Origin of the sequence: Streptomyces sp. RPT161 (assembly GCF_027533845.1) — a bacterium.
GTDB lineage: Bacteria > Actinomycetota > Actinomycetes > Streptomycetales > Streptomycetaceae > Streptantibioticus_A > Streptantibioticus_A silvisoli_A.
Window position 1 is genome coordinate 1 of the sequence record NZ_JAPZVN010000016.1, and the last position, 54782, is coordinate 54782.

Annotated in this window: 61 protein-coding genes, 1 tRNA gene and 1 pseudogene (1 of these 63 running past the window's edge); 24 read left to right on the forward strand and 39 right to left on the reverse strand. The window is 65.6% G+C overall.

What is annotated here, in order from left to right:
* The 9 genes from O5O46_RS25600 to O5O46_RS25640 all read left to right on the forward strand — a co-directional run.
* Positions 1-193: hypothetical protein (locus O5O46_RS25600; protein ID WP_269857930.1), on the forward strand; the 193-nt coding region annotated here is incomplete at its 5' end.
* Positions 194-257: 64 nt separating this feature from the next.
* Positions 258-455, forward strand: a complete 198-nt coding sequence (locus tag O5O46_RS25605; protein ID WP_269857931.1) for a hypothetical protein — start codon at positions 258-260, stop codon at positions 453-455.
* Complete coding sequence (locus tag O5O46_RS25610; protein WP_269857932.1) at positions 455-991, forward strand: hypothetical protein; 537 nt, start codon at positions 455-457, stop codon at positions 989-991. Before O5O46_RS25605 ends, O5O46_RS25610 begins: the two co-directional genes overlap by 1 nt.
* Positions 988-1974: a hypothetical protein gene (locus tag O5O46_RS25615; RefSeq protein ID WP_269857933.1), complete on the forward strand. Its 987-nt coding sequence runs from the start codon at positions 988-990 to the stop codon at positions 1972-1974. The genes O5O46_RS25610 and O5O46_RS25615 overlap by 4 nt, the downstream gene beginning before the upstream one ends.
* Positions 1971-4082 carry an FtsK/SpoIIIE domain-containing protein gene (locus O5O46_RS25620; protein WP_443072623.1) on the forward strand — a complete coding sequence of 704 codons (2112 nt, stop codon included), beginning with the start codon at positions 1971-1973 and terminating at the stop codon, positions 4080-4082. The genes O5O46_RS25615 and O5O46_RS25620 overlap by 4 nt, the downstream gene beginning before the upstream one ends.
* 219 nt (positions 4083-4301) lie before the next feature.
* Positions 4302-4589 (forward strand): hypothetical protein, encoded by a 288-nt coding sequence (locus O5O46_RS25625; protein ID WP_269857934.1) that lies wholly within the window; start codon positions 4302-4304, stop codon positions 4587-4589.
* An 85-nt stretch (positions 4590-4674) separates the two neighbouring features.
* A complete protein-coding gene (locus tag O5O46_RS25630) occupies positions 4675-4914 on the forward strand; it encodes a hypothetical protein (protein WP_269857935.1) in 240 nt (79 codons plus the stop codon).
* Between the two features lie 111 nt (positions 4915-5025).
* Positions 5026-5439 (forward strand): hypothetical protein, encoded by a 414-nt coding sequence (locus tag O5O46_RS25635; protein WP_269857936.1) that lies wholly within the window; start codon positions 5026-5028, stop codon positions 5437-5439.
* A 36-nt stretch (positions 5440-5475) separates the two neighbouring features.
* On the forward strand, positions 5476-5763 hold the full coding sequence (locus O5O46_RS25640) for a hypothetical protein (protein ID WP_269857937.1): 288 nt from the start codon (positions 5476-5478) through the stop codon (positions 5761-5763).
* 61 nt (positions 5764-5824) lie between these two features.
* Here O5O46_RS25640 and O5O46_RS25645 read toward each other — a convergent pair whose 3' ends face one another.
* Both O5O46_RS25645 and O5O46_RS25650 read right to left on the reverse strand, forming a co-directional pair.
* Positions 5825-6412, reverse strand: a complete 588-nt coding sequence (locus O5O46_RS25645; protein WP_269857938.1) for an HD domain-containing protein — start codon at positions 6410-6412, stop codon at positions 5825-5827.
* A gap of 14 nt (positions 6413-6426) precedes the next feature.
* Positions 6427-7539 carry a helix-turn-helix domain-containing protein gene (locus O5O46_RS25650; protein WP_269857939.1) on the reverse strand — a complete coding sequence of 371 codons (1113 nt, stop codon included), beginning with the start codon at positions 7537-7539 and terminating at the stop codon, positions 6427-6429.
* Positions 7540-7669: 130 nt separating this feature from the next.
* Between O5O46_RS25650 and O5O46_RS25655 the strand changes: the two genes are divergently transcribed.
* The 3 genes from O5O46_RS25655 to O5O46_RS25665 are packed head-to-tail and all read left to right on the forward strand — an operon-like array spanning position 7670 to position 9609.
* The gene (locus O5O46_RS25655) at positions 7670-8104 is read left to right on the forward strand and encodes a recombinase family protein (RefSeq protein WP_269857940.1); all 435 of its coding nucleotides are present in this window, start codon (positions 7670-7672) and stop codon (positions 8102-8104) included.
* A gap of 36 nt (positions 8105-8140) precedes the next feature.
* The gene (locus O5O46_RS25660) at positions 8141-9256 is read left to right on the forward strand and encodes a hypothetical protein (RefSeq protein WP_269857941.1); all 1116 of its coding nucleotides are present in this window, start codon (positions 8141-8143) and stop codon (positions 9254-9256) included.
* A complete protein-coding gene (locus tag O5O46_RS25665) occupies positions 9253-9609 on the forward strand; it encodes an ASCH domain-containing protein (protein ID WP_269857942.1) in 357 nt (118 codons plus the stop codon). The genes O5O46_RS25660 and O5O46_RS25665 overlap by 4 nt, the downstream gene beginning before the upstream one ends.
* A 246-nt stretch (positions 9610-9855) precedes the next feature.
* Here O5O46_RS25665 and O5O46_RS25670 read toward each other — a convergent pair whose 3' ends face one another.
* Positions 9856-10389, reverse strand: a complete 534-nt coding sequence (locus tag O5O46_RS25670) for a hypothetical protein (protein WP_269857943.1) — start codon at positions 10387-10389, stop codon at positions 9856-9858.
* A 126-nt stretch (positions 10390-10515) separates the two neighbouring features.
* Here O5O46_RS25670 and O5O46_RS25675 point away from each other — a divergent pair, with 126 nt between their 5' ends.
* Positions 10516-11241, forward strand: coding sequence for a hypothetical protein (locus O5O46_RS25675; RefSeq protein ID WP_269857944.1), 726 nt, complete (start codon positions 10516-10518; stop codon positions 11239-11241).
* Between the two features lie 16 nt (positions 11242-11257).
* On the opposite strand, the gene O5O46_RS25680 is transcribed toward O5O46_RS25675, so the two are convergent.
* The 15 genes from O5O46_RS25680 to O5O46_RS25750 all read right to left on the reverse strand — a co-directional run bounded on the left by O5O46_RS25680 (position 11258) and on the right by O5O46_RS25750 (position 20975).
* Positions 11258-12286: a tyrosine-type recombinase/integrase gene (locus O5O46_RS25680; RefSeq protein ID WP_269857945.1), complete on the reverse strand. Its 1029-nt coding sequence runs from the start codon at positions 12284-12286 to the stop codon at positions 11258-11260.
* Between the two features lie 19 nt (positions 12287-12305).
* Positions 12306-12644, reverse strand: coding sequence for a helix-turn-helix domain-containing protein (locus O5O46_RS25685; protein ID WP_269857946.1), 339 nt, complete (start codon positions 12642-12644; stop codon positions 12306-12308).
* Between the two features lie 136 nt (positions 12645-12780).
* A complete protein-coding gene (locus O5O46_RS25690) occupies positions 12781-13779 on the reverse strand; it encodes a hypothetical protein (protein ID WP_269857947.1) in 999 nt (332 codons plus the stop codon).
* The gene (locus O5O46_RS25695) at positions 13766-14083 is read right to left on the reverse strand and encodes a hypothetical protein (RefSeq protein WP_269857948.1); all 318 of its coding nucleotides are present in this window, start codon (positions 14081-14083) and stop codon (positions 13766-13768) included. Before O5O46_RS25695 ends, O5O46_RS25690 begins: the two co-directional genes overlap by 14 nt.
* Before the next feature lie 6 nt (positions 14084-14089).
* Positions 14090-16963, reverse strand: coding sequence for a phage tail tape measure protein (locus O5O46_RS25700; protein ID WP_269857949.1), 2874 nt, complete (start codon positions 16961-16963; stop codon positions 14090-14092).
* A gap of 205 nt (positions 16964-17168) precedes the next feature.
* Complete coding sequence (locus O5O46_RS25705; protein ID WP_269857950.1) at positions 17169-17597, reverse strand: helix-turn-helix domain-containing protein; 429 nt, start codon at positions 17595-17597, stop codon at positions 17169-17171.
* Positions 17598-17620: 23 nt separating this feature from the next.
* Positions 17621-17821 (reverse strand): hypothetical protein, encoded by a 201-nt coding sequence (locus tag O5O46_RS25710; RefSeq protein ID WP_269857951.1) that lies wholly within the window; start codon positions 17819-17821, stop codon positions 17621-17623.
* 54 nt (positions 17822-17875) lie between these two features.
* Positions 17876-18205, reverse strand: a complete 330-nt coding sequence (locus O5O46_RS25715) for a hypothetical protein (protein WP_269857952.1) — start codon at positions 18203-18205, stop codon at positions 17876-17878.
* A 76-nt stretch (positions 18206-18281) separates the two neighbouring features.
* Positions 18282-18479 carry a hypothetical protein gene (locus tag O5O46_RS25720; RefSeq protein ID WP_269857953.1) on the reverse strand — a complete coding sequence of 66 codons (198 nt, stop codon included), beginning with the start codon at positions 18477-18479 and terminating at the stop codon, positions 18282-18284.
* Entirely contained in the window at positions 18476-18628 is a 153-nt protein-coding gene (locus O5O46_RS25725; protein ID WP_269857954.1) for a hypothetical protein, read from the reverse strand. Before O5O46_RS25725 ends, O5O46_RS25720 begins: the two co-directional genes overlap by 4 nt.
* Positions 18625-18873: a hypothetical protein gene (locus tag O5O46_RS25730; protein WP_269857955.1), complete on the reverse strand. Its 249-nt coding sequence runs from the start codon at positions 18871-18873 to the stop codon at positions 18625-18627. The genes O5O46_RS25725 and O5O46_RS25730 overlap by 4 nt, the downstream gene beginning before the upstream one ends.
* On the reverse strand, positions 18870-19067 hold the full coding sequence (locus O5O46_RS25735) for a hypothetical protein (protein WP_269857956.1): 198 nt from the start codon (positions 19065-19067) through the stop codon (positions 18870-18872). The genes O5O46_RS25730 and O5O46_RS25735 overlap by 4 nt, the downstream gene beginning before the upstream one ends.
* The gene (locus O5O46_RS25740) at positions 19064-19906 is read right to left on the reverse strand and encodes a hypothetical protein (protein WP_269857957.1); all 843 of its coding nucleotides are present in this window, start codon (positions 19904-19906) and stop codon (positions 19064-19066) included. Before O5O46_RS25740 ends, O5O46_RS25735 begins: the two co-directional genes overlap by 4 nt.
* Positions 19907-20029: 123 nt before the next feature.
* Positions 20030-20749, reverse strand: a complete 720-nt coding sequence (locus O5O46_RS25745; RefSeq protein ID WP_269857958.1) for a hypothetical protein — start codon at positions 20747-20749, stop codon at positions 20030-20032.
* 10 nt (positions 20750-20759) lie between these two features.
* A complete protein-coding gene (locus O5O46_RS25750; RefSeq protein WP_269857959.1) occupies positions 20760-20975 on the reverse strand; it encodes a hypothetical protein in 216 nt (71 codons plus the stop codon).
* Here O5O46_RS25750 and O5O46_RS25755 point away from each other — a divergent pair.
* Positions 20963-22039, forward strand: a complete 1077-nt coding sequence (locus O5O46_RS25755) for an integrase core domain-containing protein (protein WP_269857960.1) — start codon at positions 20963-20965, stop codon at positions 22037-22039. The genes O5O46_RS25750 and O5O46_RS25755 overlap by 13 nt on opposite strands.
* Before the next feature lie 498 nt (positions 22040-22537).
* On the opposite strand, the gene O5O46_RS25760 is transcribed toward O5O46_RS25755, so the two are convergent.
* Complete coding sequence (locus tag O5O46_RS25760; RefSeq protein WP_269857961.1) at positions 22538-23665, reverse strand: hypothetical protein; 1128 nt, start codon at positions 23663-23665, stop codon at positions 22538-22540.
* Positions 23666-23773: 108 nt separating this feature from the next.
* Entirely contained in the window at positions 23774-24778 is a 1005-nt protein-coding gene (locus tag O5O46_RS25765) for a DUF4238 domain-containing protein (protein ID WP_269857962.1), read from the reverse strand.
* Positions 24779-25132: 354 nt separating this feature from the next.
* On the opposite strand from O5O46_RS25765, the gene O5O46_RS25770 reads away from it, so the two are divergent.
* The gene (locus O5O46_RS25770) at positions 25133-25798 is read left to right on the forward strand and encodes a hypothetical protein (RefSeq protein ID WP_269857963.1); all 666 of its coding nucleotides are present in this window, start codon (positions 25133-25135) and stop codon (positions 25796-25798) included.
* 457 nt (positions 25799-26255) lie between these two features.
* On the opposite strand, the gene O5O46_RS25775 is transcribed toward O5O46_RS25770, so the two are convergent.
* Positions 26256-26459, reverse strand: coding sequence for a hypothetical protein (locus O5O46_RS25775; protein ID WP_269857964.1), 204 nt, complete (start codon positions 26457-26459; stop codon positions 26256-26258).
* A gap of 538 nt (positions 26460-26997) precedes the next feature.
* Between O5O46_RS25775 and O5O46_RS25780 the strand changes: the two genes are divergently transcribed.
* Positions 26998-27261 carry a hypothetical protein gene (locus O5O46_RS25780; protein ID WP_269857965.1) on the forward strand — a complete coding sequence of 88 codons (264 nt, stop codon included), beginning with the start codon at positions 26998-27000 and terminating at the stop codon, positions 27259-27261.
* A gap of 684 nt (positions 27262-27945) precedes the next feature.
* Here the strand turns inward: O5O46_RS25780 and O5O46_RS25785 are convergent.
* Genes O5O46_RS25785 through O5O46_RS25795 form a run of 3 tightly spaced genes read right to left on the reverse strand, consistent with a single transcriptional unit; the run spans position 27946 to position 30094 of the window.
* Positions 27946-28659, reverse strand: a complete 714-nt coding sequence (locus O5O46_RS25785; protein ID WP_269857966.1) for a hypothetical protein — start codon at positions 28657-28659, stop codon at positions 27946-27948.
* Positions 28660-28662: 3 nt separating this feature from the next.
* On the reverse strand, positions 28663-29313 hold the full coding sequence (locus tag O5O46_RS25790; RefSeq protein ID WP_269857967.1) for a hypothetical protein: 651 nt from the start codon (positions 29311-29313) through the stop codon (positions 28663-28665).
* Complete coding sequence (locus O5O46_RS25795) at positions 29303-30094, reverse strand: TIGR04255 family protein (RefSeq protein WP_269857968.1); 792 nt, start codon at positions 30092-30094, stop codon at positions 29303-29305. Before O5O46_RS25795 ends, O5O46_RS25790 begins: the two co-directional genes overlap by 11 nt.
* A 731-nt stretch (positions 30095-30825) precedes the next feature.
* Between O5O46_RS25795 and O5O46_RS25800 the strand changes: the two genes are divergently transcribed.
* Entirely contained in the window at positions 30826-31098 is a 273-nt protein-coding gene (locus tag O5O46_RS25800) for a hypothetical protein (protein WP_269857969.1), read from the forward strand.
* A 170-nt stretch (positions 31099-31268) separates the two neighbouring features.
* Here O5O46_RS25800 and O5O46_RS25805 read toward each other — a convergent pair whose 3' ends face one another.
* Positions 31269-31802 carry an HAD domain-containing protein gene (locus O5O46_RS25805; protein WP_269857970.1) on the reverse strand — a complete coding sequence of 178 codons (534 nt, stop codon included), beginning with the start codon at positions 31800-31802 and terminating at the stop codon, positions 31269-31271.
* A 17-nt stretch (positions 31803-31819) separates the two neighbouring features.
* Positions 31820-32521, reverse strand: coding sequence for a hypothetical protein (locus O5O46_RS25810; RefSeq protein WP_269857971.1), 702 nt, complete (start codon positions 32519-32521; stop codon positions 31820-31822).
* Between the two features lie 566 nt (positions 32522-33087).
* Between O5O46_RS25810 and O5O46_RS25815 the strand changes: the two genes are divergently transcribed.
* Positions 33088-33303 (forward strand): hypothetical protein, encoded by a 216-nt coding sequence (locus tag O5O46_RS25815; protein WP_269857972.1) that lies wholly within the window; start codon positions 33088-33090, stop codon positions 33301-33303.
* 1120 nt (positions 33304-34423) lie between these two features.
* Here the strand turns inward: O5O46_RS25815 and O5O46_RS25820 are convergent.
* Both O5O46_RS25820 and soxR read right to left on the reverse strand, forming a co-directional pair.
* Positions 34424-34497 (reverse strand) — tRNA-Pro (locus tag O5O46_RS25820).
* A 122-nt stretch (positions 34498-34619) separates the two neighbouring features.
* Positions 34620-35087 (reverse strand): redox-sensitive transcriptional activator SoxR, encoded by a 468-nt coding sequence (gene soxR, locus O5O46_RS25825; protein ID WP_269857973.1) that lies wholly within the window; start codon positions 35085-35087, stop codon positions 34620-34622.
* 65 nt (positions 35088-35152) lie between these two features.
* Between soxR and O5O46_RS25830 the strand changes: the two genes are divergently transcribed.
* A complete protein-coding gene (locus tag O5O46_RS25830; RefSeq protein ID WP_269857974.1) occupies positions 35153-35851 on the forward strand; it encodes a transketolase in 699 nt (232 codons plus the stop codon).
* A 73-nt stretch (positions 35852-35924) separates the two neighbouring features.
* Positions 35925-36824 (forward strand): transketolase family protein, encoded by a 900-nt coding sequence (locus O5O46_RS25835; protein WP_269857975.1) that lies wholly within the window; start codon positions 35925-35927, stop codon positions 36822-36824.
* 188 nt (positions 36825-37012) lie between these two features.
* On the opposite strand, the pseudogene O5O46_RS25840 reads toward O5O46_RS25835, so the two are convergent.
* Positions 37013-37183: pseudogene (locus O5O46_RS25840) on the reverse strand (pirin family protein); the annotation flags it as partial.
* 96 nt (positions 37184-37279) lie between these two features.
* Here O5O46_RS25840 and O5O46_RS25845 point away from each other — a divergent pair.
* The gene (locus O5O46_RS25845; RefSeq protein ID WP_269857976.1) at positions 37280-38434 is read left to right on the forward strand and encodes a tyrosine-type recombinase/integrase; all 1155 of its coding nucleotides are present in this window, start codon (positions 37280-37282) and stop codon (positions 38432-38434) included.
* A gap of 57 nt (positions 38435-38491) precedes the next feature.
* Here the strand turns inward: O5O46_RS25845 and O5O46_RS25850 are convergent, their stop codons facing one another.
* Positions 38492-38680: a helix-turn-helix transcriptional regulator gene (locus O5O46_RS25850; RefSeq protein WP_269857977.1), complete on the reverse strand. Its 189-nt coding sequence runs from the start codon at positions 38678-38680 to the stop codon at positions 38492-38494.
* Between the two features lie 1714 nt (positions 38681-40394).
* Here O5O46_RS25850 and O5O46_RS25855 point away from each other — a divergent pair.
* Positions 40395-41234 carry a DUF317 domain-containing protein gene (locus O5O46_RS25855; protein WP_269857978.1) on the forward strand — a complete coding sequence of 280 codons (840 nt, stop codon included), beginning with the start codon at positions 40395-40397 and terminating at the stop codon, positions 41232-41234.
* Positions 41235-41307: 73 nt separating this feature from the next.
* Here the strand turns inward: O5O46_RS25855 and O5O46_RS25860 are convergent, their stop codons facing one another.
* Genes O5O46_RS25860 through O5O46_RS25880 form a run of 5 tightly spaced genes read right to left on the reverse strand, consistent with a single transcriptional unit; the run spans position 41308 to position 46986 of the window.
* Entirely contained in the window at positions 41308-41775 is a 468-nt protein-coding gene (locus tag O5O46_RS25860) for a DNA phosphorothioation-associated protein 4 (protein ID WP_269857979.1), read from the reverse strand.
* Positions 41775-43832: an AAA family ATPase gene (locus O5O46_RS25865; RefSeq protein WP_269857980.1), complete on the reverse strand. Its 2058-nt coding sequence runs from the start codon at positions 43830-43832 to the stop codon at positions 41775-41777. Before O5O46_RS25865 ends, O5O46_RS25860 begins: the two co-directional genes overlap by 1 nt.
* On the reverse strand, positions 43829-43993 hold the full coding sequence (locus O5O46_RS25870) for a hypothetical protein (RefSeq protein ID WP_269857981.1): 165 nt from the start codon (positions 43991-43993) through the stop codon (positions 43829-43831). The genes O5O46_RS25865 and O5O46_RS25870 overlap by 4 nt, the downstream gene beginning before the upstream one ends.
* A 42-nt stretch (positions 43994-44035) precedes the next feature.
* Positions 44036-46165 carry a DEAD/DEAH box helicase family protein gene (locus O5O46_RS25875; protein ID WP_269857982.1) on the reverse strand — a complete coding sequence of 710 codons (2130 nt, stop codon included), beginning with the start codon at positions 46163-46165 and terminating at the stop codon, positions 44036-44038.
* Positions 46166-46188: 23 nt separating this feature from the next.
* Positions 46189-46986 (reverse strand): hypothetical protein, encoded by a 798-nt coding sequence (locus O5O46_RS25880; protein ID WP_269857983.1) that lies wholly within the window; start codon positions 46984-46986, stop codon positions 46189-46191.
* A 620-nt stretch (positions 46987-47606) separates the two neighbouring features.
* Between O5O46_RS25880 and O5O46_RS25885 the strand changes: the two genes are divergently transcribed.
* Together O5O46_RS25885 and O5O46_RS25890 are read left to right on the forward strand one after the other, a co-directional pair.
* Positions 47607-48077 carry a hypothetical protein gene (locus O5O46_RS25885; RefSeq protein ID WP_269857984.1) on the forward strand — a complete coding sequence of 157 codons (471 nt, stop codon included), beginning with the start codon at positions 47607-47609 and terminating at the stop codon, positions 48075-48077.
* Between the two features lie 391 nt (positions 48078-48468).
* Entirely contained in the window at positions 48469-50202 is a 1734-nt protein-coding gene (locus O5O46_RS25890; protein WP_269857985.1) for an ATP-binding protein, read from the forward strand.
* Between the two features lie 140 nt (positions 50203-50342).
* Here O5O46_RS25890 and dndE read toward each other — a convergent pair whose 3' ends face one another.
* The 4 genes in view from dndE to dndB are tightly spaced (each overlapping or abutting the next) and all read right to left on the reverse strand, a layout consistent with a single transcriptional unit that may run on beyond the window.
* Complete coding sequence (gene dndE, locus O5O46_RS25895) at positions 50343-50729, reverse strand: DNA sulfur modification protein DndE (protein WP_269857986.1); 387 nt, start codon at positions 50727-50729, stop codon at positions 50343-50345.
* Positions 50719-52710: a DNA sulfur modification protein DndD gene (gene dndD, locus O5O46_RS25900; protein ID WP_269857987.1), complete on the reverse strand. Its 1992-nt coding sequence runs from the start codon at positions 52708-52710 to the stop codon at positions 50719-50721. The genes dndE and dndD overlap by 11 nt, the downstream gene beginning before the upstream one ends.
* On the reverse strand, positions 52685-54202 hold the full coding sequence (dndC, locus tag O5O46_RS25905) for a DNA phosphorothioation system sulfurtransferase DndC (RefSeq protein WP_269857988.1): 1518 nt from the start codon (positions 54200-54202) through the stop codon (positions 52685-52687). Before dndC ends, dndD begins: the two co-directional genes overlap by 26 nt.
* On the reverse strand, positions 54199-54782 hold the 3' portion of the coding sequence (gene dndB, locus O5O46_RS25910) for a DNA sulfur modification protein DndB (protein ID WP_269857989.1). The gene runs 523 nt beyond the window's last position; the window shows 584 of its 1107 coding nt (coding positions 524-1107); the start codon falls outside the window, past its right edge — the gene reads right to left on this strand; it ends in the stop codon at positions 54199-54201. Before dndB ends, dndC begins: the two co-directional genes overlap by 4 nt.

Consider the following 54782-nt stretch of genomic DNA (forward strand, 5'->3'; position numbering starts at 1 on the left):
TGGCCTGCAGCACTCCGCCGAGGCTCACCCCGTCGGCATGACGTGGCCGGACAACACACCGACCCCGGTCACCGACCCGCAGCCGCCCGCCCTGCCGACGCCGCGCCAAGACCTCGATCCCGACGGGCCGTTCGAGCCGGCGGGTGACGTCGGCCGGGCCTGGTACTGGGCGAACTCTTCCGAAGCGCTCTGACTCGCACCGTGCCCCGCCCGCACGCCGGGCGGGGCCCCTACTCCCCCGCAGAGGACTCCCTGACATGAAGTACGTCGCCCTGGGCCTGTTGCTGGCCCTGCTCGTCCACTTTCCCCACCTGGCCGCGTTCCTCGCCGCCGCGGTGCCCGTGCTCGCCATCGCGGCCGTGTCCTGGGCGCTGGGCAAGCCGTGGCTGCTCGCCGCCGCGCTGGCCGTCATCGTTGTTCGCTCCGGCCGTCAGCGGATGCGGGGGTGGCTGTGATGAGGACCGTCACCACCGTGCCGGAACGGCTGGAGCGAGCTGCCGCCGTTGCCCGTCGCTTTGTTGAGGCGCGCCTGGGTGAGCCGCTGCCGCCCATCTGCATCGCTGTCGCCACCCGCTTTCAACTCGCCCGCTGTGCGGCCCGTACCGCTGCCGCTGTCGTGGGTGGCCGGGCGCCGCGGCTGGGCCAGTTCCTCTACGGGCTGTGCATGTGGCGCGAGGCCCGTACCGGTCTGGCGTGCACGCTGCTGGCCCCCGCTGGGGTGCTGGTCATCGTCACCCGTCAGGCCGTTGGTGACCCGCGGCTGACCGACTATCTGGTGCACGAGTTCGTGCACGCGGTACAGGCCCACCGTCCCGGGCGTCGCGAGCAGATGACCGAGCGCCTGCGGTTCGACCTTGGCATGGCCCACCTCGACGAGGCCCGCCAGTACGGCGAGTTCCTGCGGCACGAGGCCGAGGAGGGCGAGGCGTACCGGATCCAGGCCGAACACGCCGGTCTTTCCCCCCTGATCCCGACGCGGAGGTCCGCATGAACCGCAATGCCTGGCGCCTGGCGCTGACCGTCGTGTCGGTCGCCGCCATCGCCACCACCGGCTGGTCGTTGTACGCCGTCGCCCGCCACTACCAGGCCCCCGAGGTCATCGCGGGTGCCGCTGTCGCCGTGTTCGACGGCATCGCCTACGCCTGCCTGCACCTTGCCTCGGAAGCCTCGGCTGCTGGCCGCAGCGCGTTCGGGGCGCGCCTGACCGCCTTGTTCATGGCGAGCGTGTCGGTGTACCTCAACATCACGCACTCCAACTTGATCGGCGGCGGAATCCCGGCCGCGGTCTTCTTCGCGGTGCCGACCATCGGTTTGCTGGCCGTCTCGGAGATGTCCTGGGCCGGCCCCCGTGCCGCCAAGCGGGCCGAGCTGGGTGAGCAGCCTTACCGGCTGCCCGCGTTCGGCGGATGGGCGTGGCTGCTGGCCCCGCACCGTGCCGGAAAGGCCGTCAAGTCCCGGGCAGTCGCCCACATCGAGGGCGCCGGACAGCCCTCCCCCAAGGAGGCCAGTGCCGACCGGTACAGCGCGTCGGAGCGGCTGCGGGAACACTTCGCTTCCATGGATCCGGCCGAGGCGATCCGCATCGCGCATGATGCGCAGCCCGATATGCCCCCCGCGGAGCTGGCCTCACTGCTGATCGGCTACGGCGTGGTCGTCAACGCGGTTCAGGTCGCTCTCGTCCTCGGTACCCGGCCGCCAGAGGTCACCGTCGAACGCGGTGATGCGGGTGATGCGCATCATGATGCGCCCCAGGTCGGCGGTGGTGCGCCGGAGTTGCCGGAGATCACGAAAAGCGCCGCGATCCGGTCCGCTGAAGCAGCTCTCGGACCTGATGCGCCCGCCGTCGACATCGCCTTGTGGGTCCGCGATCGGCACGGCCTCGATGTCGAACCGAACTACGTCCGCACCGTCCTGTCCCGCGACGCGAAGAAGCCTGCGGCCGACAAGCCGAAGATGGAAGGGGGCTACGCGTGACCACGTTCGCTGAACCCGTCAGCCTCATCAAAGACACCGCACCGGATGACGCGGTCGTCGCTGCTGCCGAGGAGATCGTCGAAGCCGTCGACCGGCCGGACAACGAGCTGGCGGACTGGCTGACCGTCCCCGACGCCCCGATTCTCCCCGCATGGGCGCGGAGTTGGGCCAGCGTGCGCGCCAACTCCGGCGCGTTCGCCAAGCTGACCTGGTGGCACGCCCGCTATCACTCGGTGCGGATCCCGAAGTACGCGATCCGCCTCGCGTGGTTGACCGCCCGCGGCACCTGGCGGGGCGGCCGGGCTCTGTGGCCGGTGCTGTCCGCCGCGGACCACTCCAAGACCGTCAAGGCGCTGGCCGAGCAGGTCAAGGCCCGGCCGGAGGACGTCGAGTTGGCGATCCGGCACCAGATGGCGCACCGTACCCGGACCGAGGCCCGCCGCTGGCGGTTCGGGTCCGCTCTGGCCGGTACCGCCGCGGGGGCAGCTGTGCTGGCCTGGGCGTCCCTCGGCGTCGACATCATGACGTCGTGCGTGCTGTGTGGTGGCCTGGCCACGCTCGGCTGGGGCGACTCCTCGCAGCTGCTCGACGAGGCCACTCCCCCGCTGCGTATCGACATGTCCGCCCAGCAGCTCAACGACGCGCTACGGGCCGCCGGGCTGCTCAAGGCGGGCAAGGGCGAGGACGAAGGGCCGAAGGTCACCTGTGTCATGGGCCCGTTGCGGGAGGGCAATGGCTGGTCGGTCGTCTTCGACCTGCCGCGCGGCGGCGGGAAGACTGCCGCGGACGTGCTCGCCAAACGGACCACGATCGCCGCTGAACTGGGCGTCGATGAGATCCAGGTCATCATGTCCCGGGTGCGCGCGGCTAAGGGCGGCCACGCGGGGCGGGTGTCGATGTGGGTGGCCGACGACGACCCGTACCTGATCGACGGTGAGCCGGAGAACAACTCCCCACTGCTCAAGCTCGACCGGTTCTCGGTGTGGGAGCCGATCCCGTTCGGCCGGGACGCCCGCGGCAACCGCATCAACGTGCCCGTGATCTGGCAATCCATGTTCTTCGGGGGCCTGCCACGGCGCGGGAAGACCTTCAGCCAGCGGCTGCTGACGGTGGCTGGCCTGCTGGATCCGTGGGTGCGCCACTACGTCGCAGACGGCAAGGGCGGCGCCGACTGGATGCCCACGCGGGCCGTGGCGCACCGCCTGGTCATGGGCGCCGAGGACGACGCGTTGGAAGCGCTCAAGGCCATGCTGAAGGAGTTGCTGGCGGAGATGGAGCGCCGCTTCGCTCTCTTCCGGACGCTGCCGACGAGCATCTGCCCGCAGGGCAAGCTGACCCGTCAGGTTCAGGAGCGCTACAAGCTGCCGTGGATCTTCGTCACGATCGACGAGCTGCAGGAGTTCCTGGTCGCGCTGGAGAAGGACGAGCGCGAGCAAGTCATCAACGACCTGTGCCGGATCGCCCGCCGCGGCCCGGCTGCCGGTTTTATCTGCAACTTCGCCTCGCAGAGGCCGGACGCCGAGTCGGTGCCGACGAAGCTGCGGGAGATCATCACCATCCGGTACTCGACGCAGGTCGTCGACCAGACCAGCTCGGACATGGTGTTGGGCAAGGGCAAGGCCGCCCAGGGCGCGGACGCCTCGGTCCTGTCCGAGGACCACAAGGGCGTTGGGGTGCTGGTCACCGGCCCGGCATCGTTCGTCACCGTGCTCGCCGACTACCTCGACGGTCCGGCGTTCGCCGAGGTCTGCGGCAAGGGCAGGGCGCTGCGCCAAGCGAACGGCCAGCTGACCGGCGAGGCCGCCGAGGACTACGTCACCCGTGCCGACGAGCAGGGCGTCACCGTCCCGGCGATCATCTCCGACGTCCTCGACGCGATGAAGCACTCGATCCGGATGTTCACCACGGACCTGCTCGACGCGCTGGTGCGCCTCGATGAGAACACCTACGGCGACTACGACGCCGAACGCCTCGCGAAGGAGCTGGAAGCGGCCGGGGTGAAGCGATCCAGCAAGCAAGTGAAGATCAACAACGTGAACCGGGCCGGATACCAGCGCCGCGACATCGAGGACGCCGTCCCCCTCGAACTGCTCCAGCCCGTCGCCTGACCCGGGTGGGTAGAGGCCCCCGCCGCTACCCACCCCACTACTTCGACACCGTCCGGCACCCCGCTACCCACCCCGCGAAGTAGACGGGGCTCATTACCCCGGTAGCGCCCCCGGTAAAGGCCGCTGACCTGCGAAGTAGCGCCGGTAGAGGGGGCCGTCCAGCCCTGCTCTGCACCCCCGTGTTTCCCGTTTCCTCGATCCCTGAAGGAGTCACCCGCCATGCCGATCAACGACCGCGACGACGTCAACCACCGCGAGGCCGCGCAGATCACCGCCCTGGCCGTGCGGATCGCCTACCGCGAGACCCGCGGCAAGCGCACCGGCCGCCTGGAACAGCGCGTCGAGCGAATCCTGGAGCAGGCCGCCGGCCGCGAAGCCGACAAGGCCACGATCCGCCGCGCCGCCCAACAGGCCGCCAAGCAAGCCACGTTCGAGGCGAAGAAGGCCGAGGCCGTCGAGAAGGCCCGGCAGAAGGCGCTCAAGCGGCAGCAGCGCAGCTGGTGGTGAGCGGTCTGACGGCTGCCTGTGGCCCCGGACAGACGCCCGGGGCTGCGGAGAGCCGGACAGCCCGCCCGGCCCGAAGGAGGACGACATGAACGAACCGACCACCGTTGCCGACCACATCCGCGAGGCCCAGCGGCTGCTCCAGCTCGCCAACCGGCCCGACACGCCTGCCGCTCAGCAGGAGGCCTACGCCCACCGCGCCGCCGCCCACATCGCGACCGCCCGGGAACTTCGCGAGGCCGCCGAACTCGTCCACGACAACCGATGGGCCGCCGCGCAGACCACCGGCCTGAGCGAACTGCTCAGCAACAAGACCGGAGGCCGGTAAGGCCATCCGCCGCACCGAATTGTGACCACGCCCCGGGACGGCCGTCTGGCCGGCAAGCACGTCGGCCGCCCCGGGCTCCCACACCCCTTCAAGAGAGCAGGAACACCCATCATGAACCCGAACCCGCTGCCCGAGCCGGTGCAGCCCGCCAATGTCATCCCCGGGACCGTCCCTGGCGCCCCGCTCCAGCCGGTTCAGTTGCCGTCCGGTCAGTGGGTGTACGCGCCGCAGCCGCAGCCCCAGGTCGTCACCGTGCAGATGCCCGCGGCGCAGCCCTCGATGCCGCAGTGGCTCCGCGACATGATCGTGGTCACCATCCTGGTCCTGGCCGTCGTCACCGTGTGCACCGCCGGAGTGTGCGCCGTCGTGGTCGTCGCTGGCGGAACGCTGATCGGCGTCCTAGGCACCCTCGGCGCCAACCTCCCGTTCATTGGCGTCACCCTCGTCGGCCTGGTCCTCGCCGCCGGATGGGCCGCCAACAAGTTCAAGAACGCGAGCGGTTCCAAAGGTTCGCCCCAGCAGTAAGAATTCCGATCACCCTGCTGCCGAGGAGGTCAGCTCATGCTGCACGCCCGTGAAATCGCATTCGCCACACCGAAGGATCTCGGTGGGACGGCCGGATATCGCCGCGTCTGCCAGGTAGCCGGGCTCCGGCCGGTGCCGGACGGCTACGGTCTCCTACTGGCTGTTGACGACGACGGGGCACAAGTCACGTTGGTGACCGCCGACGTGGAATACGTCCGAGCCATCGCCTCCGCGGGGCCGTCTGCCTTGGCGGGCCTCGAACTGTCCGGCGAGGCCGCGGAGAAGTTCATCTGGCGGGATGGCTGGCCCGACGAGTGGATCTGACGCCAGGAGGCCCCGCCCGGATCATCCGGTGCGGGGCCTCGCGCGTTCCAGGCTGGCGGGGTTATTCGCCTTTCGGCTTCTCCCCCATGGCTGTCCGTAGCCAATCCAGGGGCCCCATGGACAGCAGTTCGTCCGCAAGGCGCTTCGCCGTCTCCGTGACGAGCCTGCCGCGGCTGTTGTCGATCCACCGTTGCGCTGCCTCGTAACCCTGCGCCCGGTACTCGATGCCCTGCAGCAGACACTCAAGCTTGTCCGCGTCCCGCGCGCAGATCGCCTCTGGTGTCTCCTTCGCCTCGTATTCGGCCACGGTCGCACGCACCGCGCGGACAAGCACTTCCGGCATGCCCGCGACCTGGTCGGCCGTCACCGCCTCCGGGTCAGCAGATGGCGCGTACTTCTTGGCCAGGTGGTTCACGTCACCGGTCCGGGATTCCTGGGAGTCGTGCCACACCGCGAGATGCGCTGATCGCGCCGGATCGGCACCCTCCAGCGTGGCGATCACCGAGGCCAGCAGGGATGTCCGCCAAGCATGCTCCGCGACGCTCTCCGGGTCACGTACTCCCGCCATCCACCAGCCAGTGCGACGGGCCTGCTTGAGCGTTCCCGCTTCAAACAGAAAGTGCGCCACCGCCGTCAGGTCCTCGCCCACAGCTGCCTCTTCTCTCACGCCTCAGCGAGGCGGATCGCGTACCGGATGCTGTCGAGTTCTCGGCGTGCTGATGCCGAGACCTCCCGGCTATCCAACATCACCGGAAGTCGCTCCCGCAGCTGTGCCGGGGCGCCATCCCGCAGAAGGTCGGGGCGCGCGGCGAGGAGCGCCCACAGGGTGTGCACGTACAGATCGGTGTACCCGTGGCGGGGGTCGAGGCGCGTGATCAGGTGATGCAGGAGCTTCCGGCCTGGCCATGGTCCGGGGCGGCCTGCGGCCATGAACGCGTCGGTGACCTCGATCTGCTGCGTCTCCCCCACCCAGTAGGCCCAGTAGTTGAGGTTCGCCGCCTCGGCCTTGTCGTCGTCAACTTGCTGCTGCACGAAGTGCGCTAAGCGCTCCCGGTCACCGTGCCGGGTTGCCACGGAGGCCAGAGAGCGAGCAGTAAGCCACTGAGACAGCCAGTCTGCCCCGGGGTCTTTGCGCTGCTGGCGCGTGAGCCATTCCGCGGCTTCCGGGCGCCCGTCGTACCCGGAGAGGTAGAGCGCTTGCCGACGCAGCAGGAACTGGTCGGGATTTCGGGCCTGTTCGACTGTCTGCTGCAGCCGGTCGAAGACCCGCCGGCGCTCGTCCGCGGGGAGTTCCGGACCGGCCGCTACAGGTCCGCGCCGCGGGCGCGGTGGCTTCGGCAGCTCCCTGGCAAACGCGGGTGGATGGTTGCTCAGGGGCCACGCCAGGATCTCGACGAGGTCTCGCTGCATCACCCAGGCCCCGAACGGATCGGCGGCTGCCGTTGGTGGCTTGTCGTCGAGCGCACTGGCGAGCAACACGTCGGCTTCCATGGCCCGCTCAAGGGCGAGCAGCAACGCGGGTGGGGTGCCCAGGTGCAAAAGCCGGTGGCGGTGGACGAGCATCTGCCCGACGGGAACCGCGGTGAGCGGGCGTCGTCCAGACTCCCATCCGGCGATGGTGTCGATCGAAACCGCGAATTGCTCCGCAAGGCCGTCCTGCGTGAGGTCGAGCTGCTCGCGTATGAGCCGGAATACGTAGCCCGAGATGAGGCCGCTACGCGGGCGGCTGGTCGTTCCCTGACCGGCAGTCGGGGTTGTTCGCGCTCTAGTCGGCATGGCGGTCCCCCTGGGGTTGTGGTCCGCGGCTGTACCCGTACTCGCGGTCGCTTCTAGCGCTGATTGCTGGCTTCTACCGTCGGAGCACAGCGACAGGCAGGAACTCAGCGTAGTAGGAAAGGACGTTTGCGTGAGCGCCAAGGCGTTGGAGCCCCCACGAGACGCAAGCCAGCACGCTCTCGTGTTCGTGTACGACCGGCACGCCACGCTAGCGCGCGACATGCTGCTTATGCGCCTTGAAACCTGCGCCGAGTACGCGGAGAAAAAGGGATGGCGGATCGCGGGCTGGTGGGTTGACCAGGGCGACGATGCCCTCACCAACGACAAGCGCCCCGCTTTCGGGTTGATGCTCAACACCATCCGGGCAGCTGGCACCGACGTCCCCCGCGTGGTCTTGGTCCACGACTGGCACCGCTTCTCCCGCGACGACGCAGCCCGCGGACTGTTCACCCGCAAGGTGCTGCATCTCGGCGGCTGGGTCGAGACCTGCCAAGGCGAAAAACGCTTGCCGGACGGCACCTACGTACAGAGGCCGTGCCCAAACGGGACCGCGATCACAACATGACGAACTCCCACCTACCTCATGGAAGGCGATTGATCGGTGAACCTTTACCCCGCCTCACCGAACACCGTGCTCGCCAATGCGCTCACCAGCGCTGAGGACGTCCTCACACCGCGCATCGTCCACATCAAGCCCGAGCGGATCGTGTTCGTGGTCGGCACGCAGATCAACGGCGCGCCGCACATCGGCACTTCGCTCGTGCAGTCCCTGACCTTCGCCGCAGCTGCCCGTGTCCGGGAGCGGTTCGGGCGCCCCGTCGAGGTGGTGTTCAGCGCACTGGATAATGCGCCCTACGAGATCGTCTCCGACCCCGCTACCGGCCACTCGTACCAGCGGGCCTACGCCCAGGCCCTCGGCGAACAGGCCATCCTCGACTCGGTCAACACCCTGTACCGGCCCCTGTTCTCCGCGCTGGCCAACCGCCTGCGCGTCCCCTGCCGCATCGAGACCTACTCGACGCAGCAGGCCAGCGAGCACTACCGGCGCACTTGGTTACGGCTGTTGCGGCGCGTCGAAGCCGCCCGCTGGTGGCTGGCACCTTCGAGCGGCACCCCGCACGTGCGCATCCCGTGCCCGGAGACGGGGTGTGGTTGGGCTGAGAAGCACGCCGAGCGGACCCAGGTCGGCATGGTCTCGCCGGAGCACGCCAGGGTCAGCGCGGTGTGCCTGCACCACGGCGCGTACAGCGTCGACGTCCAACCAGGCGGCGGTGGCTACCTCGACCTCGCCACGTTGTACCGGAACTTGGTCAAGGAAGCTGCCCTCGCCGACCACGGCGGCAGGCTGTATGTGATGGTCAAGGGTGGCGACTGGGTGTTCGGCTCGCACCTGGTCGACGGTGCACTGCAGGCTGTTGGTCTCACCAGTGGCCAGCTGCCGGCCCGGCTGTTCTGCCCGCAGGTGGTCACGGACGCCGGAGCGAAGCTGTCGAAGTCCCTCATCCGTGAGGGTCATGCCAGCTTGCCCCCGGGCGCCGAGCCGTGGATGCTCGACTCCCGACTGTGGCCCGGCTCATCTGCCGACTACGCCGAGCGGCTGCTCATGCTGGCCGAGGTGCTGCTGTCCGACCCGCGGCACTTCTTCCGCTCGTACTCGGCCGCCGAGCTTGGCCGCTTGATGACCACACCAGCCGCTAGGAGCGTTCACGCCCCATGACCGGAACCGCCGCTCGCGTCCACGAGCTGAACCTCTACCGCCGCTACTTCGATCTGGTTGCCTCTGGGCGCAAGACGATCGAGGTGCGTGTGCGCTATCCCCACCTCGAAGATCTAGCCGTAGGGCATGTGATCCGCTTCCGGATCAAGGGCACTGACGAGACGTGCGACGTGCGCGTGAAGCGGGTCACCGCTTACCAGGACTTCGAGGCACTCCTCGATGGCGAGGGCCCGTCGAACGTGAACCCGACCGCGAGCCGCGACGAGCAGTTGGTCAACATCCGCAGCATCTACCCCGCGGAGAAGGAAGCCCTTGGCGCCCTCGCGATCGAGGTCGAACTGCTCGACCAGTAACCGAGATCGCCGCGAAACTCCCGCCGCCCCTGCCCATCCAGGCGAACCCCCGGGGGCGGCGGGGCTGCCCGGTGACCAGCTGGCGGAGGCACGTCACCCGGGCAGTACGAGGCCCCGGCCGGATTCACGTCCGGCCGGGGCCTTCGTCATGCCCAGGTGCTGCCCGGAGCACCCACACGCGCCCGTAGTAGGAATCAGGCCCGGCATCACCAGAGCAAGCGTAAGCCCAGGGGGCGTCTGTCGCCCTCAGCAGGCGGGGCCGACCACCATCTGCACCTTCTTCAGGCGCGGGGCCGGGGTGGCATCGACGTTGTAACCCGGGTTGTCGCTCGCCCACGCCGCTTCCGTACAGTCCCCTGCCTCGGTCGGTGACGTGTGCTGGAGCCACTGGAACGTGGGCTCGCAGTCCATCTGGCTGTAATTCCCCAGTTCCTGCGCACTGTCGGGTACGCCGGGGACCTTCATCCAAACGAGGACGTCCCGGGTGGGCGGACACTTATCCGCCGACGACGAGGACGGCTTCGCCTTGTTCGCAGCCGGTGTACTACTGGCGGGCGTCGACGCGGGACGATGGCTCGTCGCGGGTGACGGCTTCGATGCTGCTGGCGCCGACGACTTGGCCTCGGTCTTGGCCGTGCCGTTCTTTCCCCCGCCAGCGATTCCCGCGACGACGGCAGACAGTACGAACAGGCCCACGATCGCGGCAGCGAAGATGCCGCAGCCCTTTGCCAGGCTCCGCTTCTTCGGCGGCGCGGCGGGAGGCGATGGCGGAACGGTCACAGGTGCCCCCTTGGTGGAGATGAAGTGTGGTAACTGTGGCAGCCGTGTACCGAGCGCGGGCCGTTGTTGCCAGACCGTGACGGTTCAACTTCTGGTGTTACTTGGCCGCGCCCTACCCTGCTCTCCATGAAACGCCTTCGGGACCTACGGGTCTGGATTGCCATCCTGACTGTCGTCGCCGTGGCCGTTGGTCCTGGAGCCCTGTGCGGCGTGGCCTTCGGCGGATGGAAGTTCGGCCTTCACACCGACGATCAGGTAGCAATCATTAACACGGTGATCGCCGCGGCCTCATGGCTGCTCGTCGCTGTGGCTGGCGTGGTGGCGCTCTTGGCGTACTTGGCTGCCAGTGGGCGCCCGGACCTGAGCATCGAGATAACGTTCAACTTCAGCTTCCCGAACCAGCCGGTCTTCCTGGCCCGCGAGGACCCGGACTCCGAGGGGTGGCTGCAGATCAGGTCGTACAAGCAGACGCGGGCCACGGTGACGCTGCACAACGCCAGCGTCTACGCAGCCAAGAATCCAGGCGTCCGCATCGAGTTCGAAGGCCTCTACGGGATGGCTGAGCCGCCAAGCGGGTGGAATGCGGTCTTGTTCGTCACCACGGTCGGAATTCAGGCTCTCCAGTGGGACGGCGGGACCGACAGCATCGTTCACGGGCAGTGGTCGCGGGCACTCCCCGCGCTGGACCTCGATGGCATGCGCTTGGCGCAGGCAGGCAAGGATGGCGCGCTCGTCGTGACGCTTGCAGCGGACGGTATGCCGCCGGTCCGCTCCCGCATGCCCGTGCGCGTCCTGGACTCGCAGGCCTACGACGCTTACACCGCGGACCGTGCAACACGGATGAGCAACTGAGACGCGCTGCGTGCGGCTACCCGGTCGTGTTCATGGCCTGCGTCAGGGACTCTGCGAGCCGGTAGCTCGGCGAACGGTGCAGCGCGCCGCGGGCCCGGTCGTAGCGGCGAGTGGTGCGCGGGTCAGCGTGCCCAAGGGCGTCCTGGACGTCCGCCAGTGGCACGCCCTTGTCGAGCAGCGCAGTGGCATAGCTGTGCCGCAGGCTGTGGGGCGAGAGCTGGTCGGCGTGCGGGATCCCGGCCGCGTTCGCAACCCGCCGCAGCGTCCGCAGAGCGGCCGGCTCGTCCATCGGCCGTCCGTTGCTGGTGGCGAAAAGGTAAGCGTCCGGGGCGACTTCCCCGCGCGTACCCAGGTACGTCTCCAGCGCCTCGACGGCGAGCGGCACCAGCACGACGCGCTTCGTCTTGTTGCCCTTCACGACCAGGTCGAGCACGCGGTGCCCTTGGTCCTGCCCCATGGCGCCGACGGTCACGGCGAGGATCGAGCCGATCCGGCCCGCGGTCGTGGCCAGCACAGCCAACAAGGCGTAGGTGCGCGGGCTTTCGTGTGCGCGGGCGTGTGCCAGCAGCGCGCCAAGCTGCTCGGCGGTCAGGCCACGGGTGGGCGAGGAGTCGACGTCGGCTGATGGGCGGTCCATCCCGGCGAACGGGTTGCGCTCGGCGACCTCGGCGCGCACCAGGTATGCGTACCAGGATGAGGCGACGGCCAGGCGACGGCCGCGGGTCGACTTGGCAAGCTTGGCCTCGCGCAGGGCGGCGCCGTACTGATCGGCGTGGATCGCACGGGCGGCGGCTGGGTCGGTGCCGGTGGCCGCGCACCAGGAAAGCCACCAGGATGCGTCTTTGGCGTAGGCAGTGCGCGAGTGCTCGGACTCTCGGGCCATCAGCCATGTGCCGGTCGCCTCGATGACAGTGGGTGCGGCACCCGCGGTGCGGAGGAGTTCGACGAGGGCGGTCGGGGTGGACGCGGGCGGCGTGCCGCGCAGGCTGGCCGCCGGAACTGTCGCGGGTTCAACTACTGGGCGGGGCGCGGGAAGCAGCGTCATGACTACAGGATAAGGGTCATTATTCTGTAGCGAGTTGGTGTCCATGGGCACCGGTCCGCGTGCCGATTTTCGACCCCGGTCGACGCCTGCCCGGGTAGTCCCGACCGGCGTCGGGTAGCGCCGCGGCGAGCAACACCGCCCGCTCCGCCTCGTCGAGCGCCAACACCTCGGCGAGTACCTTCGCGACCGACATCGACGGCACCCGCTGTCCGGTCTCCAGCCGCTGCAGGTACTGGTGGTTGAGCCCGGCGCGCCGGGCCGTCTCCCGCAGGCCGAGCCCGGACCGCTGCCGGGCCGCGGCGAGCAGCGGGCCCAGCTCCGGCGGCGGGGTGTGGCGCTTCCTGCTGATCGGATCCATGGGGATGTTCCTCTCGAACGTGCACAACGCCCCGCCACCCGGACCGGAGTCGCCGGGGGCGGGGCGCTGCCCAACCACATGCCGGGGCTGGGCATCCCGCCGACGGAAAGAAGAACATCGGCGAGGGGCTTGGGGATTAGCGCCTCGCGCGCTTCTGGATCTGCTGGAACACCTCGACGGCCACGGCCTGCTTGGTGACGTCGTCCATGTCCGCAACGGGGATGACGTGCTTGGGGTCGACAAGGCCGACGAGATTTCCGCTCACGTCGTACACGGCGACCTGGTCCGCGGCTTCGGCCTTGAGGAGTCGGGCGTTCTTGCGGGTGCTCACAGGGTTCTCCTGATTCGTGGGTACGGGCCGAAGGTCGTGGATGGTGTGCCGTGGCGTGGCCGGCTGCTGGGTCATGTCGGCGACCTGGGCCTGGAGCACGTCGAGCAGCTCGTCGACCTGGGCCTCGATGCGTTCGGGATCGAGGGCGTTGCGGATGCGGCGCAGCTCGGTACGCGCAGCCTGGGCCTGGGTGAGCACCTGGGCAAGTTCCCCGGCGGGGTCGTCAGGTCCGCCGATCGCCAGCAAACGGCCTTGCAGGGCTTCCCGCTGGCCGGTCAGCACCTTGACGACCTCGTCGACCGCAGCGAGTTGGTTGCGGTGCTTGATGACCGAATCGACCTCCCCGGCCTCCCGAGCGGCCGTCAGGGCAGTGGTCGTGTCCTCCCGCTGCTCCCCCAGCTCGTCGAGCCGGACGGTCAGAGCCTCGATCTGCTCGGCGACGTCATCGGCCTCGGCCCGCAGCTCGGTCGCCTGCTGCTCCGCGTCCTCGATCCGGCCGCGCAACTGGTCGGCGTGCTGAAGGTAGCCAGCCCGCTCGTCGAAGGCGGCAGCGTTCCGCTCGGCCTGCTGCGCCTGGGCGGAGAGCGTTCGGGCTTCGGCTTCGGCTTCGGCGACCAGACGCTGCGCCTCGGCGCGGGCGGTGGCGACCAGCGTCTCGGCCTCGGCACGCGCCCTGTGGGCGTCGGCACGGGCCTGCTCCGCTTGGGCGCGGACGGCGGTCGTCTCGTCGACCAGCTCCGTGTCCTCGGCGGGGTCGTCCTGCTCTACCGGCTCGGCGGTCGGCGCACTCTTACGCAAGCGCATGGTGTCCCCCTTCGGGGTTGGTCGTTTCGGGAAAGGTCAGTGGCAAGCGGCACTTGTCGAGCTGGGCGTACCACCGGCAGCCCGCCTCATGCTCGATGAGCACGCGCTCGACGCGGCCGAACGCGTCCCGGTACAGGTACGGGCGGTTAGCGCAGCCGCACCCGGCGAGGTCGGCGGCACCGTCCTCGACTTCGAGGACCGGCCGGTCGGCGTCGATGATGATGAACGGGCGGGGCGCGGTGGCGTCCAGCGTGTGCCCGAGGCCGATCTGCGGACCCGCGGGGATGAACGAGGTTGCGGACACTGGCGATTACCCCCGGATCCTGACGCCACCCGCAGGCAGGAGCGTGGTCGCCACACGGGTGCCGATCTTGTTGACGAGCTGGTCCATATCCCTCTCGCTCATCACGTGCGCCTGGCGGAAGTCGAAGTTCTGCACGATCGTCGACCCTCCGCCCGCCCCGGCTCCGACCAGACCTGGCGTGCCGTAGGAGAACCCGGAAGGGGACAGCCCAGCCGGAACGACTCCCCGGGCGGCCGCGCCGGTGACCGTCGCCATGGCGGCCTGCACGTACCCGGTGCCGCTAGTCATGCCCTGCGCCATCTGGCGAACGATGTTCCGACCACCGATCGCCGGCGAGCCATTCCCGGACAGCGGGCCCTTCTTCGCCGGAGACCAGGGCAGGAACGACTTGACCTCGTTGACGACGTCGCCGATGGCGTTACCGACACCGCCGATCATCGACCTGATGCCGTTGATCAGGCCCTTGATGATGTTCGCTCCGGCGTCCCAGAGCAGGTCCCCGAAACCGGAAGCGATGGACGTGATCGTGCTCACCATGTCATGGAGGGCTTGTCCGACCAGCCGCTTCAAGTCGCCCCACACCCGCCCCCACTTGCCCGTGATCACGTCGAGGACGAGAGAAATCGTGTTCTCCACCAGGTGAATAGCTGTGGTCACAATGCCGGAGATCGCAGCCCATACGACCTTCAGCGCGTCCCGGATCGCGTCCCACACGGTGGTCCACACCGACTTGATGACCGACAGGGTCGGCCGCATGTAGCCGTCCCACCACACCTTGACGACGGTCTTCGCCGCAGCCCATAGGGCGTCCCAGATTTCCTTGATCTGGGCGCTGTGCTGGTGCCACCAGTCCACAAGCTCGGCGACGCGGGCCTTCACCCAGTCCAGAACATTCGTCTTGAACCACTTCACCAGCCCGTCGACGGCCTTGACCACGTCGTTCCAGGCGTCGACGAACACCTGCTTGTGGGCCTGGAACCAGTTGAAGACGTCCTGGATTACCTTCCGCACCTCGGGCATCACGTTCTTGGAGAACCAGGAGATGACCGCACCGATCGCGTGCCATGCCTGGGCGAAGACGCCGCCGAGGAACTTCGCCACCTCGTTGACGACGTCGCGGAACGCCTTGAAATGGCTGTAGGCGTAGATCAGGGCAATCACGATCAGGGTTATCGCCGCGACCACTGGGTTGGCGGCCAACAGCTTGAACGCGCCCTGGACCAGGTTGATGGCCTTCACGACCCCTACGACCGCGAGGATCAGTCCGCTGGTCGCGCCAACCACCGTCAGGATCGAACCGGCGAGCTTCTGGTGATTCTGGATCCATGTGGCGATCGGCACCAGGATCTTGTTCACCGCCTCCATGACCCTGGTGACCATCGGCAGCAGCGCGGTGCCCAGGGCTATACCGGTGTTGTGGATCGCTTGCTTCGCCTGGTCCATCTTGAACCCGAGCGTCTGCTGCACCTGGGCAAAGCCTTGTACGTTGCCCTTGGAGTCCGCGGAGGCTTGACCGATGTCCTTGATCGCCTTGTTGGTGTCGCGGGCATTCTCCCCGGTGGTCATCAAGGCGACGCTGAGGCCAGCTGAGGTGCCCATCAGCTTCGCCAAAGCAGCAGGGTATGTCTGCCCGAGCCTCGCTGCGTTGTCCTTGGCGAGGCCGGAGAGCCATTGCATGGTGCCGCCCAGGCCCTGGCTGCTGAGGTGCTTTTGAACGTCCTGGGCGTTGATGCCGACGGCCTTGAACTCCTTCGTCATCACTGACGTCGGGTTCTCCAAGGACCGCATGGCGTTCGCCATGTTCTGCGACGCCCTCTGCGCGGTGACGCCGTGCGAGGTCATCTCCGCCAGCACACCCGCGAGGTCGTTGAACTTCAGGCCCACGGCCGAGCCCATCGGCAGAATGTTGCTCAACGCCGCAGAGAACTGCTGGAAGTTCGCCTTTCCGTGGCCGACGGCGACAACCAACTGGCTGGTCATGTTCGCGGCATCGCCAGCACCCTTGTGGTAGTCCTTCAGGATGTCAGTGACCCCGTTGGCCACTGTCTTGAAGTCGGAGTTCTCCAGCCGGGCGCCCTCGGTCGCGGCCTTCAGGACGTCCAGACCACCGTGCGCGGCGTTGTAGCCCGACGCCTCCACCACGTACATCGACTGAGCCAGGCTGTTGGCGGAGGTGGCCGTCTGGTTGGAGATGTTGAGGATGCCGTCCTGCACCTGCTTCAGCGCCGACGGAGCCTCACCTGCGGTCGTCACGAGCTGCGTCGTCAGCGTCTGAAAGCTCGTGGCGGCCTTGACCGACTCATAGCCGATCGCCGCCACCGCCACACCGGTGTACGCGGCGGCCTTCGTGGCACCGGCCATCAGGCTGCTGCCCCTGGCCATCGCGCCACTGAACCGGCCTTGCGAAACAGACGCCGCGTCGGTCTTCGCAGCCGCGGCCTCCGCCGTGTCGGCCTGCAACTTCTGGGCCGTGCCGAGTTCCTTGCCAGCGGCGGCGGCATCACGCTCCGCCGCCTGCAACCGAGCGTAAGCCGCGGCCTGCTTGTCCGCAGCCTCGGCCGCATCCAGCTCACCCGCGGCGACCTGGCGCTGTACGTCGATGAGTTCTTGTTCAGCCACGGCCTGCTCGCGGGTCGCGGCGGCGAGTTTGGCCTGTGTGGCTTCGACCCGGGCGGACGCCAGATCGAGGGCGTCAGCACCCGATGCGGTCTGTAGAAGGGATTCGTCGACCCGCGCGCCGGACTCCTCGGAGACCCCTGCCATGCGCTGCAACGAGTTGGTGAACTGGTCGACGTGCGCCTCGGCCTTCTCCAGCGTGGCCGAGATCTTGTCGCGGGCCTCGATGACCGCCATCACCGTGAACATCTCGGCTCCGGCCATTACTCACCTCCCTCCGGTCGTGTTCCTGGCCGGCCTGCTCCGGGCGTAGCGCGTCGCGATCGCGGAACGCCATCGGGCTATGCCGACCTCATACGGTTCGGGGGTCTCATCCGCCAGCTCGTCCGCCTCGGCCTCGACCCGCAGGGCACGCCTACTCGGTCGCTCTCGGCCCGGCTTCTGCGTCTTCGGTGACGACCCGCTCATCTCACGCTGCTTCGTTGGTTCGTTCGCCGAGGCGCTCCAGAACCGCTACCTCATCCACCAGCCACGCGTTCCCTGCCGCTTTGACGCTTCGCAGCGTCCCCTCGCGGCAGAGGCGTCGCGTGAACCCGGTGGAGACTCCGAGCCGTTCCGCTGTCTCCTCGACGCTCAGCCACCTGCTGGCTGACGTGACGCAGGTTGCCTCAAGTGCCTCGTTGCGGAACCTTTCCGTTCCGGCATCGGAACCTGCGAGCAGCTCGATCCGGTACTGCAGGGCTGCAGCCTGCACGATCTTCGTTATCTCCTGCAGCCGTGGCGGAACCCCGCCGTCCCGCTGGGCGCGGGCCTTCAGCGCCGCAGCGAGCACATCAGCGACGTACATGACGTCGGACCCGGTGAGGAGAACGGACGTGCCTCGAATCAGTTCCGCCATGGCGTTACGTTTCTGCGTGGTGGTCAGGCAGCGACCGACAGGCCCGTGCGGGCCTCCGGGATACGGACGATGTAGGTGGCCCCGCACGGCGCCGTGCGAAGCCCCACGGCCAAATGCCGGTGCGCTGCAGAGCAGTTGGGGCAGTCGGCGACGGCGACCTGCGCGGCTCCGGACGTGCGCAGCAACGTGCCGGTGACGACGAGCGGTTCAGGGTTGGCGAGCATGGTTCTCCAATCTGGTCTATGGGTTGGACTGGTCGGGGTTGTGCGACAGGTGCCCTACGGATCCGTAGGCGCGTACTCGTCGACCAGCTCGGCGAGCCGTCCCGTAAGGCGCCCGGCCTGGCGGTAGCTGAGCAGCCGCCAACAGGTGTTCAGGGCTTTACGGGCGCGCAGAGCAGCGGCCTGGGTCATCCCCTCGATCTCCACCGTGGGAACGGACTGCAGCCGGACGGCCATGTCCATCAGCTCGTCGAATCCGGCGCGCCAGCCGCGGCCGACGTACAGCACGGGCCACCCGGGAGGGGCGGTGGTGAGCGTGCCCGGTTTCGGGCCTGGGTTCGGGTCGTGACGCGGGGGCCGGTCAACGGTGATGATCACTCGTGGCATGGCTTTTAGCTCCTGACCTGGGGGTGGTGCCCACGCGCGCGCACGCGCGAGGCTGCGGCGTTCCTGATGTGCGGCATCAGGCCGCCGTTTCTGCCGTGTTCGGGATGTGGGTGCGGGCGGGTACCCACTGCAGTCCGCAGTCGTCTGCGGTGCACTCCAGAACCTCGCGGCGGCGGCGTCCGATGGTGGCGACTCCGATGGGCTTGCAGCGGCGGGCGGTTCGGCAGCTGGGGCAGTGGAGCAGGACCACCGGCACCTTGACGGGGCGGGTCATGCTTCGGCCTTCCTGGTGTCGACCTCGGCGGCGGCCTGGCGGCGGGTGCGGCGGCGCCAGCGGATTTCGGCGGCGAGTTCGACGCTGGCCAGGGCGAGGAGGACGAGCAGCGCGCCGAGGAAGAGAAGCAGGAGATCGTGGCGGGTCACCGGCTCGTCTCCTTCGAGACGAGGTGGAACTGGTCGCGGAGCCAAGCGGCCTGCTCGTCGGGTGCGGTGCGGGCGATGTAGTCGTACTCAGCCTGCAGCGGGCTGTCGGACGTCGGCTCGATGTACCGGCCACAGTCGTAGCAGTACGGGCTGGGCCCGCTTGCTTCCGGATCGCCAACGGCACGGCCGCAGGTCTCGCATGGCTTGTTCATGGCTCGCTGGGCGAGCGAAACGACGGTGGTCATGACGCTTGGCCCTCCGAGGTGTTGGTCATGGCGGTCTGGTCGGTCTCGGCCTGGTGCCGGAGCTTGGCGGCGTGCCGTCGGGCGAGGCCGGCCTGGCGGGCGGCGTCGAGTTCGGTGCGGCGCTTGCGGGCGGCCTCGACCTTGCGGCGGGCTTCCTCGATCTTGATGCGGACTATGTCGTTCACGTTGGTCATCGGTGTCCTGCCTTCCGCTTGGCGGCGACGTACCGGGCACGGGCAGCTATGAACTCGGCATCCGTGCCGCCGCGGTCGGGGTGGGATGAGGCCATCGCGGCCTTGAGCTGCTTGAGGTCCGGCTCCGGCTCGCGCCGGTAGGCGGGCCGCCGATTCACCTCGGGCGGAGTGGCGTATAGGTGGAAGTCGGCGGCCCACCAGCCGCGCGCACGGTTGTGCGCCTCGCCTTTGGCCTCGATGTCCTGCCGGTTGACGAACCCGATCTCCGGGTCCTCGCCTTCGTGGTGGTGGCGGATGTAGTAGATCCGCTTCGGGGTCTTCTTCGTGATCCGGAAGGACACGACGCGGTCTTCGAGGTACCCGTTGGCGTTCTCGCCGGTGTAGGTGCCGTACAGGTACTCGACTTCACCGGTGTCGGTGATGCCGGATGCTGGGCGCTGCTTGCGCTTGGCGGCGTTGACGCGCTTGAGGACGCTGGTCGCGGCTCCGACGCGCATAGTGGCGTAGGCGGTCCGTCCGGCGGCGAGGCGGACGACTGCGGTACGGGCGGCGGTGGCGGCCTGGTCTTCGCTGTCGGCCCATCCGTGCTCGGCCGCGGCGTCGGTGGCTCCGATCGAGACGGCGGTCGCGGCCCAGAACCAGCGCTTGCCGGAGCGGCAGCGGCCCCAGTAGACGTGCATCTGGTGCTCGTGGTCGTGGTCGCAGACGCGGTAGCCGCCGGGCTGGCGCCAGCAGATGCCGTTGTGGTCGGGGACGGTGGTGGGCCACCGCTTGCGACGCGGGTGGACGGGTCGCGGCCTGACTGCGGTGGGCCCTCCGAACAGCGAAGTCTGTTCCATGACGGTGTCCTTCGTGGATGCTGGTGAGGTGCCGGGCCCGAATGCCGCGGGCCCGGTTGGTTGCGCGCGGGTCAGGCGTCGGCGCCCTGGGCGAGGTGCCGGTGCTCGGCGGGCAGGTGACCGTCACACCAAGTGCTGAGAGTGAGGACCAGGCCGGTGCTGGACGAGCTTCCACACAGCTGTGGCCGAGCAGCTCTGCCTGCCCTCGCTCTCGGGCACGCGGTTGATCGTGCAGGGCTGCTTGCCTGGCTCGAAGGAGAACACCCAGCCGTCCGCGCGGTGGAAGACACGCACCTCCGGCCCCGCCTCGTCCTCGCCTGTGCCGTTGGCGCCGTCGAGGTCCTCGACGACTTCCAGGTCGAGAGTGGTGGCGATGTCGCCGAGCGCCGTGAAGGTGTCCTCGTCGAGCTTGTTGGCGAGGGTGTGTACGACCTGGTTGATGGCGGCTGCGGCGTAGGAGCGGCCCACTTCGGCGAGCACGGCGGACAGAGCGTGCTCGTGTGCCGCCTGTCCTTCGAGGTTCAGGTAGTGCGCGGCGTCGTGGTGCCCGCGGCTGTATGCCTCGACCGCCCTGGCGTGGATGCGCTTGTGGGCGAGCTGGCTGTAGGGGTTGCCGTACTCGTTGATGACGAACTCGGTGATTGGTGCGCCGCAGTCGGCGTGGTCGATGAGCTTGGCGCCGGCCTTGATGTCGCAGGCGCAGCAGCGGAGGAAGTTGCCGCTCTCGCCGGTCTTCGGGTCGTACCAGCTGCCGAAGTGGACGTTCTCGGTGGTGCCGCAGTCCTGGCAGTTGGTGGGCCCGTTGTAGCCGTGGGCGCGGGCGATCTCGGTCGTCGTGGTCACGGTGTTCTCCTCACACACGCTGCGAGGTGACGAGATTGATGAGAATGGATATGACCTGCTGTTTTGTGTTGATGAAATTGGTGACGGGATTGGGTGTCGGGGCGACGAGATTGGTGAGATTGAGGCCTGTCCCGCGTAAAAACTCGGGTTCGGCCGCTGAGCTGGACGGTTCCTCTGCGTGGGGCGGTGTCGGCCCGAGGATGATCGGAGTCCATGCGGTGGTCATGGATCTATCTCCTGGCGCGCAGGTCGCTGGAACTGGCGGGCCTGCGGCTGATGGGCAACGCGGCCAAGGACGTCGAGCTGCTGGTGCTGCGGCATCAGCTCGCAGTGCTCCAACGCCACGTCGGCCGGCCGAAGCTGGAACCGGGTGACCGGGTACTGCTGGCAGCCCTGTCGAGGCTATTGCCCAAAAAACGCTGGAGCAGCTTCATCGTCACCCCGGCAACACTGCTCCGTTGGCACCGGGAGTTGGTCGCGGACGCGTGGACGTACCCCCACAAGAGGCTTGGTCGGCCACCGATACCCGAGGAAACAAGGGAGTTGGTCCTGCGCCTCGCGCGGGAGAACCCGCTGTGGGGCCACCGGCGCGTCCAGGGGGAGCTGGCCCGGTTAGGCATTACCGTCTCGGCTGCCACCGTGCGGGCAGTGCTGCGGCAAGGCAATGTTCCGCCCGCGCCCCAGCGGGCGCGCGACACGTGGGCCTCCTTCCTACGAGCCCAAGCATCTGGGCTGTTGACTTGCGACTTTTTCCATGTGGATACCGTGTTCTGCCGACGCCTGTATGTGCTGTTCGTCATGGAGGTGGCAACGCGCCGGGTGCACGTCCTCGGCATCACCGCGCACCCGAACCGGGACTGGGTGACCCAGCAGGTGCGGAACTTGATGATGGACCTGAAAGACCGGGTGGACCGCTTCCGATTCTTCCTGCGCGACCGGGATGGGAAGTTCTCCGACGCCTTCGACGCCGTGCTCACCGGCGCGGGCATGCAGGTCCTCCTCTCACCGCCGAGATCGCCGAAGGCGAACGCCTTCGCGGAACGCTGGGTCGGCACCGTCCGCCGCGAGTGCACCGACCGCATGCTCATCATGAACGAGCGGCACCTGCGCACCGTCCTGGACGCCTACACCGACCACTACAACCAACACCGCCCCCACCAATCCCTAAGTCAACGACCTCCCCAAGCCGTGGAGATCGACCAGCCGGCTCCTGTGATCCCGCACGGTGGCCGCATCCGCCGCGCCCAACTACTGGGCGGCCTCATCAACGAGTACCGACGAGTCGCCTGACTACGCCCAAGACAAACGACCTGGTCAACAGCTCAACCGGAGTTTTCACGCGGCACAGGCGGCTACCGCCTGTGTCAATGCGGCCAGCGCCCGCGCCCTCCATTCTTCGCCGGTGATTACCTGGGCTATGCGCTCGGCGTGCTGGAGAAAGCCGTGATTGTGGCGGCGCCGTCCGTCTTTGTCCGGCAGTTGCGCCTCCTGCCTCCGGGCGGCGAATTCGGGCGGCTCGGTGTGGCGTCAGCCGCTCGGATATCGGCCGTATAGCTATCGGGGCGTCATGTACTTCGCTCGCGTGGGAGGGCCTGTCGTCACGCTGCTTGGCCAGCAGGTCAAACACCAGGCGGTCCAGGGCGGGCGGAACATCGTAACGATTGCCCGCGCCGCTGGCATCGGTTCGTACCGTCGTAAGCGGGGTGCTCCAAGGGGTACTGGCACATCCCATTGGGGGCTCTGTCGGCCGCGGGGACGGGATGAGCCGATGCTGGCGCTACGGATTCGTCACAGAATCGGCCGTTGATGGCGATCGAGGAGTACCGAGAAGAATTCGGTGAGCATCTGGCGTGCCCCCGCCGCTTCGAGTTCCTTCCCGCCGAATCGGAAAACTTCGTAGCCGTCCAGGCGGAGCCGGCGGTCCTCCGCCACCATGTCGGAATACAGCTGGGTTGAGGCGAACCAACGGGGGAACTTCTCGCCTTCTCTGGGCGCGGCCTGTACCGCGTAGTGCTGAATACCATCGACCTCAATGACTATGCGGCTGCGGTCCGGCGTCAGGAGGAGGAAGTCCATGCGCTCGCGAGCCAGGGCCCCGGAGTGCTTGGCGCTCTTACGGGTGTAGGGGTCGTAGTGGAGGTAGACCTGCGGGACCAGAGCGGGTAGCTCGAAGCCGTCGGGCTCCGCGTAGCGGGCGCAGTAGGTCTGCATCACCAGTCGCTCAGGGTCCGACGCCAGGCTCGCGAACAGGCGTCTGTACAGCAAGTCAGCTGCGGTAGCCTCATCGACGCCGAGGTTCTGGTCCTCGATCCACCAGGCGACCAGCTGTCGCCAGGCGAGACCGCCGGGTGGCAGGGGCCGGTCGTAGATGAGGCAGTACTCGGCGTTCTCTACGATCTCGACGCGGTTGTTGACGGCATCCCGAAGAACGATCTTGGGCTTAGGTCCATCAGCGGCGAAGATGAGGTTCTTGAAGTGCCCGGCGGGCCCCTTCTTGAAGCGGCTCTCGTACTCGATCTCCTGCAACTGCTCCAACGCGTCGCGGGTGGGCCCGAGCAGGTGCTCGATGCACTCGCGCCGGGCCTGCCAACTGCCCTTCATGTCGTTCGCGATCCAGTAGTCGTAGAAGCCGCTGAAGTGTCGGAAGGGCCACTGCGGGGGCTCCAGGCCCAGGCGTTCCACCACAGAGCGGTGGCCCTTGATCGCCAGGACGACGCCTTGATCATCCATCCGCTCACCTCCGCGAGTGCCCTTGGCGAGGAAGTCATCGATCAAGAGCCGGGTCAAGGCGACCGCCACCTCCAGATCGGCGTGATCAGCGAGCGGGCCGAAGCGCAGCTCCTCCAAAAGCTTGATGTTCAAGGGCCAGTGTGACCATCCGCCAGGCTGGCTAACGAAGAAGTCGTCGGGCTGCACGCCTGCCTCCAAGCTTCGCCGTGGGCTGTGCAGTGATTCTCACCGATGGGACCGACAAGGGCCCGGCTTCTGTCGGTATCTGCCTACGCGAGAGGACTCCTGGGCCGCCTATGCGGGCTGCCGCCCGGCTGAGAGTTGGTCGAGTTCCCGTTTGCGGTGACAGATGTTGCGCACCAGTTCCTGGAGCCCGCTGCTGGGGCGTAGGAAGACGCGGTCGTGGGCGGTGAGTACCTGGAGGGTGTTGATCTCCATGACCACCGGCCAGGGGACGGTGAGTGTTTCGTTGCTTGGCGAAAGTGCCAGCAGGTGCCAGGGTCCGAGGGGCAAGACTGCCGTAATGGCGTCCCCGAGTGCTACTCGGATGGTCCGGCCCTGGGGTCCGGTTCCGCGAGTGAAGGCGGGCGTGTCGCCGATCAGGAACTCGCTGTCGTCCTGCGGCGTGACGATCTGGAGGCCGGCGTTGGCGACCTGGCGCCGGGCCATGGCGTAGATCTCCTCGATACGGGCCCGGAGCAGGGCCCAGGACCCGAACAGCTCGACGGACGGTTCCAGGTAGCGATGGGCGAAGTACTCGATGCCGCTGGGCCCCACCACATGCAGCCCGCGTTCGCGCAGCACCGCGCCCCGCAACTCCTCACGTCGCTCCCCGGTGAGCCTGGCCAGCGTCCACAGGTACGCGCGGATGAACGACTGGACGTGCAGATCCCGGTAGGTGCGCGAGCGCGTGAGATGAAGTGCCAGCAAGTCACGCAGCACCGCGACGTGAGCCGGGTCGTCCAGCGCGGTTCCGGCGTCGACGGCCGTGAACACGGCTGGCAGGTGCTGCTCGGTATCGTTCCACAACTGCTCCAGCGAGCCCGAAGCGTAAGGGACGAAGTCCTTCATCCAGCCAACGCCGTTGACGCCCTTGAGGGTGTGCCTCCTGTCGGGCCAGTTCACGTCGAAGGGGTAGAGCGCCGGGCCTCCGGGGCTCGACTCGGTGAAGCGCTCCAGCAGGACAGAGGAGATCAGGTGCTGCTTGTGAACAGGGCTCGCCGTCTCGGGAGCCAGCTCACGAATGCGGGCGAGCGTACCATCCACGACCATCGGGGTGATGACCCGATTAGCGTTCATAGCTCGATGGTCGCATCATTCTCCGACAACCAGCACTCCTATATCCAGGAAAACCTGACTGATACTCACGGGCTGAGCCCGGAGCAGGTCGGGGGATGTGCCCTTGGCTATCGCCCAGCGGCAAGGGCAGGTCCGTCGACCGCTCCTGTCCTGCACTGCCGCGACACGCAACACCGCCACCGCCCCCGGCCACAACGACCCACCTCCACTGTCGCGATCAACAGACAGCCCTCACCAGCTCTCCCTAAAGGTCAACCCAACGCCATCCCAGACTTTTTCAGGGGCAAGTAGCTAGGAGTCGGCAGCTCAGCCAACTTAACTCAGCAGTCCGTGGGTTGGCCTACGCTCCTCGCCGTGATAACTCTGCTCCTCGCCGCCGCGCAGCCTGTGCCGGCCGCCACCAACCACAGCCCGAACGGTGTCGACATCGCCACCGCTGTCGGCACCGTCGCCACCGCCGTCGTGGCCGTTGCAGCCCTGATCACCACCATCGTTCTGTCCGTCCAGGAGCGCAAGCGAGCGGCCACCGAGCTTGAGAGGACGCGGGCGGACGCGGACGCCAGGGTCCAAGAGGAACGTGACCGCTTCGAGACGCAGCGGGTTGAGGCCGCAGCAAAGTTCCAGGAGGAGCGCGAGCGGTATCAAGCCGACATCGCCCGCGCTGAAGAGCAACTGGCCAACGAGCAACGCCGTGTCGAAGCCCAGCGGGTGAAGGAGTACCGGTTGCGCACCCTCGAATCAGTAGCCGAGCAGTATGCCCGGTGGGAGGCAAACAAGGGCCAGCCTGAGGCATCGGAAGCGGCCGGCCGACTACAGGTCCTGCTCCGGTTGCTGCCCGACGGCATCGCGCCGATCCTCAAGAACGAACTCAGCCTCGTGGAGGAGCCGCTCGACCGAGCGTTCATCGATCAACTCTTCTTGGAGAAGAGCGGCAATATCCCAAAGCCGTTCCCCAGCACGGGGATCTACGCCGACCTGGCCCGGTGTGCCCAGCAGATCGCCGGGCCTTCCGCGTCGTAGCGCAGGTGAGCGCTCAGCCAGCTGCTGGCGGGGTTTCCTTACTCCTCAGGAACGCGGCTCGGAGCACGACCGCCGCCCATCGTGCCCAAGATTGGGCACCGGCTCTGCCTGTCCCAGGTGACCCACTGCCCCAGAAAGCCGGTGGCCCGCGGCAACTGATGAGGTAGCCGAGACCGAGCTCAACAAGGGCTGAAACATCGGCCTGATTGCTCTGCTGATTCAGCCCTTAGAACGACTACGACCTGACGGCACTATGCAAGGGCAACGTGCCGGGGGCCCCAGGGGCACCGAAGGAGGGTCCGAGAGGTTGCGTATGCCGGAGCAGACCAAGCAGGTAGGTACGCCGAACGGATGAGCGAGCTTGTAAGGCAGGGGGCGCGGTTCGAACCCGACAGGTGGTCACTCCACCCGCTCAGCTCGCCGGCCAGGTTCATTCGGCGCTGTGATCAGCTTGTGCTCACGAGTAGAAACCCTGGCCGTACTCCTCAGGACCGACAGCGAAGTCGTCGGTTCGGTCACGGCGCAGTTCCTCGTACCGGGCAGCGAAGATGTCGATCGCCTCGGGGATCGAGCAGTCCAAGGTGTCGCGGATCGTTCTTAGCGCGAACAGGATCCGGTGACCCAGGATGTCGCGGTCCACCCTCGCCGGCAGTTCGGTCATGGCTCCTCCAAGCGCTGTACCAGTGAAGCACAGCAACCCCAGCAACCGACCCCGACTCCTGGCACCCGCCAGCGACCCAATCGCGACGTGTATGACCCCAATCAACCGTTCTCTCTCTAGAGCTACGGATCAGAAGTCGCTGTGGGCGTAACCACGGGTCGGCTGTGGTGGGTTGCTCTCGTCGACGGCAACTACCTGGCACAGTGGCTGAGGCTGGCAGCCGATACCGCAAGGCACAGGCGTAACTTTATGATCACTTTTTGCTACTGTGATGTAACAGTGGGTGCCTGCTTCCCGGTGCTCGCCATAGGTTCGCCGCGTGAAGTATGCGTACTTGATGCCTAGGTCTCGATCTATCCGACGGTGGATGGCCGGGCAATTAGCGAAGCGTGTCTCTATCGCGTGTCTGCTGGTCTGCGCCCCCACCGCAGCGGGAACGGCCGCATGGGCTGAGCGTGTGCTCGGCCTTGACCGGCAGTCAGGACCATCGTCTGGTTACACCCAGACGATTCAGAGGGTTCATGCCGATATACTCGAAATGACAACCCTGACGTCATTGGTGCGTGTTCGACGAGCCGCTTCGGCGGCTCATGTAAGCCCGATTACCGTTCCGAATACTGGTGGGGCGACACCGGCGCAGGTGCAGAACCTTCTTGCCGCCCAGGCCCGCAGTTCCCGTCAAGCACAGATCATCACCAGTACAGTCTCGTTCGCGGCCGCTGCCGAGTGGGCGGCGATCTTCAACTTTTACCTGTTGCCGTGGTGGAAGCGTCGCAAGGCTGGCTCCCTGGCTGCTGGGTAGCAGCGCCGACGTCCCTTGTCCTAGGTTGCGGCCGACGCCAGGCATACGCGCGCCCGGCCGGACTTCGCACCCGCCGTCGTGGCTGACTTTCGTCGGCTGAGGTCGTGGCGGGGCAGCACCGAACAGACCTGCCATCACCCGGCCGCGACTCGTACGGCGGTGGGGGACGAGCGCAGGGCCTCTGCCCGGCGCATGCCACTACCGCGCCAGATCCAGCGGTCAACCACGGTCAACACCGGAGAACCACTCCAACACCCCCCGACGTTCGCCCAGGTGACGAACCCCCAGCTCAGCAGCCATGCGCCCCTGCCTCTCTTACAAAGCAGATGTCGGCGGTTCGAATCCGTCTGTGCCCACCGACTGACAACTACGACGAAGGCCCAGGCTATCCGGTATGAACCCGGAAACCTGAGCCTTGATCTCACCCACGCCTGCACCGCATCGAGTGGACCGCCCGACCAGTGCTCTTCCTGGTGCTGGCGCACCGGTAGGCCGTCAACTTCCCAGTGTGTGCGGAGCCGTTCGCCAGCGCCAGGGCATGATTGTTGGGCGCTGGCTGGCTGTTCATGCGTCGCAGTCGGCAAGCCCAGATGACTCTGACTCAGATTGGCAATTGCGCAGGGTGCGCACAAACGCTCCGAGGCCCCATCCCGGCTGAGCGCGGCGGGCTTCGGAGCGAGAGCGTCAGTTCCTGCTTTCAGCGCGCAACTGTCTGAGATAATCCGTCATCTGCTTGCGCACAGTGCTCCGCTGCTGCGAGTCCTTAAGGAGACCTTGACGCGTGCGTCCGCCGAGATCCTCACGTAGCCAGGCAATGCATTCAGCGAAGGCCTCCTCGCTCTTGACATCCCGGTCTTCTCGTTCGAGGCACCAGTCCTCAATCAGGTCTGCCTCCTCGTAAACTCCGAGGTTGGCCTCGTTGAACTTGTGGGTCTCAACCGTGACGCGACTGAAGTGCTTGACCCTGCGCTGCAGCATCAGGTTGATACCGGCAGGGGTTAGGCATGCTATCCGTGTACCGGCTTCGAGCTGGCTGGGGGAGACCTGGAAGCAGGAGTCAAAGAAGGCCGCGCAGGGGTTCGCCTTGCCATCAGCCCCGGGGAATGGAGCTGGAAGGAACATGCGGTTGTAGTGGCCGGTCCTCCAACTTCCAGGCTGGGTGCGACGTACCTGGGCGACGACGAGTCTGGCCGCCAGGTTGACGCCGTCCTCGCCGCGGAGTGAACAGGGGTGGTCCAGGACCATGACGGTCTCGACGGTCGAGCTTCCGTCCGTGTCGATGACCGCGACGTTCTCGAACACATCCCCGGTCAGAATGGGGCGGGCGGGGTTCACGTCCTCGCCCAGGGCGCGATACAACTCTGCTGGGTCCCGCGGCTTCTCCATTTCTATCGGCACGAATCACGCGTCCTTGGGACGGATAGACATCTCGCCGTCGTGGTCTAGGTAAACCTCGAAGGAGGAGCGGTATTGTTCGCGCCACTCAGGGTCGTAGGCGGTAAGGATCTGCTCGGCGTCGCTGTGACCGTTAGCGTGTTCCAGGACTAGGTCTGGGTGACCGTCAGAATAAAGGTCGATGGGGGTCACGGGAGCGCTTGCGGAGATCGGCATCTCGAACCATGAGGCGGCCTCCTGGATCATGTACTTTTCCATGATCAAGTCGCACATGGCCAAGAGGCTCGCGAGTCGTCGGCGGTTCTCGCCAGTGACTCCTCCCGCCCGGCGCCACTTCTGCACAGCGGGCACGCTGACACCGATCATGCGGGCGACGTCGCGCCAGGCGAAGCCGAGGTCAGCGATCTGCTCCAGCAGGGTCTTCGGCGCTAGCCTCCCGCGCTGATTCGTGCGCAGCTGCCAGTCATGGAATAGGAGGTTCTTGTGCAGTTCGGTGGTGGTCTCGGCGGCCTTCTTGGTCTGGTAGCGCAGCGAGCCTGCGGCTTCCGCCAGCTCGCCGAGTTGGCTGGCTGAGGTGGACACCGGCTCCAGCGGTTCCACGAGGCTGGCTGTCGTGCCGGTGGTAGACGGTACGAGGCGGGCGATGTTACTGGTCACGGCGTAGAACCTCCCGGCAGTCCTTGGTGACGAGCTGCTCAAAGAGCTCGTAAGCACTTAGTGCGACAGCGTCGTAGCGGCGTTCGATGTCGCTCCAGTCGACCGGGGGTGTCTCAGCGGCTGGGCTCCAGTAGCTGTCCAGGTCCAGCAGGTAGAAGGGGCCGGGTGGGGGTGTAGCACTGCGCCGGAGATCACCACTCGGGTCGACCGCGTAGCCCTCCAGGTTTCCGTGCCGGAGCGCCACTCCACAGTCTTGATCACCGAAGACTGCCAGCCCCTGCCAGGACTGCGCCTGCACGTCGGTTCCTGCCTGAAGAGCGGAGATGCTGGTGAGGGCCGGGGCAATCCATGCCGCCCAGTCTGTGGGGCGCTCGATGCCTACGCGGATCTCGTTGATGTAGCGAACCCCAAGCCGTGTGATGCCGTCGGCTGGCGCTACCTTCTGGCGTGCGGCTACCGCCAGATGCACGAGCTCACGCAGGCTGCTACGCCTGTGGTAGCGAGTGGTCTCCACGACGATGGCATCCGGCCTATACGTGATAGAAGCCGTATTGTCGCGGGTCATGTACCTGGGATCGGTTGTCTGCTGCGGCGCGATGCCCGCAGGCGTCATAGAGAAGTTGACCATCCTGTCGATGGGCCTGAACAGCGGAAACCTCTCCGCGAGCACAGCCTTCAACGACGCCTGATCAGAGTCCGTCAGGGCGGGTGTGGCTGTGTGACGTAGCTCGACGATGGTCAGAACCAGCGGTGGACTTGGATAAATCTCGCGATTCCCCATGCTTGTCAACCTACCGCGCTGAAACCAGAACGACAACTGATCTGACAACCGTGGCCGGAACGCGATGGGCTGAGTGGAGCCATCTCTGGGCCATTCGAAACCGCTCAGTGATCTCTATGCGGAAACCGTCCAATCCGACATATTGTGGGTAGCGCCACCGCAGAGGGCAGCAAAGGCAGCCACGGACACGTCGTCGTTGTCACCGACCAGCAAGTGCATCAACAGATGCCGTTCCACAGGCACCCCGCCGAGATCCTGCGGTACAGCAGCGAAATAGCGCAACCACAGCAACCCCCCACACCAGTAGCGCCCTTGTACGACCCAGCAAGGGCCGCTCTGCCCCTCTGCGACCGATCCGCATAGAGCTACGGATCAGACGGTCGTTGTCAGCTCGGTGGCCGTCAAATTGCCTACGGATGCTTGGGTTTCATGCAGAGGGGCGCCCGGCTCCGCCAAGAATGAGGAGCATGGACCAAGGGACGGCTGCCGTGCTCGGCGGACTGGTCGGGGTTGGCGGAGCAACCGCGACAGCAGTGATAACCACCCGGGGACTGCGCTGGCAGACCCGAGCGCAGGCTCGTGCCTCGCACCAGCAGTGGAGGTGCCAGGTCCGTCGCGCCGCCTACATGGACTTTCTGACTGCTGCAAGGGCGGTGTCGCGGGGATGTGCTCAGCTCAGGGCCGCTCTACAGAGTGGAGCATCCGTAACACTCGTTGAGCACGCTGCCACTGTGTCCGAGGCGAAGGCTCAGCTCACAGATGCGTCCCAGGTTGTTGAGCTAGAGGGTCCTGAGCAGTTGGTCGATGTGGTCGTCGAAGTGTTCGCGCGTGCGGGTGAGCTAGAGGAGCTCGCTCGAAAGTTGGCCATCGACGCCCGGCAAGCCGGCTTCACTGGAGGCCCAGACCAAGATCAGTTCGAGTGGGCTCATGAGGCCTTCTCGGTGTCGCTGCAAAGGTTTCGCAGCTTGGCACGCGATGTCCTTGAGGATCTTGCGGCTCCCTAACCGCTGCCTCGTGCGATGGCGAAGCTGCCTTCTCGCATGACATCCACCGGTGACATCAACGACAGTGAACAGCGGCAGACAAGAGCGCACGAGGGCGGACGTTCCCTCACCGGCGGCAGCGGTCCGGGCGGCGCGGAGCCAGCATGTGGACCGAACTCCTAAAGCGGTGCTCAGGAGCGGCTGCGGGTGGTGGAGCGGAGCCAGCGGACGAGCTCGGCGAAATCGTCGTCAGTAAGGGCTGCGACCGGGTCGACACGGTGTAGCAGCGACTGCCCTTCGTGCTGGGCAGAAACCCAGAGGCGGTCCATAGCACTGATCTCGTCGTCGACCCAGATGAACGAGCGGTGGCCGGCCCACGCGACAAGATGGCGAGTCTTCCAGTGCAAGCCGCGCGGCCCCTCATCGGTAAGCACTTCTGGCCACTTGACCACAGGCAGCCGCGGCAGCCCGATGCGCGGAGCGACAGCCTCGTTCGCATCGTCCATCCAGGTGGAGGCCCACACCAACTCGCAGCCCAGCGCCATCAGGCGCGGCCCAACAGCGGGGTCGAGGCGCTCCAGCAGCGGGTTCCCCGAAACGCAGGACAGATCGGAACTGGAAGTAGGGGCCGCGGCTCCTCGGGGCTGCCCAGCTGACGGCCCGAACGGGATGAGTGGCCCGTCGACGTCGAGGAAGAGAATGGGGCGCTCCGTTGAGCCGGTCACAGTAGAACGGTAGCCCGCTATGGCGTCAATGAGGTCAAAGCGTTGCTGATCTCCCGCAGGCGCTCCTCCGGCAGAGCGAAGGTGTTGCAGGGGTTTCGGTAGGAGTGCCCGCCGTCGTTGATCCAGACGGCATCCGCCAGCCTCCAGTAGGCAGGCTCCCACTGGCCCTGGTTCTCCAGGAGCATCCCCGCTACTTCGGCGGGCTCTTCGATCAAGGTGAGAGCGGCAAGCGCGGCAGTGAGGGGAGCAGCCGCGTCGTCGGGGAGCCGCGCGTCACCGAGTGTCGGGAAGAGCAGCAGGAGGCGAGCGTGGGCATCGCCCATGCCCGCTGGTGTCGACTGTCGGGCAGCGGACAGCAGTTCCGGCCAGGCGGTTCCGGGCCCCATGAAGTGGCCGTCGTCCACTGCGAGGGTTTCCGCCGCGGGCCAAGCCGGGTGATGTATCAGGTAGTCCACCCCTTGATCTCCGTCGAAGTTGCGGTAGACGACGTAGATGGTGTGGCCGGAACGCAGGGGCACGTTGAACACCGGCCACTCGTGCTCGGCGGACAGTGCGCGGTAGAGATCCATGGCCGCGTCCCAGTCGGCACCGAACGCAGCCCGTTGCGCGTCCTCGCCACGCAAGCAAGAACCGAGGTGCACCGGCCAGAACAAGGGCTCGTCCAGATAGGCGCTCCCCTCGACCAAAGGGCCGCCTTCGTATCCCGGGATCTCCAGCACCCGAGGATCATGGCACGAGGCACGGGCACTCCTGCCTCCACGCCTTCGACAGGATGCACCACAAGCGCACCAGAACGAGCGGGGAACAGCGGGGAACCACGGTGAAAGCAGCCGAGTCCGACGGGGGCCGCTCCCTCACCGTTCGCCCAGGTCAGCGCCCGGACCGGCTGCAAAAGCTCGCAGCTTCCCAAGCTGATGGCCCCGCATCGTTGTCACGGGGAGGCCGTCACGGCTTGCTCTGGTCGACGGCATTGGCAACGTGACTTGAGGCCGGCGGGGGTGCAGCGAGGCACACGCGTGCGTGGTCGGTCGGCGTTCTCGCCGTCGTGGCTGACTGTCCTCGGCTGAGGTTCAGACGGGGCGCATCGAGCGCTGGCCGTCAGCTGAGCGCGCCGAAGCTGGGCCGTCCCTGGGCCGTCCGAGGCCGCTCGACAGTGGCCAAGGACGACCAACGACGACCACCAGGCGCACGAGCCCACCGCTCCTGACCAGGGAAAACCCAGCTCACCGAGATCCCCGGCAAGACCCAGGGCGAGAAGAAGTCCCCCGGGGCCTACGCTTTGGCCATGAGCGGCGTAAGCGGAAGGGCCCTATCAGACGGCGAGCTTCAAACGTTCTGGAAGTTGCTGCAACGAGTTTGCGACTACGAGGTGGACCAGTGGGCGAACTGGAAAGTCGAGACTCAACACGGGCCGGTGTACGTCACGGTAAGTCGTGCACTTCCGCCAGGGTTGGTCAGCGACGAAGCCTACTTCAGCCTGCCCGTCAAGCCGGAACAGTGAGCGTCGCCGTGTCTGCTGACATCCATTGCTGACATCAACGACGGTGGACATGCGCGGACTCCGGCGGATGACCCTAGACAGCGCCACTCAGCAGACGGGTGCTTCGGCAGCACCGATGCGCATACAGGACCGCTCTTGTAGAGCGGTGCTCAGCGCGTGGTCCAGTATGGGGACGTACTGCGGCGTGTTCGCGTCGCTGGGCGGCCCTCGACGGACGGCGCGTCAGAGGGGCACCGTTGCCTCCACGGTTACTTGCGACCCTGAAAACCGCGGGTGGCTCCGGTTCCCATCTGCGTTGAACCCCGCCCGGGACTCGAGCCTGCGGCCAACTCCGAATGAACCCCCGGCCAGCAGAGCTGATGCACAATCACTTCTCTTCCATGCCACGACGCGTACGCCATTGGAAGGCCAGCATGCGCGGAGCGCGGTAGCTACTTCCCCACCCCTCGGAGAGTCGGGCCACCGAGGCAAGTGCGACCGAGCATGATCGCCGACAAGGACTACTCGAGAGGTGAGCGCGCATGCCCATGCACCCCTGCGACGAACAGGGGCGCACGCCCCGATGTCCATTCCCGGAGTCCGCCCGATCGGGCGTCCCATGGCCGAGCGAAGGGCGTCGTACGGCACGCAGCTGCGCCCCACCGCGTTCCGGTTCTGGGAGTGCCCCGTCTGCAGGAGAGCGCCAAGGGGCTTTGCCTGGGCATTACGGCACGCCGAGCGCAGCATCGAGGGTAGGCGAGGAGGGCTGACCTGCGAGAATTGAGGCTCATGGTCACACGAGCTAGCTCGCCGCCCCGGCCCATGGGGAGCATCGCCCCCCGCTCCCTTGGCCAAAGGTCGGCCAGAAGCCGCCAAGGGTCATTTAGGCCTCTCGATGCCCACTACATCAACATCATCCCGGGTGACCTCGCCGCCCACCGGTTGACGACGGCGCGCAACGTCCCCGTACCGCGTCCCACATCAACCCGACCGGGCGACGGACAAATCGGTCCCGATTGACCCCACTTGAGGCTGGGAGCAAGAGCGCTCCCAGAGGGCTCCCCGTTCGCTCCCACCGCAAACACGACAAAGGCCGCTTCCGTTACTCACGGAAACGGCCTTCGACCTGCGGTTTCGCAAGTCGGGACGACAGGATTTGAACCTGCGACCCCTTGACCCCCAGTCAAGTGCGCTACCAAGCTGCGCCACGTCCCGGTGCTTGATCGGCTGGGGGTTTCCCCCGGCTGACCGCGCACGAGAACAATACCGCACTTCGGGTGGTGGCTGCTCACACCCCGGGGTTCCGACAGGGCAAGTAGTCAAATGAGCACGCAGCGTCACGACTGCTCGGGGGGTGCCCCCTCCAGAAGGTAGCGGGCGCCCGGGCCGGACTGGGCGGCGGTGTCGGCGGGGTTGTACAGGCGGCACCTGGTCAGTGACAGGCAGCCGCAGCCGATGCAGCCGGTGAGGCGGGTGCGTAGCCGCTCCAGGTCGGCGATCTGGGCGTCGATGCGGCGTTGCCAGGCGCGGGCGACCTGGGCCCATTCGGTGGCGTTGGGGGTGCGCTCGGCGGGCAGCTCCGCCAGGGCCGCGCGAGCCTCGTCCAGGGTGAGGCCGACCTGCTGGGCGGCGCGGATGAAGGCGACGCGGCGCAGGGTGGCGCGCTTGTAGCGGCGCTGGCCGCCCGCGGTGCGCTCGGAGTGGATCAGGCCCAGCTCCTCGTAGTAGCGCAGAGCCGAAGTGGCCAGGCCGCTGCGGGCGGCGAGTTCGCCGATGGTCAGCCGGTCGTGGGCGTTGGGCGACATGAGGCCGACGATAGCCGGTGAGCGCCGCTTGACTTCAAGCGAGCTTGAAGTTGCACGCTCATCGCATGACTTCCACCAGCAGTGTTCATGACTTCGCGGATCTTTCCGGACTGATGTCGCTCATGACCGGTGACGAGAAGCACGGCCCGGCCGCCACCTCCACGCTCGACGTGCTGTGGGTGCTCTACGACCGGGTGCTGCGGGTCTCCCCGCAGACCGCCGACGCCCCCGACCGGGACCGTTTCCTGCTCTCCAAGGGGCACGGCCCGATGGCCTACTACGCCGTGCTCGCCGCCAAGGGGTACATCCCGCAGGAATGGCTGCCGGGCTTCGGGGCGTACGAGTCGCGGCTCGGGTACCACCCGGACCGGACGCTCGTCCCCGGCGTCGAGATCGGGTCCGGTTCACTCGGGCACGGGCTGCCGCTCGCGGTCGGCACCGCGCTCGGGCTGAAGGCGCGGGGGCTGTACCACCCCCGCACCTGGGTGCTGGTCGGTGACGCCGAGATGGACGAGGGCAGCAACCACGAGGCGGTCGCCTTCGCGGGCGCGGTGGGCCTGGAGGGGCTGCATGTGGTGGCCGTCGACAACTCCTCGGCCACCTACGGCTGGCGCGGCGGGCTCGCTTCGCGCTTCGCGGCGGAAGGCTGGTCGACGCTCACCGTCGACGGGCGCGACCACGAGGCGCTGTACGAGGCGTTCACCACACCGCACCCCGGCCGACCGCACGCCGTCGTGGCCCGCGTTGAGCCCAAGGACGCCTGATCGCGTCCGTTGCCAGCAAACCCCGTTGCCAGCAAACACACTGCCCGCAAACCCTGTTGATCGGACATCAGTTATGGACACCATGCGTGAACGATTCGCCGCCGTCGCCACCCGCCTTCTCGACGAGGACCCCCGGCTGGCACTGGCCCTCGCGGTCATCTCCGCCGACCGGTTCAAGGACGCGGCCCGCGCCCACCCCGACCGGGTGATCGACGTAGGTATCCGCGAGCAGCTGCTGGTGGGGGTGACCGGTGGGCTGGCACTCGCCGGGATGCGGCCCATCGCGCACACCTTCGCCAGCTTCCTGGTCGAGCGACCCTTCGAGCAGGTCAAGCTCGACCTCGGTCACCAGGGCGTCGGGGCGGTGCTGGTGAGCTCGGGCGGCTCGTACGACATCGCGTCCGGCGGGCGTACCCACCAGGCGCCCGGCGATGTGGCGCTGCTCGACACGCTGGACGGCTGGACGGTGCACGTACCGGGTCATCCGGACGAGGCCGAGGCACTGCTCCGGCATGCCGCCGCGGACGGTGACAACCGCGTCTACCTGCGGCTGAGCGACCAGTCCAACCCTGAACCGCTGCCGGTCTCCCCCGGCCGTCTCCGGTTGCTGCGCGCGGGGCGGTCAGGCGTGGTGCTGGCGGTCGGGCTCATGCTGGACGCCGTACTGGAGGCGGTCGAGGGGCTGGACGTGACCGTGTTGTACGCCTCCACGGTGCGGCCGTTCGACGCGCACACACTGCGCGCGGAGGCGCGGAGCGCCGAGGCGGCGGACGTGGTGCTGGTGGAGCCGTATCTGGCCGGCACGTCCGTGTCGTACGTCGCCGAGGCGCTGGCCGATGTGCCGCACCGCGTCCTGGGCCTGGGCACCGCGCGCGAGGAGCTCCGCCGGTATGGCACCTGGCAGGAGCACGTCGCCGCGCACGGGCTGGACGCGGGAGGGCTGCGCAAGAGGATCACTGGGTTCTTGCGGTGAGGACGGGCGGCCGCCGCCTCACCGGCGGCGCGAGGCCCGCGGCGGCGGGACTGCGGTCGTCAGCCGCGGCCCCGAAAGCCACGGCGGCGGACGGCGGCGGGGCGCGGCCCCATCAGTGGCAGCCTCACCCACCAGGGAGCACGCGGCCCTCGTTCCGGCGCGCCGCCACACCCCGGGCGCCGCGCCTCTCAGCGACTCCGCCCCCGTGGCTTGAGCGGCACGGAAGGGAGTGTGGGGGCGGGGATCGGCGGACCGGCGTAGCCGTGAACCGTGCCGTAGTCCCGCTCCGGCACCGTCATCCAGGCCTCGCGGGCGGCGGCGATCTCGTCCCCGGTGCGCCCGACGAAGTTCCACCACATACCACGAGTTTCCCGGCTCTGCCCAGCTCAGGGGTGTACCGAACCATCGGCGGTCAGCAAACCGTCAGCATCAGCGTTCGGAGATTCGACGAGACCATGGCAACCAAGAGCCTGGCCCGCGGGATGGGCACCTTCTTCAAGGACTGCGAGCACCCCAGCTCGAGGTGGTCCAAGTGTCCCCACGATTACAAAATCAGGTACCGCAACGCGGCCGGGAAGCAGACCGAGGAGTCTGGGTTCACGACCCAGGACAAGGCCATCGCCCGGCTTACGGAGGTCTACGCCGCCAAGAAGGCGGCCCAGCACAACCAGAGCAAGGCAGAACGCATCCGCAAGTACGGAGCAATGCGCTTCGAGGACTACACCGCTCAGTGGCGGGAAGGCCAGCGGCACCTCGCCGCCGCGTCGATGCGGCACCTCGACTCCCTACTGGAGCACCATCTCTTTCCCGCCCTTGCCAGTCGCAGGATGAACAGCTTCGACCACAAGGTCGTCGACAGCTTCATCCAGGCCATGGAACGGGAGGGAGCTGGTCTGGCAACCCAATCCAACGCTTTTCAACAGCTCAAGGCGATACTCCTCGACGCACACAGGCTGGGAATCTTCTCCGAGAACCCGCTGGAAGGCGTCAAGCCACCCCAGTACGACCCGAGCAAGGCGGTCATCCCCTCCAAGGAACAGCTCCGCGAGATACGCACCGCTGGCGACGACACATTCCGGCTGATCACTGACCTCATGAGCGGCTGCGGCATGCGAAATGGTGAGGCAGCCGCCGTAAACACCAACAACATCGTGGCTAACGACACCTACCGGATATCGGAGCAGGTGAACCAGACCACCAAGCAGTACGCACGACTGAAGCACCGGAAACCTGGTGAGTACCGCGACGTGCCGCTCCCCGCTCGGGTCAAGGAGACCATCGAGTGGTACGCAGACAAATACGGCACCGTCGAGGGGTACCTCCTCCGTCACCCAAAGGACCCGAGCAAAACGTTCCCCGAGTACTACATCTCGAATCAGTGGAGGAGCATCAAGAAGGCCGGGGAGGTCGACATCCCCGAGGGCATGGTCATCTACGGCTTCCGCCACTTCTTCGCCTCGAACTGCCTTACCAACGGAATCCCGATCACCGACGTCGCGGAGTGGATGGGCCACAAGAGCCTGGACATCACCTTCAAGATCTACCGGCACCTCATGCCCGGGTCTATCGGCAAGGCCGCGAAGATACTTGATCTCGGTCTTGCCGCGTAACGCGCACGGCCTCCCGCTCTGGCCGGAGCGGGAGGCCGTCATCGAGGCTTTCGGGCCCTACCCGGAGACCGTCCGCTGCTTGACCCACGCCTGGACGTCGGAGACCTTGAACTGAATCTTCGCATTGCGCCCTCGCCCAAACTTGTAGGGAACCAACCCCAGCTGCGGAGCCTCCCTGTACACCCACGGCACGGACATGTTCAAGTACTCCGCCGTCTGTTTGACGTCCATGAACTGCGTCCCCATACGCAACTCCACAATGATTGGTGCGAGCACCTGGGCGGATTCCCAGATTGAGCTTCATTCTTGGGGCGATGGCCGACTTGGATCAGCCGCCATGTTCTGCTATGTCGGAGTGCGACGTCTGGAGACCTACGCAGCCGGGTGGCCTTACACCCGGGCATGGGCCGCTCCAATCGCCCACCGCTCCTCTCAGGCACCCCCGGCTCATTCGCCAGGCTTCGCCGGGATGCTGGTCGCGTGTGGGAGCGGACCTGGCTGGAAGGTTCCCGGTCCGCGTTGTACGCCGGTAGTTGCAACGACATGGCCTCCGTCAAGGTGGTCACCGCCGCCCGCGCGACCAAGGACACGGGGGCGGACATGAAGGTCAAGTGCAAGGAGACCGCCCGCGGAGGACTCGCGGTGAACGTCATCGAGTGCTAGGCGGATAGGCCCTGACCTGCGGCTTTGAGTCTTTCAGCGTTGTCAGCGCCTTCCCTGCTTACCTGGCGGATTGTCCCCGAAAAGTCCCCGGGAAATCCCCCCGGCTCAGGCCACCCTGACCAGCGCTTCAGGCCAGGCGACGAACACCGCGCGACACGTGGATCACCCTTGTGGCGGTGCTGCTCCACCTCATCCAATTGTTCTTGCTCCGGCGCTCCGGTGGTCCAGGCGGTGCTGGAGCGGCTCATTACTGCCAGCCGCCGGTTAGCCGTCGCGCACACGGTGAACCGCTCCGAGGGTCTATGCCCAGGCCACTCCCGCTGAGGGCAGTTCGTGCGGCCGCCTTCACCTTCCCCCAAGTAGCGGCACCGGCCCCGCATACGTCCAGGTGATCCCAGGCAGCAGCTATGCCATCCTGGTCGATGGCGGCGTGTGCCAGCGGAGGCCCCTCCGACATGGACACCATCTACTAACGCACAGTCAAAAGCTGCCGCCCTCCGGTATCACTTCGGGGACGGCAGCGTCGCGCTGTTCAAGCCCAGGCAAGGCGAACAGCCCGAGGGACTCGCCCACGGCAATGACGGCTGCCCCGCCCTCCGGCTGCCGTCAATCAGCAGGGTCTCGGGCACGACTTCGACCGCCACGAGGGGCGGGTCGCCTGGGCGGTCAGCCACTCCTCCACATCAGCCTCCGTCACCAGGTGAGGGGCTTGAGGGAAGGAAGCGATCGCGTCGTTCAGCAGGTCCGCCATCGTTACTCCCGGTCGTACCGACGACGGGTGCCAGATGGTCTTCCTCCACCCGTGGGTAGCGAACGTGGATCTCCCACGTCTCTTCCGGCCCATCGGGCAGACTGGCCGCCGCGTAACCGATCTGCCCTATCGGCTCGTTGACCAGGACAGCGATGCGCCGTCCTAACGCCGTATGCGCCCATGCCACCGTCCGTACCGGATGAGACGGCGACTCCTCGTTGCTGAACTGCATGTTCACTCCGAGTAGTTGGCGTCCTGCACGAGTGTTCTCGCTCCCGTCTCCGCCTGACCCAGTAGGACCGCAGGGATCAAGTCACTTCGAGTGGTAGGCGCTGATCCGGTGAACGAGGCCCGCCTCTCGGCATCGCTCACAGCAGACGGTCATGACTGGAGACACTGCTCGAGAGCATGCCAACGTACAGGTGCCGGCAAAAGACCAGGTCAGCAAGGCGACGGTTAAGGGAGCGCGCCCCCTGGTCGCCTGCTGTATCCACTCCGAGCGGTTCACCCCACGGGACATGCCGCCGGTATCTGGAAGGACGGAACGTGACGAAAGATCTCCGCGGTGCCGCTGCCGTGCGGCACATCGATCAAGCGAAGGAGCTCAAGGTCTCACCGGTGTATCTGGCAGGCGAGGACCGCAGCGGGGCTGCGCGCGTTCTCCTCCCTCTGCGGGATGACCTCGGGTGGTCGGTCGGCTCCACAGGCATCGCGAACGTAGTGCTAGACAGCCCCTGCCGTCGAGCACGGATCGGCTACCTGCCCACGCATCCTCTTTACAGCTCCTTGTGGGTTGTCCGGATCGCCCCAGGGCCGCTACACCCGTACCAGTGGTCTGCCGTCTTCTCTCACGGCACCCCCAGTGAGATCGTTGCCGATTTTGCAGAAGCGCTCGCCTACGACCTCGTTGGCGGAGGTCGAGATGCGCTACGCCCCGAGCGAGAATTCGACCGGGTGCTCTCGGCGCTCATCCGTGCAGGCTGGCACAAGGTTCAGGAAGTCCGGGGAGCGGAAGGAGCAGAGGGTGTTCGCGACGGTGGCAAGTTGACCTTCAACTCGCCGGACAGCTTGGCGCGTATACGCTGGATCGATGGATCGGAAGTCGATGCTGATACAAGGGAGTTGGGACCTCACACAGGGTGGGCCTTCAGCGCTGGTCTGCCAGGCGCAGGCTGGAGTGCGCTCTTTTCACCGGAGGTTCCCGACCATCTCGTCGCAGCCGCCAGCCGCCGATTGGCAGTTGTCCAGCCGGTTTTCCGCGATGAACGCGAGTTGGTCCCGGAGCTCCGCAAGCACCTGACCATCAGCCTGGTGTCCACTGATCAGCGAACAGCCACAGGACGGGACTGGAGCCGAAGGCGTCGCGAGCCTCGACACGGCAGCTGATCGACCGCCTCGGTAGGGGGAGAGGCCGTGACTCCCCCTACCACCGGTGCTACGTCAATGTAAAACTGCGCCTCTACCAGTCAAGGTCGCCCGTGGTGAGGATCTCGGTCGCCACGTCTGCCTCGTCACCCTGCGGTGCTGTGAGTGCCTCCATGACTAGTGAACTGAGAATGCCCGTCAGGTCACGCCCTCCACTGGCGTTCAGCTGGCCTTGGATGTAATTCAGGCCGCAGTTGGCGTACTCCTCGAAAATCTGAACGCGTTCCTTGAGTCGGTCATCTGCGAGAATCTTGGCATCCTCCGGCTTCTCGGACGCAGCGAGCAAGTCCAGGAGCACGTCGCCGAACGAGCGGTTCTCCACACGAGAGAGGTTGATGGGTTCCCCCGACTTGTCGAAGGGCTCCCGCCGCCCCTTTTGCTTGCCAAGGGCGGCGGCGAACATCATCGCCTCGTACATGGCTGTGAATGGGCCGCTCTTGCCTGCGAGGGCAGCCAAGAGCTCTTCGTGGTCGGCTGGGCGCCGAAACCGCTCTTCGGCCATCAGACGGTCACCTCTTCCAGGACGGTGTGTTCGAAGTCGCCTCGGCTCACATACGGAACGGCACGATCGTTGATGGTGATGTTCTGCTCCTTGGCACCTTCCTTGGAGGTGACTGACCGCAGGACGTAGATACGGGAGGCTGCCGTCTGGAGATGCTCCAGGACGCGCCCCCGCGCCTGGGACTGAGAGAGCAGGGTCACGATCTGCGAGGTCAGTTGCGGCAGGGATTCGGCGACCTGGTCCTGGTACTCGATGTCAAGGTTGCCGAACGGGGCATCCATGACGACGGGATAGATGCCGCCCTCGTCAAGGTTGGCCTCATCGGTCTTTTGCTTACGGTTGTGGATCTCCTTGGCCATCTCGGAGACCGCGCCGACGAATGACAGGCCAAGGATCTGGTTCTCTCCGGTGCTCCGGATCGCGGCGGGTCCTGCGGTGGTCGCGTGGAGTTTGAGCTCGAAGTTAGGAGTGAGCTCCGGGGTGAACGGCTTGATGCAGATCCGGGAGAAGACGCCTTTGACCTTGGCGTCGAGCTGCTGGCGCACCTCGGCGGTGCGTACTTCGAGGATGCGGCGGAACGCCTCCAGGACCTCGTCCACGAGAGCCACCTGCCGCTGAAGGTTCTGCGCCTCGGTATCTTCGACCTTAGCGGCATGGAACTGTCGGCGCAGCCGGGTGATCTCTTCGTCCAAGTGCTCCTTGCCCCGCTTAGCGTCGCGGTGAGCGCCGAGGGCTTCGATGCGCTTGTCGTCGAACTCCTTACGCCGGTCTTCCAGTTTCTGGACGTCGACGACGTCGACACCCTTCAACTGGCGGGCGATGTCACTCTCCTCAGCATCGAGGTCGTTGATCTTGGCTTCGATGGCCTGAAGTTCGGCGCTGATCTCACGAAGTTCGTCCAAAAGAGCCTTGCGTGCGTCGATGAGCCGGGCTGCGTTGCCGCGTAGGTTCATCCATCGCGCCTGGACGTCCGCCAGTCCGGCATTCTCCAGACGTTCCAGCAAGGCCGTATGGGCGGGCGATCCGGCAGGAACGGGGGTTCCGCACATGCAGTACCCGTCCTCCAAGAGCCCGGTGATGTAGTCGCGCTGGATGCCGGAAGGGAGCTCCTGACGCCTCCTCATGCCCTCAGCGAGGTCGATCACGGCCTGGTCGATGCCTGCGGTGAAGGCGATGAAGCCCCGCTCCGCCAGCACCCGTCGCTGCTTGTCCTGTAGCTCCTGGTAGCGGTTCTTCTCCTGCTCTAGCTCCTTGGCCAACCGCACCCGGCGCTTCTGCAGCGGAGCGGCTTGGCCGTTCTCGAGAAGGGCCTTTTCGGCTGCTTCGACCTCCCGCTGGTAGGCGGAGACGTCCGCGGAGAGCTTGAGTAGTTCGCGGTCGATGGCCAGCTTCTGCTGTTCGAGCTGATCCTGCGTATCGGCAATCTGCTGAAGGCGCCCGCCACCGAGCTTCTTGGCAGCAGCAGTGAGCTTGCGAGATGCCGCAGGCAAGTGGACATCGATGGCTCGCTCGATCATCTCCAGACCCATGAGGGTCTTGATTGCGTCCTGGACGTCGCCGGTGCCGTCACCGGTGAACATCCTCTCCATGCGTTCGCCGTTGAAGAAGAAGAAGCGACGGAGCCCCTCGGGGAGGATCTTCTCGATCCGGTCCTGGCCGTTCTTAACCTCTGAGCTCTCGCCGTGGCGCGTCTCGGTCACCGTTAGCGTCGGACGGGGCAGGTCCTGCCCCTCGGAATCCTTGATCGCGCGAACCTCCCGTAGAACTGTGACCAGCACCCCCTCGTGCTCGAACTCAAGCTTGACCCCTGCGTGCACGGAGGCGCCGAATGCCGCATCCGCCCATGCGCGATCGTTGATGATCCGTTCCTGGTGCTCGACGTCACTGGTAAAGGTCCCGTACAGAGCCCAGGTGAAGGCGTTGAGCAGGGTCGTCTTGCCCGCGCCGTTCATGCCAAAGATCAAGACAGCTGGCTTGCCGTCGGTGACGTCAAGCCTCAGCACATGCCGACCGTGGAAGACACGGAAGTTGTCGACGGTCAACTTAAGCAGCTTCACTTGGCGAGCTCCTTGACCGCTTCGATGATCTTGGGGGTGAGTAGGGTCGGGTTCTTCACGTGCAGGAACTCACGCTCCAACTCCAGCACACGTTTGGCCAGTATGCGGGCTTCCGGCGACAAGCTGTTCAGGATCTCCTTCGCGGTCTCCTGAGCGTTCACGGCCCCCTCCTTGCTCACTCGTTCCTCGGATCATCTCAATGATCAAGCGTCCATGAGCCCGTAGCGCTGCCGCAGCGGGCGCAGGATGTCTAGGGTGGCAGCCTCGTTCTCCGCGAGGCAGGCGAACTCGGTGACTCGGGCGAGCTCGCGGGCCACCATTCGGCGCTCGGTCTCGCGGTGCAATAGCTCCATACCGTCTGGAGGGACGACGATGAAGTCGACGATGTCGGCCATGTCCTTGCCAGGTGCGCGGCGCAGTACGCGTCCGCGGCGCTGGATGAACTGACGAGGGTTGGACGAGCTGGCTACGAGGTAAGCGGTGCGGGCAGCCGGCACATCCACCCCTTCGTCCAGGCAGCGCATGGACAGCAGGACCTGGAGATCATTCCCTGTGCTGAAGCGGCGCAGGATCGCGCGGCGCTGCTCGCGTGGCGTTTCGGAAACGTACTTGGCAGCGGGCATGCGAAGTTCGCGACCGACCATGTGCAGTGCCTGGTCAAGCTGGGTCAGCTCGTCGAGTTCTCCGTGGATCCCGTCTGCGAGGGGGTGTCTGCCCTCCGCGCAGTACAGGAGTTGGAACCAATCGTTCTCGCGCTTGACGATCTCCCGCCGCAGCGCGGGGAGCTTGGCGCGCGCGTGTCCCAGGATGTTGGCACGTTTTCGCAGCAGTCTGCCCAGGGGGCTGTCGTCGTCGGCGTCGTCGCTGAACTGCTGCGTGGCGAGCACCTTGGCGATCTTCTCGGTGACCTCGGCGTACAGCTCGGTCTCTTCGGCATCCAGTTCTACCAGTACCGGGGTGTAGGTGTAGCGGCACAGCGCGCCGACCCGGATGGCATCCGCGATGCCCATCTCGAAGATAACGTCACCGAAGTACCCCTGAAGGGCGGCGGTGCCGTCGTCGTCAAACCAGCGCTCCGGTGTGGCCGACAGCCCAAGCCGATAGGCAGCGGCGCCGGGCAGCTGGCTGCGTAGGCGTCGGGCTCCCAGGTTGTGCACCTCGTCGCCGATGAGTAGGAAATGCCCCCGGTATCGGGCCAGTAGGGGCTGGAGGATATCCCTGCCAAAGGTCGCGTTGGTGGTTACGATGACTCCCCCGCGAGCGGTGCCGAGGGTGAGCGCATCCAGGAGGTAGGAGGCTCTGCGGTACCACGCGTCCGTGGACTCGTAGGCACGGATGGCAGTGATGCCAAACCGCTCGACGTCGTCGACCCACTGGTCGACCAAGTGCTGATACGGAACCACGATGACAGTCAGCAGGGGAAGTTCGGCTTGCTGCTTGAGTCGTTTCGCAAGCTGAGCCGCCGCAGACAGCGCGGTTAGCGTCTTGCCAATTCCCGTGGCCATGCGCAGGATGCCGCGAAGGCCATTGGTGAACCAGCGCTGTACTGCCTGCTTCTGGTAGTCACGCACCTGCAAGTCCGCAGGGATGGCGAGGATGCCGTCAGTGTCGGGTCGCGGCAGTGTGATGACCGTGCCGTCACCAGGCGGCACCTGCGTGACGGTCTTGCTCTTCGCTCTCCGCGCATATTCCTCGATGAGAGGCCGGGCGGCATCGGTGAAGTCGAAAACGCGTAGCAATGGAGTCTGGTCTTGCCACAGGTCTTCGAAGTCCCGACTGATGCGGACTGCCCGTTCGCTGTCACCGGAGTGCCAGCTACGGAAGACTTCGACGGACTCGAAGTTGCCAGCGAGCCCCGGCAGGGTCTCATTGGCACTGCCTTTGAACGCGACCAAGTCACGGCTGTCGCGGAACACGCCGATCTTCTCGTGATACATGCCGACGCGGTCGTCAGCTGAGACGTACGCCAGCTTGATGTCCAAACGCCCCTCGGCGACGAGCGCGCCAAGCTGACCCAGCCCATGTGCCGCAACGGGATCCTGGCAAGCCTCCTTGAGATTGCGGAGCGCGGCACGCTCCAATACGGCGCGCAGTGCGTACCCTGCTTGGATCTGGGTGACATCCTCCTGGTTGAGTTGAGGCGAGGCAACGATACGAAGTTGTCCGCCACGGGAAGCGAAATCATCCAGCCCCTGGCCAAGAACCGCAAGTACGGAGGCACTGAAGTACCCGACTGCGCGGTCATATTGCGTCGACGCCGCCAGAGCGGGAACATAGAAGTCCTTCACTAGATCCGCGCGATCGCTGCGGTAGTCGCTGTGAAGGTTGGTCATATGCAACGCACGAGCCGCAGGTGTCATCGCAGCCCCATCAGCTCGATAATCTCATCCGTCGAGGCACCACTTACACCCGCCTCGGCAGCTTCCTCACTATCCACACGGTGAAGCTGAACGGCAGGCAGGTGCTCATCCCGCATGATCCGGGCACCGTTCCCCCGTCGGACAACGCCAGCGTTCGTTGTGAATGGCGCCGTGGAGGACACCTGTCGAAGAGTGGCCAGGTTGATAGTGAAGTCCCGGGTGAGGTTTCGCTCCAGGTCAGCCAACGAGATAGACCCTCCTGCGCGATCTACCTCTTCAGTCACGAGTTCCTTGACGGATGTGTAGCGCCGCATCCCCCAGCGTGTGAGAGCCCACTCACATATATCGCTGCGCATAAAAGAGTCATCCGCGGACAGTTGGGCTTTCAGAGAATCAACGTTGATGTCCCCTCCCATCCGGTCGGCAAGTTCTTGAAGGGACATTGGATGGCCAGCTTGCAGCAGGCATATCTCCGCGCGCGCCTTCAATGACCTACGGCGTCTCCCATTCGGCCGCGAGCAGGAGCCTACCGGTGATGGCATTTCAAATAGCTGAAGTTCTTGGCCCTGGCCCGGCTCCTCCTTGACAAGAGTCCAGCTATTGACGTCCGTCATAGCAGTCCTGTTGTCGCAAAGGAGCATGCGACGAATGTTCTTCGCATCCCCTACTTCAGGAATGCGCTGCAAGATCTCTTCTTCTGTGAGACACCCCTCCACAGCCAGCACGGCTACCACTCGATCCGCCAGAGAGGCAGACAGCGCCACAGGAACCATCGGCTCCTCATCCGCCAGCACCCAACCTCCTCGACTGGGACGTGCCCGAAGAACCCGCGACGCGAGTCGGTCAAGATCGGGAGGAAGTTGGTCAGCCTCTGCCAGAAGCTCACCAAGCGTCGTTCGTCCACCTTGCGCTGCCGCATGAGCCGCGAGACGAGCTAAGGCGGACGCTAGGGACATTTCCGTTCCTTCTGATGGACTGTGCTCACGTTCAGGGGCACCCGGCGGGATCACCTCGCGAGCATACGATGTCGCAGTGCCAGCGTGCCCTGTTACGGCACGAGCATCGTGATCGACAACAGGGCACCCAGCTAGGTGAGACTCGGCGCTGCGCGGACCGCTTGCGCGCTTGCTGAGCTGACTCACGCGCGGGCTCGTTGACGCGGAGGTACCTCACTTCACCTCCCAACTTTGCGCCGCAAGCTGGTGCTTCGCAGTCTGCACAGCACACGATGGCGCAGAGGAGCGCAATCCTCGGGGCTCCAGGCCGCCCTCCCCTAGCGCAAGGAATTTTGGAGCAACGCCCCACCGCCGCAAGGTGGTTGGGTTAGCCTCGATCGAGCCACAACAGAACACACCTCCGTCACTTCAACCGCGTCCTACCGCATGGGGGCCGCAGTTAGACCAGGAGACCCAGCATGCTCACGGAGCAGGCGCAGCGCGCCCTTGTTCTGCTGACCCGTCACGCCGACAAGACGGGCGACCAGTTTGTTCTTGACCGCGTGGACCGGGCAAAGGATGAGATCATCCGGCTAAACTCCAGCAGCCCGGCGCCTTTCCAGGTACGCAGTGCCTTAGCGCACGCCGGAGCAGTACTTCGGCAGCGTCGAGCGCTCGTGCCGTCGGTTCAACTGAGTGAGGTTCAGCCACAGGACGAGCCCGGGAAAGATGATCTGTCGTTCGCTGCGATCGAGATCTACGAATGGCTCCGAACTACCCCCTCCCTCAGCACACCACAGCGCCACCTCCTGCAGGAACTGGCGAGCGGCTACCAGATCGAGGCTCTCGCATCTCGGCGAGACGTTCCCTTGCAACGCATGCGTGAGTCCATCTCCCGCGTCCGGAAGCGCGCTCGCAACGCATACGCAGTCGAAGGGACTGCGGCATGAGCACGACTCGGCTGTATCGCCTCGCTCCCTGGGTGGTGCGTGCCCTAATCCCAACGAGAGTCATCGGCACGTATGTGCTCTACATCCAAGGGAAAGCCAACTACATCGGACGGAGTGACACATGTATACGGCGTCGGCTACTCCACCACTGCGGGACGGCGCGCGGTGAGTACTTCACGTACGACGTACACGCCTCCCCTGAGCAAGCTTTCGCGGGCGAGTGCAGCCTATTCCATGCTCTGCGCCGCCAACTGACCAACATCCGCCACCCCGACCGTCCCGACTTCACCCAGACGGTATGCCCCTTTTGCTGGTCCACTCTGCAAGCTACACGCCAGCACCGACTCAGCATGCCCGTGCTCAGATCACCCCAAGATGCGAAGGAAAAAAGATGAACGCCGAACCGCTGTTCCATCCCCCTGCGCCCAGCACGAACACGACGGGTTGGACGTCCCACGCGGACATCATCAAGATCGACACTGCATTGGAGGCGATGCGGGATTCAGGATTCGACCTGACCGCGGCAATCGGTGAACCCATCGACAACTCAATCGAGGCTGGTGCGACCATCATTCAGGTCCTGCCCAGTTTCGCCCCCAAGAAGAGTAGAATTAATGAGATCGCCATCCTCGACAATGGCCGGGGAATCAAAGGAGAAATCCTCGCCCGAGTACTATCGATGGGCTACAGCACCCGATATGGACAGCGAGGAAGCCTGGGTCGCTTCGGAGTGGGCATGAAGCTGGCCGGACTCAGTCTTGGACGGCGCATTGACGTCTACACCAAGCAGGTCGGCGATGATGCTATCGGGCACGCCTACCTCGATATCGAGGAGATCGCAGCCGGACAGCAGACACACATCGAAGCACGCAAAGTGGATTCCTGGCCATCTCCCTACTCGGAGGTGATGAATTCATTCGATTCAGGCACGCTGGTTGTCTATGGAAAGATTGATCGCCTAACCGATGGCGGTCACTACGGCACCAGCCTCAGCCAGAAGCTCACAGATCTCCGCACCTTCATCTCCCGCACGTATCGAAAGTTCCTGGATCAAGGGTTGACGATTAAGCTCAACACGACAACGATCACCCTCCTTGATCCACTGTTCCTCCTGGACAACCCGCGTATTCTTAAGGATTACCCTGATGGCACAGTACGCGGCCGAATTATCGAGGAGGACGACATCCACATCACCAATGGGCACTCTATCCACGTCACCGTCACGACCGCGCCACGCGAGTTTCGCTGGCGAGAAGGAGAAGGCGGCCATAAGGACCGCTACGGTAGGGACATCGACAGCTACCAGATCCCCGACAGCGCCGGGAAGATCAGCATGGTGCGGAACGGCCGCGAGATCAACTACGACATTGTCCCTCGACTGCTTCCATCCGGTATCGACAAGATCGATCGCTACATCGGTATCGAGGTCACATTTCCGGCCGAGTTGGATGAATTCTTCCAGGTCCGCAACGTCAAGCGCGGCGCCGTTCCGGTCGACAAGCTTCGAAGCGAGCTCCGCCTCTGGCTTGACCGTCCAGTGAGGGTTGCACGAAAGGAGATTCGTGCGCATTGGGGGAGCGTCAAAACGAGAGAACGAGAAAATGATCGACAACATACAGAGGCGACGAACGCCGCAACACGCGCCAACAAAACCGCACCAATGGGGCAGGCAGGCAAGAACCTCACCGATGAAGACACCGAGCAGATTGTGCAGGAACTGCTCCACGACCTCGGCATGGCTGACGACCGCGAGCAGGCGGAACAAGTCCGCGAGCAAATTCAGCAGAATCCCTTCACGCTAGTCGACGGCGCCTGGCCGGGAAAAGAGATGTTTGAGATTGATCACCTAAACGGTAAGGCGATCATCCGCCTAAACCATAGGCACCCTTTCATGCAGGACATCTATCTTCGACTCAAGGAAGTCGCCGACGGGGGCACCAATGGTGCGGACGTTGACGAACTCGTCAGGCTAATCCGCAAAACGGAGACGGCCCTCGACATCCTGATCCTGGCTTACGCGAAGGCCGAGAATATGGACCCCAAAACCGAAAAATACGAAGATCTCCGAAGCTACTGGGGGCAGTTCACCCATTCCTTCATGCGGGAACTGCCTAACGATGAATGATCCGTCGTGGCCGCACGCCAACTTCAAGCAAGGCGTGCGGCCACGGGAAGCCTTCACCGTCAGCCTCAATTTCAATCCCCGTATAAAAGTGGTAAATGGCCGGGCCACTCGTGAGCCCGGCCATTTACGACTAATCGGGGCTACTTAGCTGTTACTGCCGAGTCCACGAGTTCGCGAATCGTGCGTACCTCCTTGTTGCCTGCCAAGTAGCCGATGCCGCGATGCAGATGGATGGTGAGAGTGCGGCTGATCGATTTCTCGTCCAGCGGCAGACCATCCGCAGCGCAGCGTTGTTTGAGCAGAGCAAGGTAAACGTGGCCGTGCTGAGTACCGGCGAAGGTATCCCAGTCCATTTCCACGTTGGAGTCGGTGGTGATCTCCTTGACCAGGGGGGTAGACGGGTCGGAGAGAGAAACAGTCAGGGCCCAGCGGCAGAGCACGTTCCAATGCTTGATGCCGGTTGTGCGCTTCAGCCGGACTAGCTGGTCACGTGCGGCCTGGGAGAGTCGAATATTGTCAAGCGACATGCGCTGCTCCGGACGTCCACCAGTAGCCAGATTCGACCGAGGTGGTGAAGTTGGCGTCGTCATGGACGAGGGTGTAGGTGCGGGCAATCGAGGGCTTCAGGCGCTGAAGCAGGTGCTTGTCGATCTCCTCGTCCGTAGAGAGGAGGAGCACCTGGTGGCTGGCGTGAGGGAAGTACCGGTCGACCAGGTGTTCACGGTGACGGCTGTCCAGGCGTCCGAGTGGGGTGTCGATGACGCTGGGCAGCCAGTTGCCGGCGACACGGGCAAGCCCCCACAGCAGGGACACTGCAAGAAGCTGGCGTTCACCTGCGCTCAAGCGCCCAGGATCCAGCACCTCACCTTCCGCGTCGATGAGAGTGAGCGCGAACCTTTCGGTGTCGATGCGGAGGTCCTTCACCAGCCCGCTCTTGCGCATCAGCCGGGTGAAGCTATCGAGGACAGCGACTTCGAGGCGATCGATCTGCCGCTGCAACAGCATGCCCTTGAACCTGGCAAAAGCAGCACGGTGACGCTCGCAGTGGTCGATGATCCGCTCGGTCTCTTCCACCCTCATTAGGGTCTCGACGCGCTCTTCGTGAGCGCGCTTCAGTTGTTGGGCGAGCGCCGCCTGTCGATTCTTGCTTGTCTCATACGCCGCATCAGCCCTGTCCAAATCGGCCATGGCATGATGCAGGACTTGCCTGGCCTCGTCGCGCTTCTTCAGGCTTCTCGCGATCAAGTCAGCGTCAGGCACGCTCTCGAGCTGGGCCTTGAGATCCTCCAAGGCTGCTGCTTGCTCCGCCGCCTGCTTGAGTAGTTCCTCGGCGCGCCGCTTTTCGAGCGCAAGGATGGAGTCGATCGCAGCAAGCTGTGCAGCGCCTTCCGCGGTGAGGTTCAGCACGCGCTCTGCCTGGCCGGCCATCTCGCGTCCGCGGCGGTCGGCCTCAAGATGCTCCTGCAGGAGCTGACGCTCACGCTCTGAGAGGGCCTCACCGAGCTGGTCCATGAGCTCTTTGTCTCGACTGGTGAGCACGTCGAGGACTTGGGCTGCAGCGTTTGCTTGTTGCTCGATATCAGCCTGCTTGTGGAGTGCAGTGATCTGCTCGGCCACCAGCCGAAGTGGGAGGGCACCACCGGCGAGCTTAACCAGCGCCCCATCGGTGGCCTCCAACTGTTCGGTGATTACGGCTTGGCGTTCTTCCAGTTCGGTGCGCCTGGTGAAGAATTCGCCTCCGTTCTTCTCGAAGTCGTGCTCGGCCTTCTCTAGGGTGCGCTTGGCGTCATCTACGACCGACTGCAGCTCGCCTTGTCTATCCTTGGCGGCGTCCACGTCGTCCTGGATGGCCTCCAGCTGTTCCTCCAACTCGCGGATCCGTGTCAGCGCGCTTTGGTCCGCTTCGGTAAGTTTTTTGCGCCGCTGCAGGGTCTGCAGATCGGCGCGAAGCTGCTCCACACTCCTCACGCCCAGCAGGGACTGCACGGCAGACTCGATAACGGCCGAGGCACGCTCGGGGTCGGCGAGGGACTCGACCTTTTCTCCATCGAAGAAGAACAGAGAGCCAATCTCCAGCGGCAGTAGGTCTTCTACGTGGTCGGCCCATCCCTCGCTGATCGACTTCTGCCACTCGTCGTCGACCTTAACGTTGACGTACTCGTGCAGGGACTTGCCGTTGACTGACCAGTTTCGGGTCAGTTTGTAGACGCGTTCTTCGCCCTCGTCGGTTACGGAGAACTCCAGGGTGATGGAGGCGCCGTGTTTGGGGTCTGCCTGGCGGTTGATCGACTCGCGCAGGAAGGTCTCGTACGAGCGCGTGCCTCGGCTACTGCATCGAGCTCGGGGCCCGTACAAGACGAGCTGGATGGCGTCCAGCAGTGTCGTCTTGCCGCAGCCATTGAGCCCGCCGATAAGCACGATTGGCTTGCCGGGCTTGGTGGTCAGGTCGAGACTCTGCTTGCCTCGGTAGGCCCCGAAGTCCTCAAGCGTGATGTGGTGCAGAAGCATCGGCGTTCTCGTCGTCCTTGGTCAGGGGCAGCTGCCCGGGGATCTGGTCGCGCAGCTGCTTCTTGCGCACGGCGTAGGCGTAGGCGTCTTCCTTGTTGTCGAAGAAGCCTCGTTTGATGGTGTCCTCCAGAGCGTCGAACAGTCCTGCTCGCCGCGTCATGGTACGGAACTTGCGCTCCACGCCCAGGAGCTCCCGAGCGGTCGTGAAGAGCAGTTCATCGCCCTCGCATGCTTCGCGTAGCAGGTCGATCTCGTCTGCTCCGAGCGCCAGATGCTCATCCAAGGGCCTGCCGGGGAAGTCCTCCCCTGTCTCTTCCTTGAAAATGCGTGGAAGTGAATCTTCGACCTCGTGCTTGTCGAAGACCCAGATTCGGCGGATCTCGTGCAGCTCGGGCATGGTGATCAGCTCGATGCCGCGGACGTGTTCGGGGGCGTGCCGACGGACCCAGGTCTGCGCCTTCAGCAGCTCGCGCAGCCAAGTTTCCCTGGATTGCTGGGTATAGGGGCCGTGGACCAGCCTGTTGTCCTGGCCGAAGATCTGGATCTTGCCGTTCATCTTGCGGAAGTCCCGCAGATGTGTGTCGTCGGCCACGTCCAACTTATTGCGGAGGTCTAGGAGCGGCTGCATCCACTCCTTCTCTTCGTCGTTCTGGATCATTGCAGCCATCGACTTGTCCTGCTCGACCAGCGTGCAGGTCCAGCAGCCGAAGCGGCTGTCGCCGCATGAAGGCGTGGTGTCGTCTACGACAAGCGGGCACTCCGAGTCCTCGGACGCAGACTGATACATGGTCAGCAGGTCCTTGTTGGAGTAGCCCCAAGGATTCTCCTGTTGCATCAGGAAGGTCCACACCTCATCGCTGGACCAGTCCTCGATTGGGCTGTAGACAAGTGAGTTTGGCAGGTTGGCGTTCGGTGAAAGCCGGTCACGCACCCGTCGCTTTTCGTGCTTCGCCATCGTCTTGGCCCGAATTTGGCTCTCCTGCTTGCGAATTCCCAGCACGAGGATCGCTTCGCCATGCCGACGCACAACGCTGCGGATGAACTTGTTGGATGGCTTGATCTTCATCCGCTCGGTGCACCAGCGGAACTTGGGGCGCGGGGCTGGGTAGCCTCGGCCGATCAACCCGACCCAGAAGGTGTCCTTGACCTCTGGTGTCAGCCTGTTTGGCTCGATGGGCAGATGTTGCCCGACGGCGGCCTGGCGCATCGTCTCCAACGACTGAGTCACCCACGAGGCAACGATGGGGTTTTCGACGAGCGTGTCGGTAGAAATTACGTATACAGGCTTCGTGCGTTGCTCCTGTGGCAGCTCATTCAGCGCGAGCCACACTAGTTGCAGGACGGCCGTCGAGTCCTTGCCGCCGCTGTAACCCACCACCCAGGGAACCTCGTCCGCGGTGTAGAGCTCGCGGATCTCGGCCGTGAGCTTGGCGACGACTTCCTTGAGACTGCTGCCCTCGAACGCCGAGGTACCTCGTGTCGCGGTACTCATGCCTCTCCTCGCTGGTATGCGTCTTCGGCGCGCTGCTCCTCCGGGCTGAGCGGGAGGCCGAGTGCGTGCCGCAGGTAGTTCACGGTAAGGGTCACCTGGGTGTGGCTCTTGGATACCTTGCCACCGATGATCGCCCGGCCTTCCCAGGCAGGGTTGGACCTCGCCCAGTCAACCTTGGACAGAGGGTCAAGGCGCGGAGCCCACTTCTGCGGATCAACTGATTCGCGAAGCAGGGTGTTCCCGATGCGGCCGAGTGCGTGCAAGGCGATGCCATGGCTGTGGATGTAGTCGCGGCGTACGTCAGCAGCGGTCATCGCGCGGTTACGGACCATCTGCCACTCAGGGACCAGGGTGTCAATCCGCTCCCAGAACACCTGGGCCACCTCTTCGGCTGCCTTCTTCTTCAGCTTGAGTCCCTGCAGGAGTGACTGGTTGGCCGAGTGAAGGGCGCTCAAAGTGAAGAGTTTGCTGGAACGCGCGGACAGGGTGCTGCTGGCCATCTCAACGTGCTGTTTGAAAACAGGTGACTTGAGAGCAAGAAGTCGGGTAAGCCCGGCTAGGTCGTCGCGGTGGTCGTACA

What these genes read in the sequence shown, in the direction of transcription:
- dndE (WP_269857986.1), bottom strand. Translation starts at nt 50,729, where the DNA reads ATGTCGCTTGACAATATTCGACTCTCCCAGGCCGCACGTGACCAGCTA.
- O5O46_RS25740 (WP_269857957.1), bottom strand. Translation starts at nt 19,906, where the DNA reads ATGGAACAGACTTCGCTGTTCGGAGGGCCCACCGCAGTCAGGCCGCGA.
- O5O46_RS25885 (WP_269857984.1), top strand. Translation starts at nt 47,607, where the DNA reads ATGCTCACGGAGCAGGCGCAGCGCGCCCTTGTTCTGCTGACCCGTCAC.
- dndD (WP_269857987.1), bottom strand. Translation starts at nt 52,710, where the DNA reads ATGCTTCTGCACCACATCACGCTTGAGGACTTCGGGGCCTACCGAGGC.
- O5O46_RS25830 (WP_269857974.1), top strand. Translation starts at nt 35,153, where the DNA reads ATGACTTCCACCAGCAGTGTTCATGACTTCGCGGATCTTTCCGGACTG.
- O5O46_RS25845 (WP_269857976.1), top strand. Translation starts at nt 37,280, where the DNA reads ATGGCAACCAAGAGCCTGGCCCGCGGGATGGGCACCTTCTTCAAGGAC.
- O5O46_RS25735 (WP_269857956.1), bottom strand. Translation starts at nt 19,067, where the DNA reads ATGACCAACGTGAACGACATAGTCCGCATCAAGATCGAGGAAGCCCGC.
- O5O46_RS25835 (WP_269857975.1), top strand. Translation starts at nt 35,925, where the DNA reads ATGGACACCATGCGTGAACGATTCGCCGCCGTCGCCACCCGCCTTCTC.
- O5O46_RS25860 (WP_269857979.1), bottom strand. Translation starts at nt 41,775, where the DNA reads ATGGCCGAAGAGCGGTTTCGGCGCCCAGCCGACCACGAAGAGCTCTTG.
- O5O46_RS25700 (WP_269857949.1), bottom strand. Translation starts at nt 16,963, where the DNA reads ATGGCCGGAGCCGAGATGTTCACGGTGATGGCGGTCATCGAGGCCCGC.
- O5O46_RS25780 (WP_269857965.1), top strand. Translation starts at nt 26,998, where the DNA reads ATGACAACCCTGACGTCATTGGTGCGTGTTCGACGAGCCGCTTCGGCG.
- O5O46_RS25650 (WP_269857939.1), bottom strand. Translation starts at nt 7,539, where the DNA reads ATGCCGACTAGAGCGCGAACAACCCCGACTGCCGGTCAGGGAACGACC.
- O5O46_RS25615 (WP_269857933.1), top strand. Translation starts at nt 988, where the DNA reads ATGAACCGCAATGCCTGGCGCCTGGCGCTGACCGTCGTGTCGGTCGCC.
- O5O46_RS25630 (WP_269857935.1), top strand. Translation starts at nt 4,675, where the DNA reads ATGAACGAACCGACCACCGTTGCCGACCACATCCGCGAGGCCCAGCGG.
- O5O46_RS25685 (WP_269857946.1), bottom strand. Translation starts at nt 12,644, where the DNA reads ATGGATCCGATCAGCAGGAAGCGCCACACCCCGCCGCCGGAGCTGGGC.
- O5O46_RS25850 (WP_269857977.1), bottom strand. Translation starts at nt 38,680, where the DNA reads ATGGGGACGCAGTTCATGGACGTCAAACAGACGGCGGAGTACTTGAAC.
- O5O46_RS25890 (WP_269857985.1), top strand. Translation starts at nt 48,469, where the DNA reads ATGAACGCCGAACCGCTGTTCCATCCCCCTGCGCCCAGCACGAACACG.
- O5O46_RS25755 (WP_269857960.1), top strand. Translation starts at nt 20,963, where the DNA reads ATGCGGTGGTCATGGATCTATCTCCTGGCGCGCAGGTCGCTGGAACTG.
- O5O46_RS25625 (WP_269857934.1), top strand. Translation starts at nt 4,302, where the DNA reads ATGCCGATCAACGACCGCGACGACGTCAACCACCGCGAGGCCGCGCAG.
- O5O46_RS25775 (WP_269857964.1), bottom strand. Translation starts at nt 26,459, where the DNA reads ATGACCGAACTGCCGGCGAGGGTGGACCGCGACATCCTGGGTCACCGG.
- O5O46_RS25605 (WP_269857931.1), top strand. Translation starts at nt 258, where the DNA reads ATGAAGTACGTCGCCCTGGGCCTGTTGCTGGCCCTGCTCGTCCACTTT.
- O5O46_RS25610 (WP_269857932.1), top strand. Translation starts at nt 455, where the DNA reads ATGAGGACCGTCACCACCGTGCCGGAACGGCTGGAGCGAGCTGCCGCC.
- O5O46_RS25705 (WP_269857950.1), bottom strand. Translation starts at nt 17,597, where the DNA reads ATGGCGGAACTGATTCGAGGCACGTCCGTTCTCCTCACCGGGTCCGAC.
- O5O46_RS25710 (WP_269857951.1), bottom strand. Translation starts at nt 17,821, where the DNA reads ATGCTCGCCAACCCTGAACCGCTCGTCGTCACCGGCACGTTGCTGCGC.
- O5O46_RS25665 (WP_269857942.1), top strand. Translation starts at nt 9,253, where the DNA reads ATGACCGGAACCGCCGCTCGCGTCCACGAGCTGAACCTCTACCGCCGC.
- O5O46_RS25635 (WP_269857936.1), top strand. Translation starts at nt 5,026, where the DNA reads ATGAACCCGAACCCGCTGCCCGAGCCGGTGCAGCCCGCCAATGTCATC.
- O5O46_RS25795 (WP_269857968.1), bottom strand. Translation starts at nt 30,094, where the DNA reads ATGGGGAATCGCGAGATTTATCCAAGTCCACCGCTGGTTCTGACCATC.
- soxR (WP_269857973.1), bottom strand. Translation starts at nt 35,087, where the DNA reads ATGTCGCCCAACGCCCACGACCGGCTGACCATCGGCGAACTCGCCGCC.
- O5O46_RS25715 (WP_269857952.1), bottom strand. Translation starts at nt 18,205, where the DNA reads ATGCCACGAGTGATCATCACCGTTGACCGGCCCCCGCGTCACGACCCG.
- O5O46_RS25875 (WP_269857982.1), bottom strand. Translation starts at nt 46,165, where the DNA reads ATGACCAACCTTCACAGCGACTACCGCAGCGATCGCGCGGATCTAGTG.
- O5O46_RS25690 (WP_269857947.1), bottom strand. Translation starts at nt 13,779, where the DNA reads ATGCGCTTGCGTAAGAGTGCGCCGACCGCCGAGCCGGTAGAGCAGGAC.
- O5O46_RS25750 (WP_269857959.1), bottom strand. Translation starts at nt 20,975, where the DNA reads ATGACCACCGCATGGACTCCGATCATCCTCGGGCCGACACCGCCCCAC.
- O5O46_RS25680 (WP_269857945.1), bottom strand. Translation starts at nt 12,286, where the DNA reads ATGACGCTGCTTCCCGCGCCCCGCCCAGTAGTTGAACCCGCGACAGTT.
- dndC (WP_269857988.1), bottom strand. Translation starts at nt 54,202, where the DNA reads ATGAGTACCGCGACACGAGGTACCTCGGCGTTCGAGGGCAGCAGTCTC.
- O5O46_RS25720 (WP_269857953.1), bottom strand. Translation starts at nt 18,479, where the DNA reads ATGACCCGCCCCGTCAAGGTGCCGGTGGTCCTGCTCCACTGCCCCAGC.
- O5O46_RS25730 (WP_269857955.1), bottom strand. Translation starts at nt 18,873, where the DNA reads ATGACCACCGTCGTTTCGCTCGCCCAGCGAGCCATGAACAAGCCATGC.
- O5O46_RS25640 (WP_269857937.1), top strand. Translation starts at nt 5,476, where the DNA reads ATGCTGCACGCCCGTGAAATCGCATTCGCCACACCGAAGGATCTCGGT.
- O5O46_RS25765 (WP_269857962.1), bottom strand. Translation starts at nt 24,778, where the DNA reads ATGAACGCTAATCGGGTCATCACCCCGATGGTCGTGGATGGTACGCTC.
- O5O46_RS25675 (WP_269857944.1), top strand. Translation starts at nt 10,516, where the DNA reads ATGAAACGCCTTCGGGACCTACGGGTCTGGATTGCCATCCTGACTGTC.
- O5O46_RS25815 (WP_269857972.1), top strand. Translation starts at nt 33,088, where the DNA reads ATGAGCGGCGTAAGCGGAAGGGCCCTATCAGACGGCGAGCTTCAAACG.